Source organism: Paenibacillus azoreducens (assembly GCF_021654775.1).
GTDB lineage: Bacteria > Bacillota > Bacilli > Paenibacillales > Paenibacillaceae > Paenibacillus_AQ > Paenibacillus_AQ azoreducens.
Window position 1 is genome coordinate 3879446 of the sequence record NZ_AP025343.1, and the last position, 57671, is coordinate 3937116.

52 protein-coding genes and 2 pseudogenes (2 of these 54 running past the window's edge) are annotated in these 57671 nt (G+C 44.2%); 11 read left to right on the forward strand and 43 right to left on the reverse strand.

The features are described from left to right. The 4 genes from L6442_RS17065 to L6442_RS17080 all read left to right on the forward strand — a co-directional run. Window positions 1–405: the 3' portion of a TetR/AcrR family transcriptional regulator gene (locus tag L6442_RS17065; protein ID WP_212981096.1), read on the forward strand. 219 nt of this gene lie to the left of the window's left edge; the window shows 405 of its 624 coding nt (coding positions 220–624); its start codon lies beyond the left edge, outside the window; the stop codon is at window positions 403–405. Window positions 406–417: 12 nt separating this feature from the next. Next, on the forward strand, window positions 418–969 hold the full coding sequence (locus tag L6442_RS17070; RefSeq protein WP_212981097.1) for a GNAT family N-acetyltransferase: 552 nt from the start codon (window positions 418–420) through the stop codon (window positions 967–969). A gap of 254 nt (window positions 970–1223) precedes the next feature. Beyond that, window positions 1224–1637 (forward strand): IS200/IS605 family transposase, encoded by a 414-nt coding sequence (tnpA, locus tag L6442_RS17075; RefSeq protein WP_212981098.1) that lies wholly within the window; start codon window positions 1224–1226, stop codon window positions 1635–1637. Between the two features lie 6 nt (window positions 1638–1643). After that, window positions 1644–2720, forward strand: coding sequence for an RNA-guided endonuclease InsQ/TnpB family protein (locus tag L6442_RS17080; protein WP_212981099.1), 1077 nt, complete (start codon window positions 1644–1646; stop codon window positions 2718–2720). A 106-nt stretch (window positions 2721–2826) separates the two neighbouring features. On the opposite strand, the gene L6442_RS17085 is transcribed toward L6442_RS17080, so the two are convergent. The 4 genes from L6442_RS17085 to L6442_RS17100 form a co-directional block, all read right to left on the reverse strand. Then, window positions 2827–3135: a hypothetical protein gene (locus L6442_RS17085; RefSeq protein ID WP_212981100.1), complete on the reverse strand. Its 309-nt coding sequence runs from the start codon at window positions 3133–3135 to the stop codon at window positions 2827–2829. 120 nt (window positions 3136–3255) lie between these two features. Continuing rightward, window positions 3256–4662 (reverse strand): MFS transporter, encoded by a 1407-nt coding sequence (locus L6442_RS17090; protein ID WP_212981101.1) that lies wholly within the window; start codon window positions 4660–4662, stop codon window positions 3256–3258. A 378-nt stretch (window positions 4663–5040) separates the two neighbouring features. Next, window positions 5041–5466: a MarR family winged helix-turn-helix transcriptional regulator gene (locus L6442_RS17095; protein WP_194235157.1), complete on the reverse strand. Its 426-nt coding sequence runs from the start codon at window positions 5464–5466 to the stop codon at window positions 5041–5043. A 210-nt stretch (window positions 5467–5676) separates the two neighbouring features. Next, window positions 5677–5898: a bacteriocin immunity protein gene (locus L6442_RS17100; protein ID WP_212981102.1), complete on the reverse strand. Its 222-nt coding sequence runs from the start codon at window positions 5896–5898 to the stop codon at window positions 5677–5679. 209 nt (window positions 5899–6107) lie between these two features. Here L6442_RS17100 and L6442_RS17105 point away from each other — a divergent pair, with 209 nt between their 5' ends. Further along, window positions 6108–6818 (forward strand): alpha/beta hydrolase, encoded by a 711-nt coding sequence (locus L6442_RS17105; RefSeq protein WP_212981103.1) that lies wholly within the window; start codon window positions 6108–6110, stop codon window positions 6816–6818. A 92-nt stretch (window positions 6819–6910) separates the two neighbouring features. Here L6442_RS17105 and L6442_RS17110 read toward each other — a convergent pair whose 3' ends face one another. Genes L6442_RS17110 through L6442_RS17125 form a run of 4 tightly spaced genes read right to left on the reverse strand, consistent with a single transcriptional unit; the run spans window position 6911 to window position 8678 of the window. Beyond that, window positions 6911–7204 (reverse strand): RNA polymerase alpha subunit C-terminal domain-containing protein, encoded by a 294-nt coding sequence (locus L6442_RS17110; protein WP_212981104.1) that lies wholly within the window; start codon window positions 7202–7204, stop codon window positions 6911–6913. Between the two features lie 40 nt (window positions 7205–7244). Further along, a complete protein-coding gene (locus L6442_RS17115; protein WP_212981105.1) occupies window positions 7245–7706 on the reverse strand; it encodes a GNAT family N-acetyltransferase in 462 nt (153 codons plus the stop codon). A gap of 20 nt (window positions 7707–7726) precedes the next feature. Further along, window positions 7727–8158 (reverse strand): VOC family protein, encoded by a 432-nt coding sequence (locus L6442_RS17120; RefSeq protein ID WP_212981106.1) that lies wholly within the window; start codon window positions 8156–8158, stop codon window positions 7727–7729. Window positions 8159–8216: 58 nt separating this feature from the next. After that, the gene (locus tag L6442_RS17125; protein ID WP_212981125.1) at window positions 8217–8678 is read right to left on the reverse strand and encodes a GNAT family N-acetyltransferase; all 462 of its coding nucleotides are present in this window, start codon (window positions 8676–8678) and stop codon (window positions 8217–8219) included. Between the two features lie 347 nt (window positions 8679–9025). Between L6442_RS17125 and L6442_RS17130 the strand changes: the two genes are divergently transcribed. Further along, entirely contained in the window at window positions 9026–10558 is a 1533-nt protein-coding gene (locus L6442_RS17130; protein ID WP_237099956.1) for an alkaline phosphatase family protein, read from the forward strand. A 149-nt stretch (window positions 10559–10707) separates the two neighbouring features. Here the strand turns inward: L6442_RS17130 and L6442_RS17135 are convergent, their stop codons facing one another. Together L6442_RS17135 and L6442_RS17140 are read right to left on the reverse strand one after the other, a co-directional pair. Then, a complete protein-coding gene (locus L6442_RS17135) occupies window positions 10708–11850 on the reverse strand; it encodes an NAD(P)/FAD-dependent oxidoreductase (RefSeq protein WP_212981107.1) in 1143 nt (380 codons plus the stop codon). Between the two features lie 200 nt (window positions 11851–12050). Beyond that, window positions 12051–14033: a methyl-accepting chemotaxis protein gene (locus L6442_RS17140; RefSeq protein WP_212981108.1), complete on the reverse strand. Its 1983-nt coding sequence runs from the start codon at window positions 14031–14033 to the stop codon at window positions 12051–12053. Window positions 14034–14387: 354 nt separating this feature from the next. On the opposite strand from L6442_RS17140, the gene L6442_RS17145 reads away from it, so the two are divergent. Beyond that, the gene (locus L6442_RS17145; protein ID WP_212981109.1) at window positions 14388–15668 is read left to right on the forward strand and encodes an ArsB/NhaD family transporter; all 1281 of its coding nucleotides are present in this window, start codon (window positions 14388–14390) and stop codon (window positions 15666–15668) included. Between the two features lie 81 nt (window positions 15669–15749). Here the strand turns inward: L6442_RS17145 and L6442_RS17150 are convergent, their stop codons facing one another. The 14 genes from L6442_RS17150 to L6442_RS17215 form a co-directional block, all read right to left on the reverse strand. Then, on the reverse strand, window positions 15750–17681 hold the full coding sequence (locus L6442_RS17150) for a copper amine oxidase N-terminal domain-containing protein (protein WP_212981110.1): 1932 nt from the start codon (window positions 17679–17681) through the stop codon (window positions 15750–15752). A gap of 273 nt (window positions 17682–17954) precedes the next feature. Beyond that, the gene (locus L6442_RS17155; RefSeq protein WP_212981111.1) at window positions 17955–18731 is read right to left on the reverse strand and encodes a hypothetical protein; all 777 of its coding nucleotides are present in this window, start codon (window positions 18729–18731) and stop codon (window positions 17955–17957) included. 739 nt (window positions 18732–19470) lie between these two features. After that, window positions 19471–20235, reverse strand: coding sequence for a hypothetical protein (locus L6442_RS17160; RefSeq protein WP_212981112.1), 765 nt, complete (start codon window positions 20233–20235; stop codon window positions 19471–19473). Between the two features lie 165 nt (window positions 20236–20400). Then, window positions 20401–20886 (reverse strand): hypothetical protein, encoded by a 486-nt coding sequence (locus L6442_RS17165; protein ID WP_212981113.1) that lies wholly within the window; start codon window positions 20884–20886, stop codon window positions 20401–20403. A 297-nt stretch (window positions 20887–21183) separates the two neighbouring features. Then, the gene (locus tag L6442_RS17170) at window positions 21184–23061 is read right to left on the reverse strand and encodes a M56 family metallopeptidase (RefSeq protein WP_212981114.1); all 1878 of its coding nucleotides are present in this window, start codon (window positions 23059–23061) and stop codon (window positions 21184–21186) included. Then, window positions 23058–23471 carry a BlaI/MecI/CopY family transcriptional regulator gene (locus L6442_RS17175; RefSeq protein WP_212981115.1) on the reverse strand — a complete coding sequence of 138 codons (414 nt, stop codon included), beginning with the start codon at window positions 23469–23471 and terminating at the stop codon, window positions 23058–23060. Before L6442_RS17175 ends, L6442_RS17170 begins: the two co-directional genes overlap by 4 nt. Window positions 23472–23621: 150 nt before the next feature. Next, a complete protein-coding gene (locus tag L6442_RS17180) occupies window positions 23622–24359 on the reverse strand; it encodes a hypothetical protein (protein ID WP_212981116.1) in 738 nt (245 codons plus the stop codon). 489 nt (window positions 24360–24848) lie between these two features. Next, window positions 24849–26768, reverse strand: coding sequence for a M56 family metallopeptidase (locus L6442_RS17185; protein ID WP_212981117.1), 1920 nt, complete (start codon window positions 26766–26768; stop codon window positions 24849–24851). Beyond that, window positions 26768–27178: a BlaI/MecI/CopY family transcriptional regulator gene (locus L6442_RS17190; RefSeq protein ID WP_212981118.1), complete on the reverse strand. Its 411-nt coding sequence runs from the start codon at window positions 27176–27178 to the stop codon at window positions 26768–26770. Before L6442_RS17190 ends, L6442_RS17185 begins: the two co-directional genes overlap by 1 nt. Window positions 27179–27364: 186 nt before the next feature. Further along, window positions 27365–28099, reverse strand: coding sequence for a hypothetical protein (locus tag L6442_RS17195; RefSeq protein WP_212981119.1), 735 nt, complete (start codon window positions 28097–28099; stop codon window positions 27365–27367). 54 nt (window positions 28100–28153) lie between these two features. Next, a complete protein-coding gene (locus L6442_RS17200) occupies window positions 28154–28885 on the reverse strand; it encodes a hypothetical protein (RefSeq protein WP_212981120.1) in 732 nt (243 codons plus the stop codon). 557 nt (window positions 28886–29442) lie between these two features. Continuing rightward, window positions 29443–31344, reverse strand: a complete 1902-nt coding sequence (locus L6442_RS17205; protein WP_212981121.1) for a M56 family metallopeptidase — start codon at window positions 31342–31344, stop codon at window positions 29443–29445. Then, on the reverse strand, window positions 31344–31751 hold the full coding sequence (locus L6442_RS17210) for a BlaI/MecI/CopY family transcriptional regulator (protein WP_212981122.1): 408 nt from the start codon (window positions 31749–31751) through the stop codon (window positions 31344–31346). Before L6442_RS17210 ends, L6442_RS17205 begins: the two co-directional genes overlap by 1 nt. A 298-nt stretch (window positions 31752–32049) precedes the next feature. Continuing rightward, window positions 32050–33048 (reverse strand): hypothetical protein, encoded by a 999-nt coding sequence (locus L6442_RS17215; protein WP_212981123.1) that lies wholly within the window; start codon window positions 33046–33048, stop codon window positions 32050–32052. 344 nt (window positions 33049–33392) lie between these two features. Between L6442_RS17215 and L6442_RS17220 the strand changes: the two genes are divergently transcribed. Continuing rightward, window positions 33393–34583, forward strand: coding sequence for an IS256 family transposase (locus tag L6442_RS17220; RefSeq protein WP_237099957.1), 1191 nt, complete (start codon window positions 33393–33395; stop codon window positions 34581–34583). A 448-nt stretch (window positions 34584–35031) separates the two neighbouring features. Here L6442_RS17220 and L6442_RS17225 read toward each other — a convergent pair whose 3' ends face one another. The 8 genes and pseudogenes from L6442_RS17225 to L6442_RS17260 all read right to left on the reverse strand — a co-directional run bounded on the left by L6442_RS17225 (window position 35032) and on the right by L6442_RS17260 (window position 44279). Further along, a complete protein-coding gene (locus L6442_RS17225) occupies window positions 35032–35796 on the reverse strand; it encodes a hypothetical protein (RefSeq protein WP_212981029.1) in 765 nt (254 codons plus the stop codon). Between the two features lie 232 nt (window positions 35797–36028). Continuing rightward, complete coding sequence (locus tag L6442_RS17230; RefSeq protein WP_373871858.1) at window positions 36029–36973, reverse strand: VanW family protein; 945 nt, start codon at window positions 36971–36973, stop codon at window positions 36029–36031. A gap of 174 nt (window positions 36974–37147) precedes the next feature. Beyond that, on the reverse strand, window positions 37148–38407 hold the full coding sequence (locus L6442_RS17235) for an APC family permease (protein ID WP_212981028.1): 1260 nt from the start codon (window positions 38405–38407) through the stop codon (window positions 37148–37150). A gap of 311 nt (window positions 38408–38718) precedes the next feature. After that, on the reverse strand, window positions 38719–40224 hold the full coding sequence (locus L6442_RS17240) for a serine hydrolase domain-containing protein (protein WP_212981027.1): 1506 nt from the start codon (window positions 40222–40224) through the stop codon (window positions 38719–38721). Then, a complete protein-coding gene (locus L6442_RS17245) occupies window positions 40224–41576 on the reverse strand; it encodes an FtsX-like permease family protein (RefSeq protein ID WP_212981026.1) in 1353 nt (450 codons plus the stop codon). Before L6442_RS17245 ends, L6442_RS17240 begins: the two co-directional genes overlap by 1 nt. Further along, the gene (locus tag L6442_RS17250; RefSeq protein ID WP_212981025.1) at window positions 41551–42327 is read right to left on the reverse strand and encodes an ABC transporter ATP-binding protein; all 777 of its coding nucleotides are present in this window, start codon (window positions 42325–42327) and stop codon (window positions 41551–41553) included. Before L6442_RS17250 ends, L6442_RS17245 begins: the two co-directional genes overlap by 26 nt. Before the next feature lie 123 nt (window positions 42328–42450). Then, window positions 42451–43557 (reverse strand): sensor histidine kinase, encoded by a 1107-nt coding sequence (locus L6442_RS17255; RefSeq protein WP_212981024.1) that lies wholly within the window; start codon window positions 43555–43557, stop codon window positions 42451–42453. After that, window positions 43557–44279, reverse strand: a pseudogene (locus L6442_RS17260) (response regulator). The gene L6442_RS17255 and the pseudogene L6442_RS17260 overlap by 1 nt, the downstream one beginning before the upstream one ends. Before the next feature lie 242 nt (window positions 44280–44521). Between L6442_RS17260 and L6442_RS17265 the strand changes: the two are divergent. Further along, window positions 44522–45115, forward strand: coding sequence for a restriction endonuclease (locus tag L6442_RS17265; protein WP_212981023.1), 594 nt, complete (start codon window positions 44522–44524; stop codon window positions 45113–45115). A 91-nt stretch (window positions 45116–45206) separates the two neighbouring features. Here L6442_RS17265 and L6442_RS17270 read toward each other — a convergent pair whose 3' ends face one another. From L6442_RS17270 to L6442_RS17280, 3 genes are all read right to left on the reverse strand, one after another. Next, window positions 45207–46148 carry an LCP family glycopolymer transferase gene (locus L6442_RS17270; protein WP_212981022.1) on the reverse strand — a complete coding sequence of 314 codons (942 nt, stop codon included), beginning with the start codon at window positions 46146–46148 and terminating at the stop codon, window positions 45207–45209. A gap of 282 nt (window positions 46149–46430) precedes the next feature. Continuing rightward, window positions 46431–47390, reverse strand: coding sequence for a phosphotransferase enzyme family protein (locus L6442_RS17275; RefSeq protein ID WP_212981034.1), 960 nt, complete (start codon window positions 47388–47390; stop codon window positions 46431–46433). A 21-nt stretch (window positions 47391–47411) separates the two neighbouring features. Then, on the reverse strand, window positions 47412–47675 hold the full coding sequence (locus L6442_RS17280) for a hypothetical protein (RefSeq protein ID WP_212981021.1): 264 nt from the start codon (window positions 47673–47675) through the stop codon (window positions 47412–47414). A 363-nt stretch (window positions 47676–48038) separates the two neighbouring features. Between L6442_RS17280 and L6442_RS17285 the strand changes: the two genes are divergently transcribed. After that, window positions 48039–49448 carry an amino acid permease gene (locus L6442_RS17285; RefSeq protein ID WP_212981020.1) on the forward strand — a complete coding sequence of 470 codons (1410 nt, stop codon included), beginning with the start codon at window positions 48039–48041 and terminating at the stop codon, window positions 49446–49448. 141 nt (window positions 49449–49589) lie between these two features. Here the strand turns inward: L6442_RS17285 and L6442_RS17290 are convergent, their stop codons facing one another. From L6442_RS17290 to pepF, 6 genes are all read right to left on the reverse strand, one after another. Continuing rightward, on the reverse strand, window positions 49590–50159 hold the full coding sequence (locus L6442_RS17290) for a YdhK family protein (protein WP_237099958.1): 570 nt from the start codon (window positions 50157–50159) through the stop codon (window positions 49590–49592). 264 nt (window positions 50160–50423) lie between these two features. Beyond that, on the reverse strand, window positions 50424–51119 hold the full coding sequence (locus tag L6442_RS17295; RefSeq protein WP_212981018.1) for a hypothetical protein: 696 nt from the start codon (window positions 51117–51119) through the stop codon (window positions 50424–50426). Window positions 51120–51219: 100 nt separating this feature from the next. Beyond that, on the reverse strand, window positions 51220–51462 hold the full coding sequence (locus tag L6442_RS17300) for a VOC family protein (protein WP_212981017.1): 243 nt from the start codon (window positions 51460–51462) through the stop codon (window positions 51220–51222). Then, on the reverse strand, window positions 51455–52270 hold the full coding sequence (locus L6442_RS17305) for a VOC family protein (RefSeq protein ID WP_212981016.1): 816 nt from the start codon (window positions 52268–52270) through the stop codon (window positions 51455–51457). The genes L6442_RS17300 and L6442_RS17305 overlap by 8 nt, the downstream gene beginning before the upstream one ends. Before the next feature lie 94 nt (window positions 52271–52364). After that, the gene (locus tag L6442_RS17310) at window positions 52365–53114 is read right to left on the reverse strand and encodes a sigma-70 family RNA polymerase sigma factor (protein ID WP_212981015.1); all 750 of its coding nucleotides are present in this window, start codon (window positions 53112–53114) and stop codon (window positions 52365–52367) included. A 143-nt stretch (window positions 53115–53257) separates the two neighbouring features. After that, window positions 53258–55057, reverse strand: a complete 1800-nt coding sequence (gene pepF, locus L6442_RS17315) for an oligoendopeptidase F (protein WP_212981014.1) — start codon at window positions 55055–55057, stop codon at window positions 53258–53260. A 109-nt stretch (window positions 55058–55166) separates the two neighbouring features. Here pepF and L6442_RS17320 point away from each other — a divergent pair. Next, window positions 55167–55286 (forward strand): annotated as a pseudogene (locus L6442_RS17320) (CatA-like O-acetyltransferase); the annotation flags it as partial. A 64-nt stretch (window positions 55287–55350) separates the two neighbouring features. Here L6442_RS17320 and L6442_RS17325 read toward each other — a convergent pair. Together L6442_RS17325 and L6442_RS17330 are read right to left on the reverse strand one after the other, a co-directional pair. After that, window positions 55351–56337 (reverse strand): serine hydrolase domain-containing protein, encoded by a 987-nt coding sequence (locus tag L6442_RS17325; RefSeq protein ID WP_212981013.1) that lies wholly within the window; start codon window positions 56335–56337, stop codon window positions 55351–55353. A 5-nt stretch (window positions 56338–56342) separates the two neighbouring features. Beyond that, window positions 56343–57671: the 3' portion of an excinuclease ABC subunit UvrA gene (locus tag L6442_RS17330; RefSeq protein WP_212981012.1), read on the reverse strand. Its footprint extends 1071 nt past the window's final position; the window shows 1329 of its 2400 coding nt (coding positions 1072–2400); its start codon lies beyond the right edge, outside the window; it ends in the stop codon at window positions 56343–56345.

The window sequence follows — 57671 nt, forward strand, 5'->3', positions numbered from 1 at the left end:
TATTTTATGCCATCTAATGAAGGTCCACTATGGCCACAATTAAAAAACTGGGTTGAAGAACAGCAAATTTATATTGAGGCAATTAACCAAACATTGGTCTATGCAATGGCGGAATTTTTTTTAACATCCAATTACGCAAATAATAAAGACAATTTCCCTTACATTTCTGAACGTTACAATCAAACCACTGATGCTATAGAAAAAGTATTAAATGAAGGTATTCGTAAAGGAGAATTTAGCCCTCAACAATCTACTCATTCCATTGCGAGGTATATCCTATCATTTATCAACGGTTTAATGCTGGACACGTTTCAACTGGGACATGAACAGACAAAAGTAAAGGATCAATTATCCGTCTTTCTTTTCTCTTTAGAAAAATTAATTAATCCAAAATCCGCAAAATAAGGAGCGATCATTATGTTGTTTGAATCATCGAGAGTGAGATTAAGAAAGATGACAGAGGAAGATACAGAGCTATATCACAAGTGGAGAAATGATGTGGATGTTATGCATTCCACCAACCCATCTTTAGATGTTTATTCGATGGAGGCTACTAAAGAATTTGTAGATCATGTTATTTTGGGAGCTCCTGCAGCTAAAAGCTACATCATGGTTGAAAAAGGAAATGAAATACCCATCGGCATTGTATCATTGATCGGCATTGATTATAAAAATAGAAATGCTGAATGTATTATTGACATCGGGGAAAAGGAATATTGGGGAAAAGGCTATGGTTCAGAAGGGTTGAAATTACTGCTGGATTACGCTTTTTACGAAATGAATCTTCATCGAGTTTCTCTTAGTGTATTTTCATTTAATGATAGAGCTATTCATTTGTACACTAAGATCGGCTTTCAACAGGAAGGAAGCAGCAGACAATGTCTATTTAGAGATGGTGAATGGCATGACATTATTCATATGGGACTTCTGCAAAATGAATACTTTGAGAAACAAAAACAGAATGTATAAAAAATTGTTCCACCATAAAATAGAGGAACAGCGATGGAATGACGGTGGAACAACAGAATCAAACTTGTAACATTGAGAAGCGTACACAAAAAAGCATTACAGATTTCAGGAGCGAGAAAGCCCACTCTTTAAGGGGTGGGATGATAGCGACTTCGGACTGGGGCGTACCTTTAGGTACGTACATGTACGACTCTATCTAGCTCCTTTTCTTTTTTTGTTTGTTTGCGTATGTTTATATACCATACATACAATAAATGTGTTATACTGAAGTCATGGAAGAATATAGAAGAACCAAAACAACCGTAAGTCTACTCAACTATCATTTTGTGTTTTGTCCTAGATACCGTAGGAAGATATTCCGCAATCAAGCCGTTGACGAACGCTTTAAAGAGCTAGTCCGTCAAATCTGTAAGGAACACGACTTTAAGATTGTTGCAATGGAAACGGACCAAGACCACTGCTACTTATTCCTAAATGTCCCTCCAACCTACAGTCCTGCGGACATCATGGCGAAAGTGAAAGGAGGCACGTCAAGAATACTACGTGATGAGTTCGACTTTCTAAGCGCTTTACCAAGTTTATGGACTCGTAGTTATTTCGTATCCACCGCTGGAGATGTATCTTCACAAACCATAAAACGATATGTTGAAAATCAGAGAACGAGGTGAGAACTCATGGCGCAATCCTTGACAATCAAGATCAAGCTACTTCCGACAAAGAAAGAAACTGAGCTTTTGAAAAGTTCGTCTTTGCGCTATATTGAAACCGTGAATTTTCTCGTTTCTGAAATGGTTGCCGAACAAAAGATAACCAAGAAAACGTCTAAAGACGTTGCAGTTTCACTCAATAGTGCGGTGAAGAATCAAGCGATCCGTGATGCCAAGAGTGTGTTCAAAAGAGCAAAGAAAACAAAATTTCAAATCGTACCCGTCTTGAAAAAGCCAGTGATCATTTGGAATAACCAAAATTTCACGGTCACGCCAACAAGTATCTGTATGCCTTTTGTGATTGACGGACGCTCGAAGAAGTTAAGTATGAAAGCACTCATTGAACAACGAGACCTTAATCTGTTAGCCATCGCAACCAAAATCGGTACGCTGAGAATCACATGCAAAGGCAACAAATGGATAGCTCAAATTGCGCTGGAAGTTCCAACCGAACTCACCCCTTCAACGAAAGTCATGGGTGTAGACTTAGGTATCAAAGTGCCTGCTGTCTGTGTCACCGATGAGCATGAAGTGAAGTTTGTTGGAAATGGACGCATGAACAAGTACGTTCGCCGATACCATAATGCTCGTCGCAAAAAGTTAGGTAAGGCTAAAAAGCAAAATGCGATTAAAAAGTCTCGTGATAAAGAGCAACGATGGATGAAAGACCAAGACCATAAAATCAGCCGTGAAATCATTGATTTCGCAATGAAACACAATGTCGGTGTGATCCGACTTGAACAGTTGTCGGGTATTCGGCAACAGACAAGAAAAAGTCGTAAAAACAATCATTCTCTAAGTAACTGGTCTTTCTACCGTTTAGCACAATACATCAAGTACAAAGCAAATGTAGCGGGTATCAAAGTGGAAAATGTAAACCCAGCATACACGAGTCAACGATGCCCTCAATGCGGGCACCACAATCATGCGTTAGATCGCAGGTATACTTGTTCGAACTGCGGTGCTAGAGAACACCGCGATTTAGTCGGTGCATGGAATATCATTTTTGCACCTGTGATTGATGGTAACAGTCAATCAGCCTAGACACCTATACGGTCTGGTCTAGGATGGGGTAATGGCATACCCTTAGCTTAGGGCTAGTACAAAACAGAAATGGACTGCGTACAGTTTAGTACCTAAGAATCCCACCTCATGCCAGTAGGAATGAGGCTTGCGCCTTTAGGCGTGGGAGTGTCAAGATAAGCCCTGTCGCACCGCCTGTTTCTTCGTTATAAATATAGGAGTCAACGACGAGATTGCCATCCACCAGGATGAGGAAGATGTCTTCCATATCAAAGGGTGTACCTAGATTCAGATTTTCGAGCCGAGTATCTTCCTCGAATAAGATGACGGATTCCGTTTCGAATTCGCCATCGTTTCGTTCATTGCGAGCATAGGCCCAACTGTCCGCTGGCAGCAAATGTTTCACATCAGAAAAAGGCAAAACTCTGTAGTTCATCGTTCGTTACCTCCCCATAAGATAAAAAAATCCCTTGTCTTATTTTGATAAGGGTAGGATAACACGGTCAAACGTTATTTGCTTCCCAACTAAAGTACTAACTAACAGGTTTACTTTATATTATGCTTTTGTAGAAACTTCGCTTTGGGAATTTAATTTTGCTTGTTGTATACGGAAGGAAACCGCACAGCTCACGAGAACGAAAAGCAACTGAAGAGATAGAGCCAACAAAATCCCCGTTAACAATCCCCACTCCAGCGTCTGGCTCACGGCAATAAGCGCCCCGCCGATCCCGATGCTTAAACCCGGACTGAATGCGTCCGTAAATTGAAGGCTCGCGGATATTTCTCCTTCTTCACCTTCACTGGCATGCTGCAAAGCAATCGCTCCCGTGGTCGGATGGGCCAAACCGATCCCAAAACCGGTGAAAATTTGCGAAATAACCGCATATACGATTCCCCCCTCGGGCAGACCGACTGACAGCATCACCGCAGCAACCCCGATAATCATGAAACAAATACCAACCGTTACCCGTTTATTCCGGCCCGTTCCATGGTCCTTGGCATCAAGCTTGGACTGGAGCCAAGCCGCCGTTGACCAGCTTAATGCGCCCGCAGCCACAATTAATCCCGCCAAATCCGCAGGCAATTTTTTCACTTCCGTCAATGCCAGAACAACATAGCTCTCGGTGGCATTATAACAAGCAACAAACAAACCTCTTGAAGCAATGGTTGCAGGCAAACCTTTTCTTGCGCTAAAAGTCCCCTTAGGCAGCAGCTTGCGCAATGGCTGAATCATGATAAGCACCCCTGCCACCGAAAGCACCATTCCCTTCCAATCGGTAATAAAACCTAATCCGCTCAGCAGCATGCCCGTTCCAATGGCCAGGAGCACCGCCAATCCTTCTTTACGGCCGCCTTTGGAGGCACTTTTATCTTTCACTGAAAATTTGCGGAAAGCGGGAAGCGTCAGCACGACAGCCAAGCCGATGAAAGGAAGCACCAGCCAAAAAACAAATCTCCAAGACAAAAGTTCAGCTAAAAGCCCAGCGATATATGGACCAACTAACGCAGGCAAAATATATGCGCTTGAAAACATGGCAAGTATTTTCGTTCTTAGCTGATCGGGGTAACCTAAAGTAATGCTGTAATAAACGCATGTAATAATAGATCCGGCGCCAAAACCTTGAAACAATCTTCCGATGATCAGCATAACCATATTCACGGATGTGGCCGCAATGACAATGCCGACGACGAATATGAGAATCGCCGCAATAAACGATGCGAACACGCCACTTTTGTTAATCTGCTGGCCTATTACCATCGTTCCAACAATTTGCGCCAATAGAAAAGCGCTAAAAATCCAGCCATATAAATGAAGGCCATTCAATTTTTGTGCCAGACTCGGAGCAATCGTAGTAATAGCCAGCCCTTCAAAAGCCACGGTAGTCACGGCAAGAATGATACCGATCGTTAGCGCCCTGTATCGGGGACCAAAAATTCCAGCTTCCTTAGTGGATGTCTCCATTCTTCATTCTCCTTCTTATTGTTGCCATGTCATTACTTGACACAGCAAGTATTTGATATGTTATTGCAGTTCCGTATAAAAGATAATCGCAATCCAAAAATAATGGTCGTAGCAACTATAATACCTGTTTATTCGCATCACATTCCAACCATATAAGCATCATCGGTCCTGAATGGAAGTTAGATTGACCTGTGGTTTTGCGAAAGATAAAATCTATAAAATAGCTTTGTCTATAATAGTCATAGCAACTATATGGGATATCATTGCTTCCTCTTCATTATGCATCGATACAATTCAAGCTGCGAAGCAGGTGTGTTTGCTTCAATTTATCCCACATTGTCTCCTGAGATGAATGTATCTATTAGCATAACAGAGAAGCTATAAATCCTTTACGTTGTTATACATGACAGCGAGAATCCTTCTGAATGTTTCGACCTCTTCTTCAGACAACCCCTTGATCGTGTTCTTATAAGCTTCGATGGATGGATCAAGAATGTCATCTTTGATTTCACGGCCTTTAGGAGTTAAATAAACGCGCAAAGACCTACGATCCGTTTCATGGATCACGCGATAAATAAAACCTTTCTTCTCCAGCTTAAACAGCATGCGGGCAATATTCGTCTGATCTTTATCCAGTCTTTCAGCAATTTCTTTCTGAGTAATCCCTTCTTTTTCCCAAAGGATAACCAGTATTTCCCACTGGTCCACTGTAATATCAAATGGGTTGACCACTTTCTGATAGTAATTATTCAGCTTCAAAGCCGCCCGCTGCACATTAACGCCAATATATTTTTCAAATTCCAAGGTCATCCTCCTTATAATAGACATGATTATAGTTGCTGCGACTATTATAATTGCACTTTTTTCAGATGTCAATCCAATCTGTACTCTAGAGCTCATGATATCATTTTCCACGATTCTGAACATGCCCTTACATATTAAAAAACCCGCGAAGCCCGCGGATCAAATGTAGCAGCTTGTTTTATTCAGGGCCATAAACAGGTCCATTCATCCTTATAACAAAGGAGGGATTATGATCGGCTTATAATTCATAGCTTCTTCAATGATCTCTTCCGGCGTAAGTTCTTTCTCGTTCCAAAATATTAAGTCACTTACCTGAGGATGTGGAACATTTCTCTCAAGTACGTCTATCATTTCATCGATTTCTTGTTCACTGCCATCCGCTTGCATAATTTTTTCAACTAATTCAAGCAGTTCCTTTTTTCTTAATTCCATTTATCTGCCCTCCCGCTTTCTTTAATTATTTCATTTTTTTTATTGCTCGTACAGTGAGGCGCTCGTAGCCTTTAATGTTATTCTTTGGCTATGTTTTAAATAGAGTTGAAAATCGATACATTAAATAGAAGATATACTGTATAATTAAGCCAAATATACATAGACCTTGGTATGGCGAATGATTTATATTTCTTGGAGGATAAATTGTAATGATAAAAAATATTTTTAAAATAGAAAATATTCCAGCGATTTTGTGGGGTGACAAATCAGATAAGTTATTTGTGGTGGTGCATGGTAACATGTCAAATAAGGCAGATGACTCGATTATTGTATTTGCAGAAGAAGCAACAGCAGTAGGTTATCAAGTGCTTAGTTTTGATTTACCTCAACATGGTGACCGTAAGGATGATGCTTATCTTTGCAAAGTTCAAAACTGTGTTCAAGACCTTAATACAATAATGACCTATGCAAAATCGTTATCAAATAATATAAGCCTTTTTGCTTGTAGCATGGGAGCGTATTTTAGTCTATTAGAATATAGCCATGAGCCGTTGAAGCAGTGCTTGTTTCTCTCTCCTGTGGTAAATATGGAACGTATCATAAATAATATGATGACATGGTTTAACGTAAGTGAGAGTAGACTAAAAATAGAGAAAGAAATTTCTACACCCATTGGACAAACTCTCTATTGGGATTACTACTGTTATGTGAAAGAACATCCTATTGTTGCTTGGAATATTCCAACTTCAATTCTCTATGGTTCAGAAGATAACTTATGTGAATTTGACGTTGTATCTGAATTTAATAAGTGTTTTAACTGTAATTTGCAAGTGATGGAGAATGGAGAACACTATTTCCATACTGAGGAACAGTTGCAATATTTCAGACAATGGCTGAAAAAACATATATATGTTAAATAAATGATTGATGTATAATCTTTTTTAAAAGCGAATTAAGGGAAGCCAAAATGGCTTCCCTTAAAAGTTATTTAATTTCAACATTAAAACATCGCCTATTCTTTAAATGATAAACCTTCCTGCTGCAAAGCAGTCCGAAGTTTAGGTATCGATGTCCGTCCCATGCCGTGAAATTGCAAAATCTCTTTTTCGCTATACTCCGAAAGCTTTTGGAGAGAGGTAATTCCATTGTTTTCCAAGGCTCGTCTTGCCGGTGCTGTGAGAAGGGCAAGAAATCCATTGTCAGGTTTGCGCTCCCGCTCACAGATCGGGCAGATTGGACAATCGCTGGTTTTATAATATTGGTGTCCTTTATCGCAAGTTCTTAAGTCTTTTTTAGAGGCTGCCATTTTTTTTCACCTTCCATCCATGAAGTTGTGATACTCCATTTCAAAATATCAGTTCCATCGCTTCTTTACATGGTTTGTACCCGTTTCGTTCGTAAAATTCCACGCTCCAATCAGATGGCCAAACGATGATGAATTCATATTCCTTTTGTTTTGACCATACTTCAATCCGCCTAAGAATTTGACCCCCTATTCCCTTCCCCCTATGGGCGGGTAATGTATATACATTTGTCATGTATGTAAATGGGTTTGTTTTTCTTCCAGGTCGAGGAACCTTATTGATGATCTCTAAATAAACATGTGAAAGTATCTGTCCATTCTCTTCAGCCACCCAAATAAACCATCTGTTACTCTCAATAGCCTCTGCAAGAAAAGATTTACACTCCAGATAAAAATCATCGTATTGATCTTCGCTAATCGGAATTTCCTTATATTCATTGGTAAAATCCCATCGCATCCGAATAAGCTGATCAAAGTCTTCCTGGGCCGCCAATCGAATATTCACAGAATCTCTCCTTTCAACCATTAATTAGAATCTCCTATATCTTCCCATTGAGGATTCCAGACGACTTCCCACAAGTGCCCATCCGGATCTTGAAAGTAACCCGAATATCCGCCCCAAAAAGTGTTGTGTGCCTTTACTGTTATCGCGGCTCCCGCTTTCTGAGCCTGTTCCATAACCGAATCGACTTCTTCTTTACTCCCTACATTATGACCAATAGTAAATTCCGTAGGACTTGGCATGGTTTGATTTAGTTTCGTGTCATGTGCGATGTCTTTTCGTTGCCAAACCGCAAGTTTTAAACCTGCTTGCAAATCGAAAAACGCCACAGCTCCATGTTCAAATTCTGTACCAACGATTCCTTCCGATGGAAACCCAAGGCCATCCCGGTAAAACTTCAATGCTCTTTCCAAATCATCTACACCCAACGTAAGTACAGTAATTCTTGGCTTCATTAAACGTCCTCCGTTTCTTTATTCATATTATATTTTATGTCAGTCGTTATTTACTAATTTAAAAAACCAATCGATAAACGACTTCATCATCGTATACATCGCCAGTCTCAGTGAATCCAAGTTTTTCGTAGAGTTTTCTGGCGGCTATATTATCTGCACATACCGTTAAATTCAAGCATTCACTATGGGAATAGTTCTCTTTTATATATCTAATCACTGAATCTATAGCTGCCTTTCCATACCCCTTGCCTTGATAGTTCTGATCAATCATGAAACCATTCATCCAATATGACCAAGTTGTTGTTTCATCTAATGTGAGCATCACAAAACCTACTAAGTTATTTTCATCATTATATATGCAAAAAGGCAGGTATTCGTACTCATCACCATCTGGACGAATGTGTACTTTGGCTAGAGACACGGCAACTGACGGAACATAATGAGTTTGATGAACTTGAACTTGCAACTCTAATGAATCTTTCCAGTTTTCTCTTGTCGCAGGTGTTAATTTGATCAAAATAAGATCACTCGTTTCGATTTGTATTTTTGAGTGCGCCTGAATCTACTTCCAGATTGCTTCCATTAAATAAATTATGCATCCCCTCGGATAATTCCTTTGCGCTAACATCCTAAAACTTCTATTCTACAAAATCGCAAATCTTCCTCCATAATCATACAAAAGAAAAGCTTGTCTGATGCTGCGATTGGTTGATCTTCATAGCTCCCACGCCAATAATTCACTCCAAATGATTTCGTGTATTTATTAGCAGCAGCTCGTTTTCCTATTGTTGCCGAATAATTTGGCCAGTGAAAGCAAATAATGTGGCTTAAGAATAAACTGGTTGAAAAGATTGGCAGGTGAAAAATTTGCAGCAAAAGAAGGAACCTTTCTTATCTGAAGCAAGTGATCGAATCCATTCCAAAACCAATCCGGATTCACCCAAAATCATCTTCATTTGCGTCGATACTTTAATGAGTCAGTCCATCGATAAGGGAATCGAGCAAAAGAAGCTTCCAACCTTTCAGTATTTGATCGAACACGGTCAATACTATAAAAATGTCGTGACCTCATTTCCGACGATGTCCGTGTCGATTGACAGTACTCTGCTGACAGGAACATATCCGGATGAACATCGCGTGCCGGGACTGGTCTGGTATTCAATGCAAGACAAGAAGCTCATTAATTATGGCAGCGGATTTATGGAAATATGCAGGAACGGAATCAATCAATTTCTGAGCGATACATTAATCCATATGAACGGGAGCCACTTGAATCCGCACACCCCAACGATTTATGAGGAATTGGCCAGCATAGGATTAAAATCAGGGTCTATTAACGGTTTAATTTACCGGGGGAGCTCCGATCACCAGCTGACTTTTCCTTTTTGGATTCATATGCCTACCGTGTTACCCCGAAAACTCAAGGTAAAAGGCCCGGATTTGTTGGCATATGCTGCTTTCTCGAATCCGCTAGAAGGCGTAAAAAAATTGCCGGTTGGCCCAATCGGCAAATTTGGCTTTAACAATGGGTATTCTCTCGAAATGGTAAAGCATCTCATTCAGAACGAGCAATTACCCGATTTTCTGTATGTCTATTTCCCCGATCTGGACAGAAGGATACATAAAAAAGGGCCTTCGGACTTGGATTACGTGATCCGCACGGATGAACAATTACAGGCTTTGTTGCAAGCTTTCGATTCACGGGAGGAAGCTTTGAAAAAAGCAGTGATCATTATTTTAGGAGATAACGGAATGACTCATGTTCTTCCGAAAAATCAACAACCGATCATCGATTTGGGCCAATCCTTGAAGGGATATCAGGTTTTACGGCCGGGATCCGCGGTATCGGACCAAACCGAAATTATTCTTGCCATCAATGACAGAATGGCTTATCTATATAAACTAACATCCCAATATTCATTTGAACAAATAGCGCAGACTCTGCAGACGGATCAGAGAATCGATGTCCTGGCATGGAAAGATCAAGGTTGGATTCGCGTTGTTCGGGCGGGATCATCCCAAGAATTCGCCTATCAATCCCAAGGAGACATGGTTGATCCCTATAAACAAACGTGGACATTGGACAAAGACCCGAACGTGTTGGATTTACAAATCAATTCCCAAAAGCATACTTTGGAGTATGGACATTATCCCGATGTTTTACGGCGATTGCATTCAGCCTTAAATTCACATCCTGGCGAATATATGGTAGTCACTGCAAAGCCGGGATATGAATTGAAGTATGACAGCTCCCCTACCCATAAAGGAGGCGCAGGCCACGGCGGCATAAGCCAAACGGAGTCGCTCGTTCCTCTCATCATTGCCGGAACAGACCAGAAACCGGAGTTCCTGCGGGTCGTCGATTTAAAATCATATTTTCTTCAGCTATTAAAGGGATAAAGTTGGGACCTATAAGGGCTGCTCGCAAGCATCGAAAAAATTACACGTATAAACCTTATCTAAAACGGACCACTGAATGACAGCGGTCCGTTTTTCCAGCTTAAATCCCAATAACAGGGGAACTGTTGCCGTACCTATTTTAAAAGGCATCATTCCGATGAAAGATTCGTCCGATCCATCGCTTTTCCAATATCATAATCATCAAGATCGATGTCCAATTCCATGCCTAATGCCAACTTTGCCAACTGACTTCCGATAAAAGGCCCCATCGTCAATCCTGACGCTCCAAGCCCATTCGCTGCCAGAAGACCATCCCAACCAGGAACAGCGCCGATCACCGGTAGAAAACCGGGTGTAAATGGACGGAAACCAACTCTTACTTCCTCAAAGGAGCCGTCTGCTAAACGAGGCGCCAATGCCAACCCTTTATTCAGAATTTCCTGCATTCCGCCTGCCGTTATCCTTGTATCATAACCTTCGATTTCATTTTCGTGAGTTGCGCCTATAACAATTTTCTGTTGATCGAAAGCCAAAAGATACTGGTCAGAGGGCGGCATGATGACAGGCCAGGTGCCAGTGTCTTGATTGTCCTGAATCTGTAAATGCATGATTTGCGCTTTTTGGAAACGAACGTTAAAGTCGATGCCTAAAGGCTGCAGCAGTTTCCCCGCCCAAGCCCCTGCACAAACAATGGTTTTATCGGCCAAGTAATTATCTCCGCCTACAGTTACTCCTGTTACGCAGTTCGATTGAAACTGAAGCGAAGCATCGCCATTGATAAGGACGGCTCCATTTCTCTGCGCTGACCGGACCAATGCATCGCGCAGCGCGCGGCCGTCAATACGGGCGGCACCGCTAATTCGAACCGAATGATAACCTTCGTCTAATAAAGGAAAAAGCTGATGGGTCTCATACTCGTTAAGCCGGGTTATTTCGCCGATTTCCGGTGCATCTGCTTTACGCAAATGTGCCCGCTCCTCCATCTTGCCGATTTTCTCCACATCATGGTGAATGCTAAGGGCGCCAACTTGGGCATAACCCGTTTCCGTCTCCCCCTCTTTTTTAAGCTCTTCAATCAACCCTGGATAAAAACTTGCACCAGCCTTTGCCAGACGGTACCACGCTTGATTGCGCCGCTGCGACAGCCAGGGGCAGATAATGCCTGCAGCGGCATCTGTAGCCTGTCCTTTATCTTTTCTGTCTATCATTAGGACATCTGCTCCCATTTTCGCTAACTGGTATGCCGTCGATGCCCCAAGAATTCCCGAACCAATGACGATGAATTTCTTCATGACTACATTCCTTTCTTAATCACTGTACCCATTATAGCGAACAATACATGACATTATAGAATTTTTCGTTAGAGTTGCAGTAAAAGCAGAACATAACATTTGAGCAATATTCAAATCAGTTCATGATCCAGAATCCAAAAACAACGGCAGCCACGGACCAGAGATGGTCCGTGCTTACCGCCGTATCATGGATTGCTGCTCTAAATTTTAAATCGTTTGACAAGCGATTCCAATTCGCTGCTTGATTGGCTGAGGAATTCGGCCGATTGAGTGACTGTTTCAATAGCTTTTAATTGATCCTGCGACGAAGCGCTGACTTCTTCGGCAGCAGCCGCAGACTCTTCCGAAATAGCAGACAGGCTCTCGATGGATTGGACTACATTTTCCTTTAATGCGGACATTTTTTGTACTTCTTTGGACATTCCATTGATGGAATCGATGACTTGATGCATTAATTCTTGAATGCTTGAAAATGCCACCCCGGTAGCTTGTACCGCTTCATTTTGTTCCGATGAGATCTCTCTGGTACGGACCATGGCTTCGGTGGCACGGATAGCCTCCTCCATAATGCCTTGAATCGTTTCGTGAATTTGTTCGGTTGAAGCAGCGGATTGTTCCGCAAGCTTACGCACTTCTGTGGCTACGACCGAGAATCCTCGGCCAGCCTCCCCGGCTCTTGCCGCTTCGATGGACGCATTCAATGCAAGCAGATTGGTTTGGGTCGAAATGGATTTAATAATTTCAACGACGGTCTGGATATCACTGATTTTGTTCACAAGCAAGTCTAACACCTGTTCAATCGATTGAATCTCACGGAAGGATTCATCCGAGCGCGTCTGCAGCTCAGCCAATGTTTCTCTGCCGCTTATGCTAGCCTGCTGGGTGTCGTTTGATTTCTCCTGCATGGAGTTCATCGTTTCTTCAACCAAAATAAACTGTGAAGCCAGCTGCCCTGTGACCTGATGCATTCCATCCAGATTAGTGGCGCTTTCGGCCGCCCCTTGCGCGACATCCGACATCGCATGGGCTATTTCTTCGCTTGTTGCTTTTGTCTCTTCAGACACCGCACTTAGGTTAACAGCCGAATCCGACAATTTCTCGGATGAAGCGATTACCCGGGATAAGAGCTCCCGCATATTTTGAACCATTTGATTGAAGTGGCCTGTTAACTGTCCGATTTCGTCTTTTGATCTTACCGTCCCTTGAACCGTCAAATCTCCCTCCGCCATTAATTGTACTTGTTTTGTCAGCTGAATAATTGGCTTCGTAAAGAACCGGGCGGCAAAATAGATAATGATACCCGAAATAACAATGGCGAATAAGGTAATGAATAAATTCATGTTCAGAATATGGTTCGTAAGTTTAAATAGTTCTGATTCTTCATAAACAGCGCCGATTTTCCAACCTGTCAAAGGTGATGTCGTATAATACAAAATTTTCTTTACTCCCTGGTCGGTATACTGTATCTTACCTGAATCTTTGCCCTCACTGTATATTTTTTCAACAAACGGCTTGTCATGCTGATTCTTCTCGTCTGAGCCAGGAAGCACGACAGGATCTCCCTCAGAGTCCAAAATAAATCCAAAACCATTGTATCCAACATTGGTTTCTTTAATCTGTTTTGTGATATCTTCCAGATTCACGTCGAGTGCGATAACACCTAAAACCTTGTTATTTTCCACAACGGCTTTTGATATGGATATTGTCATTTTCTGACTTATGCTATCTCTGTAAGGCGGGCTGAATTTCACGTTGTCTTTATCGTCATTAGCTAATTTGTACCATGGCCGAATAAGGGGATTATAATCTTTTTTATCTACAACCGTTGCGGGATCATACATGCGCTTGGATGGATCCCCCCCATAAATATTCGATACTTCCGGATTAATCTTGGTGTAGGACTTTATTTCTTGAATCATGGACGGAGTCAGTTTTTTTATATTTTTGAAAATATCAATCATTTCCATTTTCTTGCTGAAATGCAAAATATCCTTTGCATAGTTATTAATACGCAAATCCGTAATTTGTGTTAAGTTTTTTGCTTCATCAAATCCTGTTTCGTCTAGATCCTGTTTAAAGGTGTTAGTCAATTGCGAGCCGGTTGCCAATTGCGAAATAACCATGGCAGCAATGAGCAATACTGCAAAAATCAGTATAAGTTTGTTCTGTAGCTTGTTTAGCATGATGTCTTCCCCCTATTGTTTATAAGCGCTACTAATCCATTACTGAAAATAGTTAATAATACAGCAATGACGTAATAACGTCTTTTATCATGAAGATTTTAACATATTTGAACTATGTATAAATTGTTATTATTTCGAAAGTTGGATTTTTTATTTCTTCTTAAAATTCGACAAAAATCTTTACTTTCATTTAGGTCATCAGTATAATATTATCTAACCAAATATGTGGATTACCGGAGGAGCCTGCCATTGGTGGGCTCCTCTTTGCCTTTTTATGCCCACCGAAAGGGATTTCCTTCATAGTTAGTCCATAATTTGGGTAATATACAAAAAAATTCACTTTCGGGAGGGCTCATGGAACAACAAGCTATTTTAGCCATCGGTATCTTTCTTGTCATTTACGGATTCATTATTGCGGAGAAAATTCATCGGACCATAGTAGCAATGATTGGCGGTACATTAATGGTTGTCTTTGGTATCGTGAACCAAGAGACTGCTTTGCATCATATCGATTTCAACACCCTTGGACTTCTTATCGGCATGATGATTATTGTAGGTATAACAGCTGAAACAGGACTGTTCAAATACATTGCCGTTTTTGCCGCCAAGAAAGCCAAAGGCGAACCCGTCCGCATCCTGGTTTCGCTGTCCCTGATTACAGCGGTAGGTTCTGCTTTCCTGGATAATGTTACGACAGTACTGCTCATGGTCCCTGTTACTTTCAGCATTACTAGGCAGCTTCGCGTGAACCCCGTACCTTTTCTTATAACGCAGATTATTGCTTCCAACGTGGGCGGCGCTGCGACTTTGATCGGCGATCCGCCGAATATTATGATCGGGAGCGCTGTGAAGGAATTATCCTTTATGGATTTCATCATCAATATGGCGCCGTTAGCGATTGTAGTGATGGCAGTGTATATCCCCATCTTCATTCTGCTTTTCCGCAAAAGCATTCAAACGACGGATGAGTTGAAACGCAGTATTATGGAGATGGAAGAAAAAGAGCTGATAACAGATCGTACGCTTTTACGTAAATGTTTAACCGTTTTGGCATTAACGATCATAGGATTCTTTACGCATCAGCTGCTGCATTTGGAATCAGCCACAGTCGCTCTGGCCGGAGCCTTTCTCTTGCTGCTGCTAACCGGAGAGCATATGATGGAAGAAGCTTTCACCAAGGTTGAATGGACAACCATTTTCTTCTTTGTCGGCTTATTCGTATTGGTAGCCGGTTTGATTGAAACAGGGGTCATCGCCATGTTAGCCGAGAAAGCAATCGCACTCACCGGGGGCGAACCCGTAGCAACTTCCATGCTTATTCTATGGCTGAGCGCTATCGCCTCTGCTTTCCTGGACAACATACCGTTTGTCGCAACAATGATTCCAATGATTCAAGAAATGGGACAAATGGGAGTGAGCAACCTTGAGCCATTATGGTGGAGTCTTGCGCTCGGGGCATGCCTCGGGGGAAATGGTTCGCTCATTGGCGCAAGTGCTAACCTGATTGTAGCCGGTATGTCCGGAAAAGAGGGACATCCGATCAAATTCGCGCAATTCCTGAAATATGGATTTCCTTTAATGCTGCTTTCCATTGTTTTATCGAGTATTTACGTATACCTGCGTTATCTGATATAAATCGATATTCATATAAAAAGGCAGCCCATATGAGACCCACATGGGTTGCCTTTTCGTTTAAAGGGGCTATTGGGGGACCAATCATTTACTTTCAGGAAGAAGTTCGATGGAGGTACTTTCTACATTTCCGTAACTGCCGTTGGATATTTTTATTGTTCCCTTTCCCGGTTGCAGCAGCTTCATCTTGCCGTCAGCCGCTTTACCATAAGCCGGCATCGTGAACTGGACATCATAGCTGCCGAACTTCATCGTTCCGGTAAAAATGACAAGTGAGCGATCAGGATCCTGGCTCGAGTATTTATTCAGGTCCGGTGCCCAGGATATGATGAGCGGTTCCGATTCTTTGTAACCTCCGATATTCCCTTTGAAATGTACTTTTTTTCCAATATGGACCGGATTAGGTTGGAATGTTGATGTAGGAACAACTTTCAGACGATTAAAATCCTGAACAGACTGGTGATCATCCAGAATCATGGTCTTTCCTCCAAACGCTGAACCAAGGGCTAACTTTCCGCCGTATTGATACATCGAGATCGATTCGCCTTCCGTGAAATTAACATACATCCCATGGAAAAACGTCTGGGGGGAATCATAGGGTAATGTTTCCTCTACCCCCTTGGCAGCGAATTTCTGCAGAATGCTGCAAACCGTGCGAATGGAATCCTTGTCTTTCTCGTTGGCCCCAATCAATGGGACATACATCATATCCCCATCCTGCATCTCTATGCTCGATATTGTCTTAGGGGTACATACAGAAGCCAATTCCTTGATGCTGCGGCCTTTGGGCAGCGCCTTTCGCTCATCTTCATAGGATGGACGCTCATATGTTAATCGAACGGATCTTTGCTCCTTGCCATTAAACGGACTGGCATAATAGAAATCCAGCACGCCATGCCCCATATCACCGGCATAACTTAACGTGTCGCCTGGATAAGGATCTTTATGATTGCGGGCGTATTCCAAGTCCTTGCCTGTGAGAAGTTTATCGGCGAGAACAACGGTGGAATGGTCTTTCAAGTCGATCAGTGTCAGCAGGCCGCTTTGGTTCGGCCGTACTACCAAATAATCCTCGCCGACCGCAAGCACGGAAAATACATCGTCTGTCCCCGATAGTTTTGGCAGATCATATTCTTTTACCACTTTTCCTTGATTATTAAATATAGTTACTATTTTGCCATCCGTCAGCACCGTATACTCAATCCACCCGTTGGGATCGTAAACTTGGAAATACGTTGTATTCGGTTCGTAACGCTTTTCATAGTTCGCTTTCTTCTGGGCGACGATCTTGTTGCCGCGAATGAGAAGACCATAAACATCATAATGGCTGCGAGAATCTCCGTAATGGTCCACGATGGTTAAAACCGTATTTCCGCCTTGATTTAATCCGTCATGAAATGAGACGTCCCCTTGTATCTCAGTATCCAGTTTGCCGACATGGATGGCTGGCGATTGTTCGTCCCGAGCCATATATAAATCGCTGGTTTTACGATTTAACCATACAGAGCTCCACGGTTGTGCTTTGATGAAATCATCCTCTTTCGTAATGTTCACCGTCTTGATAGAGTCCTCCCATTTGACATCCGCTCCAGTAGCCTCTGAGAAGAAACGCAGGGGGACAAATAACCTCCCATCAACCATGCGGAGAGGCGCATTCAGTGAGAACTGCTTTCCATTAACCATCGCTTGGAGCGAACCATATTCCAGTTTTACTTTAAGATCCGGATAGTTCATCGTAACGGTTTTTGCGGAACCGTTCCAGGATACTAAGGTACCAAGAAGTTCTCCTACATCTCGCAAAGGCAAATATATGGTGCCATGATCTACGAACGGGGCTGACTTTGCCTGAAACTCCTTGCCGTTCATCGTTATTCTGATGCCATTCTTCGCGGGCGCGTCGGTGGCGTTAGTTCCAGCTGCCGCAAGCGTGGGAACAGGGTTGGTTATGGCTGATGCGATTGCAGTCGCGGCTAAAAGCATATACAGCCGTGATTTAAGTAGAATTTTATAAGGCATGAATCCGTCCTCCAATGTGAATTGGTTATCCGAACCATTAGACGATTCAAAAAGGAAATAGTTGCGATAAACCCACAATAAAGGAAGATGAGGAACGTCTAAAGAAACTTCCGCTTTGTCTCATGGATGAAACGAAATGAACAGCGACATAACTCTGTTCAATGATTTGCTAAAAAATAACAAAGACCGGAAATTTCCCGGGCTTTGTTATGGGCAACCGTATGATGAGCATTGGAAACAAGATGCGATGCCCGCAATATTGAGGCGTATGCTCTATTTTTTGACCATGGTTTTCGCCAATTTGATCAGATCTTCTTTGGTTAGGGAACTTTCCGAATCGGTCGATATCGCAAATTGTTTCCCTTTTACGGCCCAAGAAAGCGTATTGTTGATATACTCTTTTCCGAGTTTCGGATATTTCTTCCGTACTTCATCGGCGGATTCATAAACATAGCCTTCCTGTTTTACTGGCTGCTTCGGATCAAGCCGCTTATATCCCAATGTTAAAGTATGTTTCCCATTCGAATACTCTATCGTAATTTCGTTCGCATCTGTCCAATCGACCTTCTTGGAATAGATCTTCTTCCCAAGCTTCTTGGCCTCAGCCTCCATTTCTTTTGTATACTCCGTACTGTATGGGCCTGCGATTCCTGCAGCGACGAATTTATAACCTTCTGGCAGGGCGGCTGGTTGTTGCAACACTGTGCCTTTCAAAGTTGACGCCTTTTTTTGGTAAGCTTCATAGGAATCGAACTTTGGAAAAGGATTCCCCATGGAATACACTTTATCGGCTTTTTGCTTGGTTACTTCTTTACTGACATATACCATATATGTAGCGTCCGGATTCTTTTTAAGTAACTGGGCTATTCTCTCTTGTTCAGCTTTCTCTAGCTTCTCCCCTTCAGTTTCGCCTTTTGTATTAAGGACTGTCGTTTTCATACCTATTTTGCTAACAGTATGGGATGGAGCAGCAGCAGCCGCAAAGTCCATCGATCCCAAAAGAAGAGCGCCGCTTAACGCAGCAACGGTAATTTTCATTCTTGTTTTCATTTCTTCTGTCTCCTTTTTAAAAAAATCCTCATCTATATAACAATATCAATCGAAGCTTTTGCGACATGAGCGAAAAAAATTTTTTAAGATGTGAATAGACTCAGTTCCGCTTTTTGTACTAAGGGTAGCCCTCCCCGGTTCACTCGTTTAATCGATAATCCATATCTAATTTCTTATTCGCAGTTTTGGCTAGTTTAAGCAGTTCCTCTTTGGTGAGCTTTTACCAGAATTGGTATTGATGAAAATCATAAAATATCATCCATCGATGTAACCTTCTCATGCGTTGCGTAGAGTTGAACGTAGAATTGTTGCGATACTGCAACCTTTTCAGGCGTTGGTGGACCAGAATTGCAAAATTGTTGCGATTGTGCATCCTTTTGACAGTACATCGCCTATCTACGCGTTAATAAGGGAAAAAGCCTGCACTTTTGCAAGCTTTTCATCTAAACAACTCGTTATGTCGTAAATAGATGCACTTACGCATCAATTTCCAATCTGAGCGGGCAATCGCCTTTTATTCAATAGCAGAATGTTTCTTTCAACGTCATTGCTACTGTGCAAAAAATGCAAAAGATGTGAAAAGCCCGGTTTCCCGGGCCTTGTTGTCAGGCGACTGATCTATTATCTATTTCCGCACGATCATCGATTCCGCCAACTTTATGAGGTCTTCCTTGGTTAACGGATTGCCCTCTGATGCCCCTTTATATATACTTTTTTTGAAAGCAGATGAATCTACGTTTTATTTCTTAGACGCTGTTTTGGCTAGTTTAATCAGTTCCTCTTTTGTGATCGGATTTCCCGGATTGGTTTGGATAGCGAGTCCTTTGTTATTTTCGGTCCATACGACGGAGTTTGTTACAAATTCCTCTTCCAGCTTAGGATTCTTCTTTCTCGTTTCTTCGGCGGATTCATAGACATACCCTTTATGCCGTTTGCTCTGCGGATCAAGACGTGTGCTTGAGATTAGAATATAGTCATCCCCGTTTTTGTACTCCAATTGAATAAAGTTCGTGGTTGTCCAGTTGATTTTTTTGGAATAAATCTGTTTGCCCAGTTTTTTGGCTTCTGCCTTCATTTCTTTGTCATAATCACCGCTGTACGGGCCTACAATTTTTGCTCCCGCAAAGCTGTAACCTTCCGGCAATCCCTCCGGTTGCTTCGGCGCCGGTTCTGTTAAAGTTGAGGCTTTCTTCCAGTAATCCTCGTACGAGGTATATTCAGGCATGGTGTTACCCATTGCGAAAGTTTCCATGCCTTTTCTTTTCGTCAGTTCATTGCTGACAAATACCATATAAGAATCATCCGGGTTGGCCTCCAGCAGCTTGCTGATTCTGTCGATTTCCGCTTTTTGCAGTTGCTCTCCCTTATTTTCTGCCTGAGGCTTCTTCTCTGCTGCGGCATTTGCAGACTTGTTCGGCGCTGCCTCCACAGCAAAATTCACGGAAGAACCCAATAATAAAATACTGCTTAGCGCTACTACTGCTACTTTTGATGCTGTTTTCAATTTGTAAAGCTCCTCTCGTATTACTTTTGTTTTTCTATAATTTAGATGGTTCTACTTTATATACGGTTCGTATAAGACCATCATTTCCCTGTAAATGTGGCAAAAGCGTGAATAAGACCGGCCCCCCCGGCGGGCCTTTTTGAAACATAAGATTATACCAAAATATTATTTTCTTGCAGCCTCTTCCAGAATTTCGAGCACCTGTTCCTTCGACATATTCGATTTAGTAGAAATGCTGTAAAAGGATTTGCCGTTATCATCCCAATAGACATACCTGGGTCTGGAAGTGTAAGGCTGTTCATCAACACTATCCGGATTGTCCTCATCTGGCGTCGTATACCGGGATATGATCAGGTTGTCGTTTCCGACCGTATATTCGAGGTGGATGCTCTTCGCTAGGGTCCGGCCAGTTTTCTTCGCGTAATCCGTATGTCTATGCTTCGTAACTTCCGGGCTCATTTCACCGAATAAGTTTCCTTGAGCCGTTTTTTTTAGACTTCCCTGGGAAAACTCATATGAAGAGTAGTCAAGTGATTCTTCAGCAATCGCACTTGAGGCTGTTTTCGGGAACGCCGCCGTGAACTTCACGGCAGATATCAATAATACAATGCTGCCCAGTACCGTGATCGCCGCTTTGGTTGCCGTGTTCATGTTGTAACGCTCCTCTCATATGAGTATGCTCGACTGCAAAAACCACATGTGTAGTTATATAATCAATACTACATTTGTAGTTGGTTTGTGTCAACATCTATATAAGTCGAACCAATGATTATGAACGGATGGAGGCAGCCGTGTGAAATGTTCTTTTTGAATCGCTGCCCGCTCCCAGATTTTTTTTGTTATTACTGTTTTCCTCGGCTCCTTATGGCGGCAACAAAGAACCCATGCCATCCTGTGTGAACAGGACAGCATGGGCCGGTTGCATAAACTGATGGATCGCTTGACGTATTATTTTTTTACCGCAGCTTTCAGAATTTCGATTTTCTTTTCCTTGGACATATCCCATGTCGTTGAGATGCTGTATTCGAAGCCGCCTTCATGCCAAAAAACGTATTTTGGATAGATTTGCGCCGGGAGGTCATCCTCAAAGAATCCTTGCTTTTTACTTCCCTCTGCGTCCAACGTATATTTAGAAATGGCCAGCGTGTTTTTCCCGTTCGTATATTCAAGACGGATGGTTGCCGCCTCTTTCCAGTCTATCTTTTTCGCGTAGATGGGTTTTCCGCTTTTCTTACCTTCGGCCCGGACTTCATCAACGAATTTCCCTTCTGTCGGACCTTCGATTCTTGCTTTGGAGAACTTATACCCCTCCGGCAAGTTGGCAGGCTGCTTCAGGATGGAACCTTCCAAGTCGGAAGCTTTTTTCAAGTAGTCCTCGTAATTAGAGAATTCCTCTAGCCCTCCCAAATAACTGAGGTCGAGTCCGCTATTCAGATCCTTGTATTTATGATACAGAACGTACATATCACCTGTCTTTTTGCTCAGTTCCTTCACTCGATTGGTCTCATCTTCGATATATTTCTTTTCCTCCGGGGTTAGAGCCTTGGCAGCTTCCTCTGCTTTTTTTCGAGCCTTTTCCAGTTCTTTTTTGTAAAGCTCGCGGTCTATATTCCCCTCGGGATAAACAATATCATCCTCTTTGTCCACAGCAGCTTTTGCATTTTGCTGCGATTGCACGGAAGGCTTTTGCGATGCGCTCTCTGCGCCGCTTTCCTTTGCGTTAACCAATGTCACGCTGCCAAGCGCGAGAATCATCCCTAAACCCAGTATGGATAAACGATAGGATTTTTTATTAAACTGTTTGATCATGATAAGTCTCCTTTTCATTTCTTTATGTGTAGCGGATAAACCGGCAAGCCCCGGCTGATAATGACTGACCGAAAGATGTTCCAGTACATGAATAATCGTTTGCCCGTATGCATTTTTTTGCTGCGGCCTCATCCGATCCAAGGCGCATGCATCGCAGGCCATCTCCTGGGCCTGTCTTGCTTTATGTGCGGCGATCCATATGAGCGGATTAAACCAGTGGAGAATGAGGATCATGTGCATCATCCAGTTCACTGCCACATCCCGCCGCTGGATATGCGAAAATTCATGCGCCAGAATATATTGAAGCTGATCCTTCTGCAACGTAACGAGCAGACTTGGCGCAATGACAATCGCAGGTTCACGAAAACCGACTACGGCTGGTCCGGGAATCTGTTCCGATGCGACAAACCGCACTTTACGCTTTATGCCAAACAGCTGCTTCGTGTCTTGAAACACTGCCGATAAAAATGGAGTATCGATGGATCGCCCTGCACGCAGGGCTTGTTTCAATCGAATCTGGTCGTACACCGTTTTCGCAGCAAAAAACAATACCCCCGCAAGCCATACCAGCATCAGCCCATTGGTAAATCCAAGTTGCTTGATCTGATTCCACCAAATGCCGTGCGTCTGCACAGTTCCCGATTCGGGGGATAGAGCAGCTATTTCCGAAGTTCCGCTTGTTTCCGGTTTTAAATAGCGCTCCCCATCAACCGCCGCCTCGCCTGATCTCCCCACTCCCTTCCATTCCGTGGGATCTTGGGTCTTCTGATGAATTCCGGGCGCTATGGCCTCAAGAGACAAAACATTATACAGGCTAAGCGAAGATTCCGGCGCCCAAGGGAGCAGCAGGCGGATCGCCACTGGCAGCCAAATCAAATATTTCCATCTGGCTTCAAGCTTGTTTTTTAAGAGAAATTGCACGATCAGGACTAGCAGAACCAAAATGCCGGCCATAAATGATCCACGAATCACCCAACCAAAAACAGACAATAAATTCGCATGCAATGTCGGACTCATCGGTTATCTCTCTTTTCCGGTTCGCTGTCGCCACGGTTTTCGTCAAATAAAGCCTTCAGATCTTCGACTTCCTGTGCATCCAGCTTTTTATCCTTTAATAAATTGGCCAGCATCGGCTTTAATGCCCCGCCATACAGCTTTTTCATGAAGGATGTGGTCTCGGACAGCAAGTATTCCTGCTCGCTGATGATTGGATAATATAGCTGGGTGCGCTTCAAACCCTCTTCCAGCTTTGCCCCTGCAGCTTCCTTCTGCACTAATCGGTTCAAAAGCGTCCGCGTCGTATTCGGGCTCCAGCCCATTTTGTCCGTTAGCTGCTTTACGACCTCTCCGGAAAGGCAATCCGGATTTGCCCATAGTACCCGCATAATTTCTAGTTCTGCATCTGTAATCGGCGGTATTTGCTTCATGCATGTAAACCTCCAAAGTTAATTTACCCTGACTACGCGTGTAGTTATAATCCATCCTATAGTTGTAGTGAGGTAATGTCAACATATTTCATAGAGAAAAGTTTCCTCATTATTGTTACATGCAGAAATCCGCGCCCTTTTTCACACCTATTATTTTTTTACCGCAGCCTTCAGCATTTCGATTTTCTTTTCTCTTGGTATATTTGTTGAGGTAGAAATACCGTATTCGTATTTGCCGCCGTCATACCAGAAAACGGATTTTGGATAGACATTCGCGGGTAGGTTATCGTTAAAAAATCCTTGCTTCTTGCTTCCCTCCGGATCTTTTGTATACTTTGAGAAAGTCAGCGTGTCTTTCCCGTTCGAATACTTGAGACGGATATCCACCGCCTCCTTCCAATCTATTTTCTTCGCATAGATCGGTTTGCCGCTCTTCTTGCCTTCGGCCTTTACTTCATCAACGAATTTCCCTGTTGTTGGACCTTCGATGGTCGCTGACAAAAACTTATATCCGGCCGGCAGGTTGGCAGGCTGCTTCAGGATCGAACCCTCCAATGTGGAAGTTCTTTTCAAGTAGTCCTCATAAGAAGAAAATTCTTCTGTCAGTCCCCAATAGCTAAGAGCAAGCCCGCTATTTAATTGTGGATATTTGTGATATAGAACATACGACTCGCCTGGCTTTTTGGACAGCTCCTTCACTCTATTGATCTCAGCTTCGATAAACTTTTTGTCGGCTTCTGGTACAGATTTAGCCGCTTCGGCTGCCTTTTTAGCAGCTTCTTGTTGAGCTTCCTTTGAGGATTTCGCTTCAGCCGCGAAGCTCGCTGATGAACCCAGCAGTAGTACACTGCTTAATGTTGCGATGGCAATTTTTGATGCTACGTTCAATTTGTTATGCTCCTCTCCTGGGATTATTTTCGTTGACTACATATGTAGTTAACTTTAATTACATACTACAGTTGTAGTTAACTAATGTCAACCCCTTTTTTATAAAATCCATCTTAATATACGGACCGTTGTTTTTTCGTTGAAAGAAAAAAACCTCAAACACCCGCGATTTAAGCGTGATGCTAGAGGTTTTCGCTTATTTCATAGCAGCTAACATGGCTGCAGCCATCATCAACCGATGGGCTAAGTCTAATTGTTGCGATTGTGCATCTTTTTCGAGAGTTCTGTGGGGCGAAACACAAAATTGTTGCGATTGTGCATCTTTTTCAGAAGCTGTGTGGTCTGGTAGGCAGTATTGTTGCGTTTGTGCATCTATTTGATGTTGAGTCGTCTAATTGCATTCAGAAAAGAGAAAAAGCCTGCACTTTTGCAAGCTTTCCCTTAAAAACAAGCCTTTCTGTCATAAATAGATGCACTTTCGCATCAATTTCAAGTTTGACTGAAATGGTTATTCCTTAACACCGCTGCTTTCAGAATTTCGTTCATCTTTTCTTGGGACATATCGGATTTCGTTGAAATGCCGTAATAGTATTTACCTGTACCATATTGAAAAAAGTATTTTCTGCCGTCGGCTTGCTTTGACAACTCGGTACCCTTCAGCTTGGCGAATTCTTCATCCGCCGTATACTGATTGATGATCAGCTCGTCCTTCCCATCCGTATACCTGAGTTCGACTCTTCCCGGCTCTTTCCAATCCAACTTTTTCGTGTAAACCGGTTTGTCGCTTTTTCTGCCTTCGGCTCTTAATTCTTCAAAGAATTCTCCCTCGGTTGGACTTTCAATTCTCGCATGGGAGAACAGATATCCCTCCGGCAGAGTGTCTGGCTGCTGTAAGATCGGCCCTTGCAAGGCAGAAGTCTTTTTAGAGTAATCCTCATATGTGGAGTACTCCTTGGACAATCCCCAAAAGCTAAGATCAAGCCCGCTATTCAGCTTCTTGTATTTATGGTACGTGACATACGTGTCGTCTGAATCTTTGACTAGTTCTTTAAGTCTATTCTTCTCATCATCGATGAACTTTTTCTCTTCTGCGGTTAGAGCCTTAAGCGCTTCTTCTCTTTCCTTTCTTGCTTTCTCCATGGCTTCCTCATAGGTCAGTTCCTCTGCCGCTAGTTTCTCCGAAGAATCCTTGATTTCCCCGGAACTGCTCTGATCCGGCTCGTCCTTCACGCTTTCCTGGGAATCCTGGTTCAATTGAATGGAACCTGCTTGCGGTTCGCTTCTGGCACCGTCTCCCTTCGCATTCACCAGCGTCACGCCGCTAAGCACAAGAATGACCGTCATGCCCAGGATGGACAAATGATAGGATTTGTTATGAAAATGCTTGATCATCAGCAATCTCTTCTTCATTTGTTTGTGCGTAGAGGATAGTCCGGCTAGTCCGGGTTGATGATGTCTTCCTGAAAAATGCTCCAGCACATGGATAATTGTCTGACCATAGGCGCTGCTTTGCTGCGAACTCAGCCGATCCAGCGCACATGCGTCGCAGGCCATCTCCTGGTCCTGCCTTGCTTTATACACGGCAAGCCATATGAATGGATTAAACCAATGAAGAATCAGGATGGTGTGCATCACCCAATTCACTACGACGTCCCGGCGCCGGATATGGGCAAATTCATGTGCCAGAATATACTGAAGCTGGTCTTTTTGCAGCGTACTGAGCAGATTTGGGGAAATGACGACCACAGGTTTGCGAAATCCGATCACGGCGGGTCCAGGGAGGCGCTCGCTGGCTAAAAACCGCACCTGACGCTTTACGCCCATTTGCTGTTTTGTTTCATGGAATAATGCTGTCAGCAAAGGGATGTCGATCGGTCGGCCTGCGCGCAAGGCTTGTTTCAATCGAAGCTGGTCATATACCGTTTTTGCCGCAAGAAGCAGCGCGCCCGCAAGCCATACCAGCATCAGTATATTGATGAAGCTCATTTCCTTGAATTCACTCCACCAGAAGCGGCGCTCCTGCTCTGTTCCGGATCCGCGATTTGGAGCAGATACCTCTACAATTCCGCTTGTTTCCAAGTTTAAAGACCGCTCTCCATAAACCGCCGCCTCGGTAACACGATCCGCTGCCTTCCCAACATCCGGGCTTTGACTTTGACCATGAATACCAGGCACTATAGCTTCCAAAGACAGAACATTATACAAGCTGAGTGAAGATTCCGGCGCCCATGGAAGGAGCAAACGGATCACCACAGGCATCCACAGCAAATATTTCCATCTGGCTTCAAGCTTGTTTTTTAATAGAAATTGCACGATCAGGACAAGTAGAACCAGAATGCCGGCCATAAATGATCCACGGATCAACCAACCGAAAAACGATAGTAAACTTGTATGTAGTGCAGCATCCATTAGCTATCCCTCTTCTCCGGTTCGCCGCCTTTACGGTTTCCGTCAAATAAAGCCTTCAGGTCCTCGATTTCCTGATCATTCAGCGTTTTATCCTCTAAAAAATTAGCCAACATCGGCTTTAAAGCCCCATCATATAGTTTTTTCATAAAAGATGTAGTTTCCGACCGCAGATATTCTTTCTCGCTGAAGATGGGATAAAATAGCTGGTTGCGCTTCGAACCCTTTTCCTGCTTTGCTCCCACTGCCTCCTTCTGCACCAAACGATTCAGGAGAGTTCTAGTCGTATTCGGGCTCCACCCCATTCGATCCGTCAATCGTTTTACGATCCAATTGGAAGTGCAATCCGGATTTGTCCATAATACGCGCATAATTTCAAGTTCCGCATCCGTAATGGGTGGTATTTGGGTCATGCCTGAACCTCCAATTTTGATCTAATAACTACATACGTAGTCTGTATAAATGCTATAATTGTCGTTTGATAATGTCAACATATTTGCGCAGAATATATGATTTAATTATCGAAATATGTTTCAAAAAGAGAACCCATACACCCATTTCTTGGGTGCATGGGCATATCGAGCTGGTCTCAAAACTGCTTATTTTTTCACTGCCGCCTTCAGAATTTCGCTCATCTTTACTTGGGACATATCGGATTTCGTTGAAATGCCGTAATAGTATTTACCTGTTCCATATTGAAAAAAGTATTTTCTACCATCGGGCTGCTTTGAAAACTCGGTACCCTTCAGCTTGGCAAACTCTTCATCCGCCGTATACTGATTGATGATCAGCTCGTCTTTCCCATCCGTATAGCTGAGTTCGACTCTTCCCGGCTCTTTCCAATCATATTTCTTCGTATAAAAGTCCTTCCCGCTCTTAACCCCTTCGGCAATCAAATCATCAAAAAACTTTCCCTGGTATGGACTTTCAATGAACGCTTTGGAAAACTTATATCCGCCAGGCAAATTGGATGGCTGCTGCAGGATTGGAGACTTTAAGGTAGAAGCTTTCTTTAAGTAATCCTCGTATGAAGAGTAATTAAAACGGAATCCATAAACAGAGGTTTTGAGCCCGTTGTTTAGTTGCTTGTATTTATAATACATCACATAAGTATCATTCGACTCCTTGGTCAACTCCTTAAGCCTATTTTCCTCATCTTCGATAGCCTTCTTGGCCTCAGCAGGTACTGACTTGGCTGCCTCTGCTGCTTTTTTGACAGCTTCTTCCTGAGCTTGCTTATAGGATTTCGCCTCCGCCGCAAAGTTCGCCGATGAACCTAATAATAAGATACTGCTTAACGCCGCGATGGCTGCTTTGGATGCTAAATTTTTCATTTGGTAATGCTCCCTTATGTCATTGTTTTGATAAAACCTGTGTAACTCACAATATTATTTTTTCATCGCTGCTTTCAGAATTTCGCTCATCTTTTCTTGGGACATATCGGATTTCGTTGAAATGCCGTAATAGTATTTACCTGTTCCATATTGAAAAAAGTATTTTCTACCATCGGCCTGCTTTGAAAACTCGGTACCCTTCAGTTTGGCAAACTCTTCATCCGCCGTGTACTGGTTGATCATCAGTTCGTCTTTCCCATCCGTATAGCTGAGTTCGACTCTTCCCGGCTCTTTCCAATCCAACTTTTTCGTATAAACCGGTTTGCCGCTTTTTTTGCCCTCGGCTCTTAATTCATCAAAGAACTTCCCTTCGGTTGGACTTTCAATTCTCGCTTTGAGGAACTTATATCCTTCCGGCAGGTTAGCAGGTTGTTGTAAGATCGGCCCTTGCAGGGCAGAAGTCTGTTTAGAGTAATCCTCATATGTAGAGTACTCCTTTGACATTCCCCAAAAGCTAAGATCAAGCCCGCTATTCAGTTTTTTGTATTTATGATAGGTAACATATGTGTCGTCTGAACTTTTGACCAGCTCTTTAAGTCTTGCCTCTTCATCTTCCATGAACTTTTTCTCTTCTGCGGTTAGAGCCTTGAGCGCTTCTTCTCTTTGTTTTACAGCTTTCTCCATGGCTTGCTCATAGGTTAGTTCCTCTGCCGCAAAACCCACCGAAGAACCAAATAATAAAACACTGCTTAATGTTGCGATGGCTACTTTTGATACTACATTCATTTTGTAATGCTCCTCTCAAACTATTTTTATAGACTACGTTTGTAGTTTATGGTTATATACTACAGTCGTAGTCTTATTTTGTCAACATCTTTTTGTTATACAAATTTTCTTGTTATTGTTACTCGCAAATTGGTTTGTATCGCTAGTGAAAATGATCCTCAAAGATAAACTCATTCGCTACTTTGCAAAAAGGGGGTGATGCGTTTTTTCTATGCCTATTCTGAGAGCGGGCTAAGGTCCAAACGTTGCAATTGTGCCTCCTTTTCAGGCGTTAGGTGGAGCGGAACGCGGAATTGTTGCCGTTTTGTCGTAAATAGATGCACTTTCGCATCAATTTCCAAATTGAGCGGCCAATCGCACGCCTTAATTCGATAGCAGAATGTGCTTCTTTCAAACGTGGCAGACATTGACCCCAAAATACAAATGGTTGCACTTCCAGCTCGTCTTTGGTTAGCTGATCGCGGCACTTTTGAGTAATCAGGTTCAACAAAAGAACCCATGCCATCTTATATTCAGGACGGCATGGGTCTGTCAAAACTTATGACGAACTTAATATTTTATTTTTTCACCGCTGCTTTTAGAATTTCGATCAACTGTTCCTTTGTTATATCCGATTTGGTATAAACAGAGTATTTATATTGCTTCCCATCAGACCCAAATACACGTTTTCCATAACGCGAACTTTCGTATTCGAGGCCTTCCATTCCAATTCTTTCTCCATCCGAAATTTTATATTGCGATAGCATTAACGTTTCTTTTCCATTTGTATACTCAAGCAAGATGAGTCCTGCCTCATTCCAATCAAACTTTTTGGTGTACACCAGTTCCCCGCTCTTTTTACCTTCGGCTCTCAAATCATCATAGAATTCCCCTCCGAGTGGACCTTTAATGGTCGCTTTGGAAAACCGATAGCCCTCGGGCAAGTTGGCAGGCTGCTGCAAAATGGAGCCATTTAAAGCAGAAGCTTTTTTGAAGTAGTCCTCATATGTTGAGTAATGATTTGCAATTCCCGAAAAGCTAAGATCGTGTCCGTCTCTGTTCAACTTTGCATATTTATGATACATGACATACGTGTCACCTGACTTTTCGGTTAGTTCCCTCACTCTATTGATCTCATCTTCAATAAACTTTTTATCCTCTGCAGGTACAGTTTTGATTAGTTCGTCTCTTTCTTTTATAGCTTTTGGCCTTACTTCCTCATAGGATTGCTGCTGTGCCGCAAGGTATTCCGAAGAAACCTGGATTTCCCCGGAACTCCCCTGATCCGATCCATGACTCAGCGCTACTTGCGACTCCAGATCCGTTTGATCCGAAGCTGTTTGTAACGCCTGCCCGGCATCGCTTCCCTTCGCATTAACCAGTGTGACGCTGCCGAGTGCGAGAATAACTGTCATTCCCAGAATGGACAAGTGATAGGATTTGTTATGAAAATGTTTGATCATCAGCAATCTCTTTTTCATTTGTTTATGTGTGGCGGATAATCCAACAAGCCCCGGTTGATGATGGTTGCTTGAAAAATACTCCAGCACATGGATGATCGTTTGCCCGTAGGCGCTGCTTTGCTGCGGACTCAGCCGGTCTAGCGCACATGCGTCGCAGGCCATCTCCTGGCCCTCTCTTGCTTTATGTACGGCAAGCCATAATAACGGATTAAACCAATGGAGAATCAGAATGATGTGCATCACCCAATTCACTGCCACATCCCAGCGCCGGATATGGGCAAACTCATGTGCCAGAATATATTGAAGCTGATCCTTTTGCAATGTGCCGAGCAGACTTGGTGAAATAACGATCACAGGCTTATTAAAACCGACCACGGAAGGTCCGGGAATGCGCTCACTGGCTACAAACCGCACTTTGCGCTTTACGCCTAAACGCTGCTTCTCCTCATGAAATAATGAAGATAACAGGGGTGTTTCAATAGTGCGACCCTCACGCAGGGCTTGTTTCAAACGAAGCTGGTCATACACCGTTTTCACAGTAAGAAAAAGTACGCCCGCAAGCCAAACCAGCATGCAGAAATTGAAGAAGCCTATTTGCTTGAACCCGCTCCACCAGAAGCGGCTTTCTTGTACGGTCTCCGCCTCATGATTCAGGGCCGATTCTTCCTCAATCCTGTTTGTTTCTAGGGTTAAAGACCGCTCCGAAAGAACCGGCGCCACGCTAAATCTTTCCGCTTCCTTCTTAATTGTCGGACTTTGGTTTTGCTCATGAATGCCAGGCGTTATAGCTTCAAGAGATAAAACATTGTACAAACTGAGCGAAGATTCCGGTGCCCATGGAAGCAGCAAACGGATCGCCACGGGCAGCCACAGTAAGTATTTCCATCTGGCTTCGAGCTTGTTTCTTAGCAGAAATTGCAGAATCAGGACTAGGACAACCAGTATGCCGGCCATGAGCGAGCTTCGGATCACCCAGTCAAAAAACAATATTATGCTTGCATATGGTGCAGGACTCATCAAGGCTCTCCCTTTTCTTTGCCGACACCGCTGTTTTCATCGAATAAAGCCTTCAAATCCTCGATTTCCTGCGCATTCAGCTTTTTATCCTCTAAAAAATTAGCAAGCATAGGCTTTAATGATCCGCCGTACAGTTTTTTCATAAAGGATTTGGTTTCCGACCGCAAATACTCCTGCTCGCTGATGAGGGGATAAAAAAGCTGGGTGCGCTTCGACCCATCTTCCAGCTTGGCCCCCGCTGCCTCCTTCTGGACCAATCTGTTCAGCAGCGTTCGCGTCGTATTCGGACTCCAGCCCATTTTATCAGTCATTTGTTTTACGACCTTACTTGAAGGGCAATTCGGATTTTCCCACAATACACGCATAATTTCCAGCTCTGCCTCCGTAATCTGTGCTTTTTGATTCATGCATGAAACCTCCAAAGTCAATATCGCGAACCACATATGTAGTTATATCTATGCTACATTTGTGGTATAGCAATGTCAACCTGGTTGTGGAGAAATCATCCCGTTTGGTTTACATGCAAGCATAGGGCCAATTGCTGGATCTAAAGATTCATGTTTTCCGAGCGACAAGCGAAATGTCGTATTGGGATTCAATTTAAAAGAGTTATCAAATTGCCTTATGCAATTCAATAACTCTTTTATTTTTAAACCCGCTCTATTTAGAATCCATATAACGCTCCAATACCTGCTGTTAAGAACACTACAACCTTCCTATCGGTGTTCCATATAACGCACTGACACCTGACGTTATGAACACTACGTTCTTATCAGCGTCCAGTGCTACTCTCAATTCTATTTGTTTGCCTTTAAGGAAGTAGTAATTTTTATATGTGCTGTCCCACTTCACTTCCAATCCCGCAATGTCCATATTGAATAATTCCTTGGCAAGCGGAGCAACCACTTCTTTAGCCACATTTTCCGTAATTTCTTTGTTAGTCGTTACCGCTTTCCGCGTTTTATGTAATATGTTAGTGACCTTTCCGTTCTCCATTTGAAGCGATACGTCCTTATCCTTAAGTGTCCATGTAAAGCGGTTTAGATTAGCGGCTGTAACTTCCAAATCATGATTGAATGCCGTTTTTACCGCTTTTGTTGCCGTTTCCAGGAGCTTCGGATCGAGCTCTTCCTTGGTGAACCTTATTTCAAATGCACTAACCTCATCTTTTGGCATTTTAGGAGTATTCTCTTTGAAGAAATATACCTCAAAGTCTTTCCCTGTCAACTTATACGACAAAGTCACACCTAGCTTTTCTTTATCACCATCATAACCTCGATGCATAATTACTTCTTTATTAAAGTTATATGTTTTATTTGCATATGCTCCTTTCAACACTTTCAGGACTTTCTCCTGATCCTCTTTACTGATTTTATCGATTGTGACAATTTCTTCAATTCCCCATATTCCACCACTTCCAACATTAAAGAGGATAGCGTATTTTCCGTCTACGGATTCAACCTTTGCACCATCTGGAGAGGATTCTATCTTCTCGCCGACATTTTTCAGCTTGATCTCTTTCCCCGCATATTGTTTGATTGCTTTTTGCAGCTTGGCGGCCAGCTTGTTGTCGATTTGAACTTTCTTGTTATCCGTTTGCTTCTGCTCTTGCGCAGCCTCGGCTCCTGCAGGAATGGGTCCTGCCACAGCAACCAACATACCGGACACGATCATAGACGCTAGGATTGCTTTTTTTACATTCATGTTATTTGCTCCTCTATGTACTTTTTAATACTACATTTGTAGTTCGTGTTTATATACTACATTTGTAGTCGTTTAATGTCAACACCTTTATTTCAAAAACAGTTTCAGGAGTCATCCTACATTTTGGAGCGTACTAAGGTGAAATTGTTGCGATTATGCGTCCTTTCAGGAGTTAAATGGGGTAAAGAGCAAAATTGTTGCGATTATGCATCCTTTTGCCATGAATCGCCAAATTCCCGGCGGCGTAAAATAAGTTGTGTACCATGATTTGGAGTCTATCCAAAACATAAAAAAGTAGGGTATTCTCGGGATTGCGAAAGTCACCAAGAAAGGAACCCTACTCAATGAATATGATACCCGAAAACATACTCAACAATCTATTTGAAAATCTTGTCACTCAATTTGTAAAAGAGAATCTGGAAACCATCATGCGAGCGGAAATCCAACAGTTCATGGAGAATGAACAAGAAGGGATCCGCAATAGTCGCAATGGTTACTACAAGCGTAATCTGCACACGAAGTACGGAAACCTAGAAGACCTGCAAGTGCCCCGAGATCGTAACGGTGATTTTCAAACGCATGTGTTTGAGCCCTACCAAAGACGGGACGGTTGGCTGGAAGAAGCCGTGATTCAGATGTACAAAAGCGGCATGGGTACCCGAGATGTCGCCCGTTTCATTGAAAGCATGTTCGGCAGCCACTATTCGCCGACAACAGTCAGCAACATCACCGCTACAGTCTTGGAGGATATCGAGAATTGGCATCAGCGAAAATTGAACAAGCGGTACTCTGTCATCTACTTGGATGGCCTGTATGTGAAGCTCAAGCGTAGTACGGTAAGCGGCGAGGTCGTTTACTTTGCCATGGGAATTGACGACGAAGGTCGCCGCCAGATCCTCGGGTTTTACGTAGGCGGACATGAGAGTTCGAATGGATGGCGTGATGTCTTGAAAGACTTGTACCGACGCGGTGCCCAGGAAGTGCTGCTTGGTGTATTTGACGGCCTTCCTGGACTGGACGATGCCTTCCGTGAAACCTATCCTCAGGCCGACGTGCAGCATTGTGTGGTTCATAAGGTGCGGTCGACGTTTCCAAAAATCCGTGTACAAGACAAGACGGCATTTCTCGACGACTTGAAGACTGTCTATAACGCCCTTGACCACGATCTGGCTATGGCCGCCTTTGATACACTCAAAGCCAGATGGGGCAAGAAATACCCAAGGGAGATCGAGTCGTGGGAGAATAATCTGCCTACGCTGTTAACCTTCTACAAGTATCCTGTCGCCATTCGAAAAGCCATTTACACTTCTAATCCCATCGAACGGATGAACAAAGAAATCCGGAAGCGTCTGAAGCCAATGAACAGCTTAACCAATCTAGACGCTGTAGAGAAGATTGTGTACCTGGATGTAGTGGAGTACAACCAGCGTTACGCGGACCGTATTATCCCAGGCTTTGGTGTCCCGGACACGAAACAGGAACTGCGGAGTCTTTTTGAGGAGCGGTATCCTTCGTCCATGGAAGATGAATCCTAAAACCAAGCTCCCGCGCCTTCGCTTGGGCTATGTCCTCTCACCACCACAAAAAAATCATTCAACTACGTTGGTGTTGTCGTTTCCTAAGTTTACCTGCTGTGTGCTTACACAAACTTCTTGACGCTACCAAATTCCCCTCAGAAAAAGGAAAAAGCCTGCACTTTTGCAAGCTTTTCATCTAAGAGAGGCCGTTATGCCGCAAATAGATGCACTTTCGCATCAATTTCCAGATAGAGTAACCAATCTCAATCTCCAGTTTGAACGGCAAATCGCCTTATTTAAGGAAGTGTAGAGGCCAATAGCACGTAATACGTGTCACGACTAAAACGCTATTTATCACCGGTGAGCATTTATAAATGAATTTTACTGGACGTACAGCGCAAAAACAGAAAAAAAGCCCGAAAATCGGGCTTTTCCGGAAAATCGGGCTTTTTACTTTAGAGCAGATTTATTTTTTAACCATGGTTTCGGCCAGCTTGATGAGATCTTCTTTCGTCAACGGATTCCCTGGATTGGTTTTGATCGTAAATTGCTTCCCTTTTTCAAACCAGACAAGCGTGTTTTTGACCTCGTTTTTGTCGAACTTCGGATATTTCTTGAGGAATTCTTCAGCGGTTTGATAGCTGTAACCCTTCTGTTCTTGGTTTTCCTTCTCATCTAATCTGTGATAACCAAAAATAATCGAATCATTCCCGTTTTTATATTCCAGATTAATGTACTGAGCATGCTTCCAATTTACCTTTTTCGAATAAATCTGTTTGCCCAGCTTTTTGGCTTCGGCTCTCATTTCTTCGGTAAACGCGCTGCTGTAAGGTCCCATTATTTTCCCTATTGAAAAGCTGTATCCTTCCGGAAGGCCGGTTGGCTGCTGGAGCACCGTACCTTCCAGGGTTGATGCCTTTTTCAGATAGTCCTCGTAGGTATTGAACTCAGGCATAATATTCCCCATCGAAAAAGTTTCAAGGCCTTTTTTCTTCGTTAATTCATTGCTGACAAAAACCATATACGAATCATCCGGATTTTGTTCCAGCAATTTGTTAATACGGGCTATTTCCTCTTTTTCTAACTGGTCCGCTTTATTCGCGGCTTTGGTTTGCTGCTCCGCTGTTTTGGCAGGCGCCGCCGGTGCTGCCCCCGCTACGAAATTTGCCGAGCCTCCCAGCAGCAGCATACTGCTCAGCGCAGCGATCGTGATTTTCATTCCTGTGTTCATTGTTATTTCTCCTCTCTGAGTGTGTTCACTTATATAACAAGGTCAACAAGTTATTTTGTGACATCATTTTCCTCAATGAAGAGAAACAGGAGATCTTCGTAGATGCGAATTTTGCAAAAATCCAAAAATCGACCTCAAGCAATATATCGAAATGAGCTGGTTCGTCTATATTTTGTTCCCGGGAGCTTCTGAAAATCAAATATTGAAAATTCCGAGACATCTAAACCGCAGTTTACTTTTTACCGTTAGCAGGTTTGGGAGAAGGGTCATTGATTTCTTCCGGAAGCCGATTGGACGTGCTCGGTACCCTTCTAGGGGAAAATTCGATCACATCAGAGGAAAAAACGGACACCGCCATGCTTCCTTCACCAGCAAATGCCCGGATCATAACCGGCTGGTTGTAGGCATTCCTAAACACAAAATCCGGACCGCCCCAGCTTACGGTTGCATCACGGCCCGGCGGAACATATGGCACATGGCGGCTGTGGGAATACCGCTTTACAATGTTTAGCCCAGCCCGATCGACCGCGTTAAATAATGTGGAAGATACCTGACAGATGCCCCCGCCTACGCCTTCGGATAATTCGCCCCGCACGATGACTCCCGCCCTTCTGTATCCTTTCCCGGTCGTGCGGATTCCGACCACCTGGTTAAAGGAAAAGGTTTCTCCCGGAAAAATGACCGCACTATCGATCGCTTTGGCCGCCAAAGCAATATTATGAGAACGGTCCCTGTTGTTGGAGTTAAAATAAGTCACATAATAGCCGATCTGTTTGGATCGCAGCGATGCAAGAAGCTCCGCATCCACCTTGGGATATACCGGATACGTAGGAACTTCGACCGAAGCCGGGCCACTGCTGTAGAGATATTCATAATATCGTTTCAAGAACTCTCTACGTTTAAGCCTGGATCCATTCTGCCCGGACACAATTAGTCCATTATCGTCAAAGCGGGCATTGGCTGGTTCCCTGAATGTTTTCCGGTCTAATTCGTTAACCCACTTGTTATACTTGTCCATATCCAGCAAAGGAAACACGGGAAAAGTATGGGCATTCCGGCTGATCGTGGAAACGGTTTTCCCCTCTTGGGTGATGGTCAGGTTATCATTTATAGCCTTTTCGCCATCTTGGTTTTGCAAAAGTATTAGCAGGAGATAGGCCATGGATGTCCACTTCAAGCATCATCACTCTTTCATTAAGATCATCTTTTGACTTTTGAACCATGCACTTTAGTTTTGAGCCTGAGCTCTTTCGGTCTACTGTTCCTCCTGCTATTATGATTCCATTTCTGTAAGTTCATTCAAGTATGAGATAATTGTATTCAACTGCTTACTTGTACCCTCAGGCTCTATTTAAACATCAGACTTTGTCCGATGCGGTTTTAGTCTCAGAAAAAGCAAGCACGCAACGGAAATAATAACTGGCACGATAAGATAAGAAAAAGCAAACGGCGCAATCACAACACAGCAGCATACCGAAAGTAAAGCGGAGATTCTCCCGATGCGGTCATTCCATAAAAGCTTTAGACAGGCCATGGAAGCGATAATATATACAAAAACGCCTAAGGTAGTAGGAATAAGAATGAGTTCATCCACAGGAATTTTGAAGACATAGCTTGCCAAAATCGTTAAAGAGTTAGAGAGAAACAGAAAAAACGCTGCCCGGTATGGGACATGGCGACGACTCATTTTATGAAACCACTGCGGAAATTTCCCTTCCTTGGCCAGTGCATATCCCAACCGAGAGGAGCTGGCAAGAAAAACATTCAGCGTCCCCAAGCAAACGACACAGGAAACAATGGCTGTAGCCGCACCGGCATTCAAACCTAAGGTCTTATTCATCAGAACGGCAAGGGGAGCCGCATCTCCGGTATTATTTCCATATGTATGGGTACCCACTGTAACGATCGATAAAAGCGTATAGACCAAGCCGATTAGAATTACGCTTACCCAGGTACTGCGCATCACATCACGCTCAGGGTTTTTGAATTCCGGAACAAGATGCGTAATCGTTTCCCAACCAAAAAACGCCCAAAAAATCAATACGCAGGATTGTCCGATTCCAGTCAACCCATTAGGAGCGAACGGTGAAAAATGATTACGGTCTATTTCAGGTAATGCAAAGATAATCGTTACGATGAGGAGGAGCAACACTCCGCCACTTAACCAAAGGGAAAATAACCCGCTTGTTTTTATACCTCTTATATTGATGATGAAGGTCGCACAGAGAAAAAAGAAACCCAGCAAATACAGATAAATATCTGACAGCTGAAATATATGAACAATATACCCCGCCCCTGTCATTCCTACGACGGCTTGCCCGGTAGCCACCCAAGCAAAAAAGAACCATCCGACGATTGCGCTCCACTTATAACCAAAAGCCTTCTGAACGATCGTCGAGATTCCGCCAAAATCTTTGTATTTTAAAGCCAGTCTCGCAAAAGTGTAAGCCAACGGAATGCTTAATAAGGATAAAATGACCCACGACACAATGGATGAAGGCCCGGCAATATTGGCCGTATACCCAGGGAGAATCAGAATACCCGAGCCAAGAACCGCCCCCATATACAAAGCGACGCCCTGGCTAAATGTGATGGATCGTGATGAATGCATACAAAGCCTCTCTTCTTTGAAGTATTTTCTTGTGAACCCGTGATCTCATTTTCACAATATGTTTGATAGTATAACTAGTTTATGAAGATGACGGAAGGTTTTTTGGAATAAAAAAGCAAGATTTTAAAAGTGATAAATAGGAATGCGCCAAAAGCGCTCAAAAAAAGACACCCCGCTTAAGGGGATGCCTGGTACTAAGTCATGTATTAAATTCTAATCATTTTCGATTTTCCAAATTTAGTTGGCTTCGAAGATAAGTTTTCCATTGATCTTGGAAGTCTAACGAAGAGCAGGAAAAGACGGGCACTGCTTTATTTTGAATTCACTTTTATCTTTTTGGTGAAAATAAGCAATAGTCCAAATACATAATAAATGATGCTTACCGCTATGACACTATAAGGAAATACGGAGATCGTCATTGGGCCCCATACTTTAATAAATGTCCAAGGCACCCCTTGAAATAATATTTTCGGGAACATGATCGTAAGTGCCAAAGCTGCAGCTGCAATTAACGTATGAATGGACAATAGCAAAGCTCTTTTTACATTTAACTTTGTCCCAACGCGTTGTTTTCCGGCAAGTTTCTTAATGACCCTTATCGATAACAGGATAAATATTGCACCGAAAAAGATGACCGCGATACATAGGATGCTCACGATTCGATCTATCTTCTGATATTTATCAGAAATGTTCGTTGCGGCGTCCCTTCCCTCCCATAGATCCATCACGCCTTGACCTATGGCTGTCGTAAAGCTCGTATCCATATTGGAAAGAATAGCTACGCCCAGTTGTTCATCAGGCTGCATGATGAAATACGAAGTAAATGACGGATTCTCACCGGCATGAAAAATATATTGTTTTTCGTGTTTTTTCATGATTCCCCAGCCGTCGGCATAATAAGTATCCTTATCGAAAGGTTCTACCGACAGATCGGGAATGTGCGATTCTTCAATGAGCTTTTGATCAATGGCACTTCCCGGATCGTTTCCTAATTGGAGTTTCATCCATTTTGCTATATCATTCGTATTGCTGACAATATAACCAGCGGGTATATTCCCTCGATAAATGGGCGGCGTATATGCCTGCGCTTCCATAAAACCGATTTTATGGCCGGATGCCATTTCATTAGACCCTAGTTGATGCAGCCCAACAAATGAGTCGTTCATCCCGATCCGCTCTAAAACCTGCTGTTTCATATACATATCATAAGGCTGCTTCGATGCAACCTCGATAACAAGTCCCAATACATCGTAATTGATTGTTGCGTATTCAAAAGAGCTGCCTGGCTTTCGGTCCAACTGTTGGTTCAGCAATGTTCTTACAGTCAGCTCAAGCGCATGATCCGCATTGCTTTCAGGAATTTGAGTTATCGAATTCGAGGGGATCCCGCTGGTATGATGAAGCAGTTGATCGATCGTAATGGATTGCGGCTCGCCGTTATATTTCAACTCCAACCATGGAATATATTTTCGAACGTCATCCGTCCGTTTTAACAACCCTTCCTTTTCCAATTGCAAGATGGCTAAACCCGTAAAAGCTTTTGTTGTCGATCCGATTTCAAATAATGTCTTTGATGTTACGGGCGTTTTCGCCTTAAGATCAGCGTATCCGAAGCTTTTTTCATAAACGGTTTCCCCCTTCTCGACAACAACCAATGATAATCCGGGTATTTTGCTTATGTTTTTTTGCTTTTCGACATATTGTTCGATCTTCTGAATTTTTTCACTTGAGCTGGCGCCAGCCATATTCGGTGTAAAACCGCTAACAACCAAAATCATTGCACACATTAACAGCCCTATTTTTACAGATGATTTCATTACCTATTCCCCTTGGTTAAATTTATGCTTTTCATGTAGCTGCTGCAGGCCAGAAGATAGTAAATCGTTTGCATGGCCAGATAAATGCCGATGACGACAAAAGAATAGATCCAGTTGGACACCATAAGCAGATTATTCAAGGCTTTCAGCGCGATGAGCGCATGCACGATCCCGACAAGGCAGGGCGCAAAGAAAAAAATGCCGATCTGTCTAAAAATGATTCTCCGCAGCTCGGCTTGTGTCATGCCGATTCGGTATAGTGCCTTATATTGGGTCTGATCCTCCTGCAATTCCGCAAACAATTTGAAGTAAACCATGCTGCCGGATGCGATAAAAAACAGTAAACTAATGAACAGGCCGATAAACATCACTAATGAAATGACGCCTTGGGCATCTTCATATTGCGTCTGCATATGGTTGAGCCGTACTGCCAACCCCAACATATATACCGTTCCGGATGCCGTTAAAATCACGGCGCTCAAAATGGACACAATAAACAGCATTCGCGCATTTTTCTTGAGTTTAAGACCCAGTTGGGCGAATACGAGCAGATTCGTTCGATTGTAGTAGACCTTGGTATTGTCTTTAATTAAATGCAGCAGCAATACGCTGAATTGCGTGAATAAAAGATAAGTTCCTATGATCGCTGTAAGCAAAATCATTAGCGCAAGGATATGGAAGTTTGCTGCTTTTAAGTTGAGAGCCATGCCGTAAGAGACAGCCAGACAAGTGATCGCGAGCAAGGCAAGCCATGGCGAATAAACGATTTCTTCTTCAGAGCTGTTTTTTGTTTTAAGCAATTCAACAATTTCTGTGTGCCCTATTCGCATGGCCGTCCCAATAGATATGAGCGTGAACAGCATCAAAAATCCTCCCGCCGTCATCCATAGCGCATGCAGCGGCACAACAACAGCAATGGAATCTTTCATGCCGAGAAGCACCGCGAGCGTCATAAAAAACGGTTTGCTGAAGAGTATCCCCAGTCCGATGCCGGCGGCTATCGCCATAACAGCGATCACCATGCTTTCATACACGATAAGTTTGCGGAGCTGCATACGGGTCATTCCGAACATATAAAGCAGACCGAATTCCTTGCTTCTTGATTTTAAAAATGCGGAATTGGAGTAAAGCACGAACAGAAACGAAAAAATGACGATAATGTATTGGCAAAGCACCATACCGAGTCTTACCTTCGAAGTTCCGATCATATAACCTTTTGTCAGGTCGGGATGAGCAACAAAAGCGGCATACATATAAAAGATCATGACAGAAAATACGCAGCTCATAAAAAACGCGCTGTATGACCGCCAATTGCCGCGAATGTTGCTAAGCGCGAGCGAACGGAGCGTCATTAAAGTTCCCTCCCAGCACGCTCAGCACGTCTAATATCTGTTGAAAAAAAGCTTGCCGATTCGAGCCGCGCCGAATTTCCGAGAAGATTCTGCCGTCTTTAATAAACACGATCCGCCCGCAATAGCTTGCAGAGAATGGATCGTGAGTCACCATTAAAACCGTTGCTTTCAACCTTTCGTTCAGCTCTTTTAGCGACTCCATCACATCTTTTGCAGTCTTCGAATCCAAGTTCCCAGTCAGTTCATCGGCGAGCAATATTGACGGTTCATTGATAAGGGCGCGGGCAATAGCCGCGCGCTGCTTTTGGCCGCCTGACACTTCATATGTGCGCTTGTGTAAAAGATGGGCGATCTGCAGACGTTCGGCTAGCGGATTCAGCCTTTCCTCGATCAGCTTGGGTGCCGTACCTTCCAATACAAGCGGCAAAATAATATTTTCCTTGATGGTCAAAGAATCCAGCAGGTTAAAATCTTGAAAGATGAAGCCAAGCTCGCGTCTTCTGAACAACGCCAATTTTTTCTCGCTGAGTTTATTCGGATTCGTACCGTTGATTTCAATATGGCCGGATGTCGGACGATCCATAGCCGCCAGCAGGTTAAGCAGTGTCGTCTTTCCGCTTCCCGACGGACCCATAACGCCGACAAATTCGCCATATTCCACCTGTAGATCAATGTCATTTAAAGCCGTATTTACGACATTTCCTTTGGAACTATAGATCTTATTGAGCCCATGCGCTTTAAGTACACTCATCGTTCCATCTCCTCCTTCCTTCATTTTCGTCTGCAGCCTGTAACAACGTTAGTATAGCGGGGAATAAATAACGAACCCATCGATTTACATAACAAAAATCGCGCTTTGAACATGACAATGTTGTCACAAAGCGCGCATGTTCTTGTTCGTATGGGTGTCAAAAAGATGTAAACTATTGGAATGAAAAGCGATTGTAAATGTCGTACCAACACCGGTCTCCGATGATACGGACAGTTCATGGCCGAGTCTGCTGCACACTTGCTTCGCTAAATACAACCCCATACCCGTTGATTCGCCCGCAGTTCGTCCATTTTCACCCGTAAAAAAAGGATCGAATATCCGTGGCAGATCATGCGGCGCTATGCCGCTTCCTTCATCCGTGATACTTACTTTGCTGCCAGTGTCGGCATTTTGCTCCAAGCGAAAAATAAGATGTTTGACGCCGTGCTTATCCTTGCTGTATTTGATCGCGTTGCTGACGATTTGATTCAGAACGACCGTCATCCACTTTTTATCCGTTTCCGTCCACGCCTCGCCATCGATTTGCGGAATCACGTTATGACGGATACAAAGGCGTTTATGCGCAATCAGAACATCGCGTATGACCTCGTGCAGCGGCGTTTTGGCGAGATGAAGATCCATTTCGAACTTGTCGAGGCGCGCCGTATGGAGGAGCATATCCAAACCTCTCGACATGCGATCCGCTTCCTCAGTAAGGCTAAGTGCAAGCTCTTTTTGCTCCACCTCGGAAGTTGGCGTCTGCTTCATCGTCTCTTGCAGAAGCAGATCGATTACCGACAAAGGCGTCTTCATATGATGCACCCACTGCAGCACAAAATGATTATGAAGCTCCTGTTGCCGGCGATATGCGCCGAGCTTATTCAAATGAGCGCTGTTTTGCTGCTCAAGCAATCTGGCGACAAGCTGCTGCTCCTTCGTTACTGCAGCCCGTATGATGGGTTCAACTAGAATTTCATCAGAATCCTTTTGCACGTTCTCTTTCAGCTGTCTGTAATACTCGCGTTGGCGAATATAATCCACGACGAGTCCAAGTATGAAAAAGAACGAAGCAGCAGCCGCAAAATAATAAATCGTGCTGGCATCCATCATGCCGGGATAACGCGCATTTTCCAGCAGCATTAAACAGATGCCGATACCGATCATTGCGAAAGCGACTAACACATAAATAAGCCGATCACGGAGAAACAATGCTGCGGGCGGAACTCTCATCAGCTCGTCTCCTCCTGCGTAGAATCAAGAACCAGCTTATACCCCATCCCCCGTACTGTCGCGATTGCATTTGGCAGCCCCAGTTCCTCAAGCTTTTTTCACAATCTTGCCACATTGACGGTCAATGTATTGTCATCGACAAACTGTGCATTGTCCCATAACGTTCCCAGGAGCTGATCTCGCGAGACCGTTTTTCCGTACTGCTGCATGAAGCACTCCGCTAACAACTGTTCATTTTTCGAAACCTGGGTTTTGCGTTTTTGCCAGATCAGTTCGTTGCGGCTAAGGTTCAGCCTTAAGCCTTGTATGTTTAACTCGTTTTCAGGCGACGGGGCAAGTCCGGTTGACACGGCATAATCCCCGTAAACCCGCCTTAGCACGCTTTTTATCTTTGCGATAAATAGATCTAAATGAATCGGCTTCGTGATGTAATCATCGCCGCCGTTTTCTATGGCCATCACCTGATCCATCTCCCCCGCCCTTGCGGATATGAAAATGATCGGCAAGTTGGATTTTTTTCGAATTTGTCTGCACCAATAATAACCGTCGTAGTACGGCAAGTTGATATCAAGCATAACCAAGTGTGGTTCATATACTTCAAGTTCAGGCATAATATCGCGAAATTCCGATACGCCTGATGCTTGAAACCCGTATTTTTCTAAAGTTCTCTTCAGCACTGCGGTAATCTTAGGATCGTCCTCCACAATAAAGATCCGGTACATATGTTTCCTCCTCAAGCGTTCCGTGTAAGCCATGTATTAGTATAGCAGAATGCTGCAAGCCAAGGTGGAGTTCGCTATTTCTGACGGCAAGAAGCTCCGCAGCTGATTTTCCCGGGAGCATCAATACATTGATTTTATCCTTATATTGGCTCGCCAATCACGATATGCTCCAGGTCTTCCACATCTTCGCTGAGTCTGATATGATATAGGAACATACATTCGAATGGTGAGGGGTAACCGCAATGCCAACTTCTATGGATACAACAACCATCGTGATCGTCGCGCTGCTCGCTTTGCTCTTCATTCTTCTGGTTGTACGTTTGGTCAGCAGCAGAAGAAGGCGGATCCGCTGCGAAGCCAATCCGCGCAAAATCACCCTTAAAGATATTGATCTGATGGCAGATGGCTCGGAATTCGAACTATACCTCTTCCGGTTGTTTTATGAGCTTGGCTATGATGAAGTCTATCAGACGACAGGCAGCCGTGATTTCGGCGCCGATTTGGTGTTTAAAGACCGTGACGGCAGACGGAATGTGCTGCAGGCCAAACGTTATGGACAAAGCAATCCGGTTGGGCTAGGTGCCGTCCAGGAGGTTTATGCCTCCATGCGGTATTACGAGGCGGAACGCGCTGTAGTCCTGACTTCAGGCCGATATACTGAAGGGGCCCGCATCTTAGCGGCCGTTAACGGTGTCAAGCTGCTGGACCGGGAGGATCTTGAGGACATCATTCATTTATTTAAAAGCAAGCACTACGACGAAGCCATGGCCATTATCGAGGAGCCTGCCGAGTTCCGAGACTCGACTTGGAAGCCCAAGGTCAAAAAAGCTACATAACTCCCCATATCAATCAAAGCCTGGGAGAAGGCACACAAAGGACAGCCATCGCCGGCAGCGATGCTGTCCTTTGTAGATTATTCAATATATTTCAGTTGCCGATTGCGCCAAGCGCCGCATGCTCTTTTAACAAAGCCGAGATGCGCTCTCGTTCTTTGTCAGGGACATGATAGTAATATACGCCGTGAATCGTTTGATTGGAACCCATGATCTCTTCCGATTGAATTTGATACTCCTTCCAATCCCGTTTGAACTGCAGAAAAAAGCTCTTCATTTTGTCAAACGTAATATTTGTTTTAATATTATCCCCCATGATGTTCAAGGTTTCTTCCATTTTTAGAACAGAGGATAACGAAGCCATTTTATTCAGCAAGATCGTTAACACCTGACGCTGCCGCTCATTTCGTCCCAAATCGCCTTTGGGGTCGGACTTGCGCATTCTGGAATAATGAAGCGCCCTCTCTCCGTCAAGCTGGATAAGCCCTTTATCGTAATGATGATTCTTTTTTCCGTACTGATCCATCTGATCGAAGGCAAATTCATTATTTACTTCAATGCCCCCAAACACGTCGACTAGCTGCGTCAAGCCTTCCATGTTTGTCTGTAGGACGTAGTCTATCGGTTGATTCAAAAAACGCTCGACCGTCTTTTTGGTCATTTCGATTCCGCCATAGGCGTAAGCGTGATTGATTTTATCCATTTTGTTTTTGCCGACGATTTCAACCCGCGAATCGCGCGGAATGTTAAACATCAGCACTTTCTTTGCCTTCGGGTTTACGGATGCAACGATAATGCTGTCCGCCCGACCGGCATCGCCGATTTGGGGCCGATCACCGATACCGAGCAGCAAAAAGGTTAGCACGTCCTGAGTTTCTTCGGTTTTAACCAGCTCATTTTGTCCGGGCTCTTCGAATGTGATCTGCATTTTATCTACCGTTTTTTCTATCGCATGATAAATATAATAAGAATACCCTACCCCGATCAGAATAAAAGACAATAACACTATGGAACCGATGATGATGTATTTTTTCATACAACCCCCGACTATTGTTCAATGTAGGTGCGATCAATATCATATCTCACTACGAAACAGAAAGGGTTATGAAAAAATTAAGGGATTCAAAAACTATATAAGTTGAACCAATGATTGCGAACGGAAAGAGGCAGCCGGGTGAAATGTTCTTTCGATCGCTGTTGCTCCCAGATTTCTATGATTTGAACCTAATCTATGGTAGAAATCCGCTCACAAAGGCGAACGCTCCGCTTCTCCAGAATCATTTCCCCCTTTTGCCTATTCCTTTTCATTTTCTTTAGTTCAACTTATATAGATGTTAATTTCTTTTAACTCTTTTATTAAGAGGTTTTTGGTTTCCGCTTTTTCTTGCTCATCTTGTTTGTCGAATAAAAGCTGCTCGATGAATTCCCAAACGTCTTCCAACTTTCGTCTCACCTGATAAAACTTAAGAGCATCGTCATTGATCATATAATTTTTATGGAATTTCAGATAGGTGCTTAGAAATGCGTCATAGTGCGGATTATCAACCAAGAACATCAGATCAGCTTCCACTGGCGCTATTTTCAGCCCTTCCCAGTCAATAAGTATCAGCCGCCCTTCGGACTGCATCAGATTCCAATTGTGGATATCCGTATGGCATAAAGCCATTCGTAAAGAGCCGTTTTTCAAACGGGCAGAAAGCTGTTCAACGGTATCCATCAAATACTTGATTCGTTCGGCATAGGGTTCTATGATTTCCGCGACATCAGTCGTCATAGTGTCATTACACTGGTCCTTATCTAAAGTACTCCTCAACTGCTGCAAAAATGGAACAGAAAAATCCTCCATTAAAGCTTCTGTTTTGACGGGGATTTCTTCACCGAAAGAATGAAGTTCCGCCATGATTTCGGCGAGTCGGCAAACTTGCTCTTCGCTTAAATCGCGATTGCCGATGGTTTCCCCATTAATATATTGATATAGAAGATAGATTGCATCTTCACTTTCGCATTTATATTCGCCGTGTTTGGTTAAGATCGGTACAGGTATTTTATCTTTCAGGCTGCTATTTTGCAGAAGCCAAATCGTAACCGGCAAATAATGATCAATAAGGGCCGTCCATTTTGAAGTAGAAGTTCTGCTTTTTTCATAAACCTTCAGGAAATAAGTATGCGTATCATCAAACACTTTATATGCCAATGCGGCCCAACCGCCCTGCTGCGGTATGACGTCTACATGTCCGGTGTGGTAATGATCTTTGAGTACCGTTTTTATCCTGTTTATATCCATCATTCGGAACCCTCCTCAGACAAACATTTTGATTGCATTATGAAGTCCAATAATCGCATGGGATTGAATAGAATGCCACACTTCGAATTTCAATCGCTTCATCATAATTCGTATGTTCACTCCCAAGCTCAAACAATGTTTCATGCGCCAGCGGCTCGTACGGCATCCGGTATTGCCCAATTCACCCTGCGGAAGGATAACAATTTGATCAATCTCCCCATCGTCCGTTCCCTCATCCATCAAACCAAGTATGTAACATGGGTACGCCTGCTGATTCATAACGCCCATCCTTCCTAATGAGGGTGTTTGATCCAGCCGCTTCATAAATTGAGAACTATAGACAAATTAAAGTATCTCTCTCTTTGGGAAGTTCGATTGATCATTTGAAAAATCCCCCTCCATTGTAAAACGAATGCAGAAAAGGTTACAAGTTCGATCCGGTTTACTCTTTCCATTAGCCCGCCTGATGGAAGCTTGATCCCATTGGTGCAACGGCAAATCATCATTGTCCTAAAATTCGCTCTGGCGCTTTACCATAAAAAAGTGTATGATAGGAACCTGTCAGGTAATTTTAGTACGTCAACAGACGTTTTTCTTTAGATATCAGGAAATTTCAATATTATGCAAAAGGGGTTCATCATCATGAACAGACATCAATTGGGGTTCTGGGTCCTGACCGCACTTGTGGTCGGCAATATGGTCGGTTCCGGAATCTTCATGCTGCCCCGGTCTTTGTCGGAAGCGGCAAGTCCTGCCGGGGTCATATTGGCCTGGGCCGCAACTGGACTTGGAGTACTCATGCTGGCACTTGTCTTCGGCAGCTTGGCTGTCCGTAAACCCGAGCTCAGCGGAGGCCCGCAGATCTATGCCAAGGAGCTGTTTCGCGAAGGTTCGCATGGTTCCCTTTTGGCCGGTTTTATGGCCACTTGGGGATATTGGATCGGCAATATCGCCGGTTTTGTGGCGGTAATCACGACATTCGCCAGCTACCTGTCTGCGTTCTTCCCGGTGCTCACCAGCAATAAAGTATGGTTAAACTTCGGAAGCTTTACGTTAAAAGCCGGCAATGTCCTAACGTTTCTCATCTGCTCGATACTGTTGTGGGGAACGCACGCTATCTGCCTCAAAGGTATGAAAGGCGCAGGAAGACTAAACTTTATCGCCACCGCGACCAAGGTCATCGGCTTTGCTCTTTTCATCATCATTGCCCTGTTTGCATTCCAAAAGAGCAACATCGGGCCATTTCTGGCGCCACGCACTGATGCCAGCGGGAAGACGCTCGGTCTACTCTCTCAGGTTAATGCTGCTGCCATTGCAACGCTGTGGGCCTTCATCGGCGTGGAATCCGCCATGGTATTCGCTGCTCGCGCCCGCCGCAAGCAGGATATCCGCCGGGCGACGATTGCCGGGCTGCTCATTGCCATCGTACTCTATGTCGGTATCAGCGTCTTGACGATGGGGCTGCTCACGCAGAACCAACTGATAGCTTCCCAGAATCCTCTGGTGGATGGCATCACTAACGTACTGGGCCCCGTCGCCGGCCAACTGCTTGCCGGCCTCGGATTAATCAGTCTGCTCGGCTCCACGATCGGCTGGGTGCTACTAAGCAGCGAAGTACCGTTTCAGGCGGCCAAGCTGGGTGTGTTCCTGCCGACATTTGCCAAAGAAAATAGCAAGGGAATGCCCAAGATATCGCTTTGGATCTCTAATGCCTTCGGCCAGATTTTACTGCTTTCCACGATTTCGGGTTCCATCTCGGCAGCGTTTGATTTTATCATCTACATCGCTACACTCGCCTATTTGCTGCCTTACCTGGTCGCATCGATATACCACCTCAAGCTGATCTGGACCGGCGAAACTTACTCGCTCTATAAAGAGCGGGTGACCGAGGGAATCATTGCGTCTCTGGCTGCCATCTACTCGCTGTGGGTCATCGTAGCGGGTACCGCAAACCTCAAGACATTCCTGCTAGGAGTTGCGCTGATTGTCAGCGGCATTCTGTTCTACCCGCTTCTGCTGCGGTATCGGAAAGCCCAAAGCAAAAACATATAGGTAATGACAAATGTTGAATGCATAAAAAGGCGGCCATCATCAGATAGTCGCCTTTTTGGGCTTTGTTTCCGCCAGGGTATGATAATGCTTCTGCTGCACCGTCCAGAAAGATCATATATTGGCAAAAAACAATTTTATTGCTTATCTTCGATAATGTCTTATGGAAAGTTCTCTCTCCACAAACCATTTGCAGTTTTTAACGGGAGGTCCTCCTGTTGTCGGAATATAGTCAACCATGTAGACTGTCGTTTTTTTCGCAGTATCGATCATTGCCTGAGCCCCCATCATACCTTCAATATGATCAGCTTCCAGCGTAACCATTTCTTCCTGCTTCAATGGCTCACTGCCAGCGTCCTTGATTTCTTCTTGAATGACCCATCTATGGTTAGGTACAGGTTTACCGCCATTGGTAGGCATATACGTAACCGAGTAAGCAATGGTATCGTATGCCCCCACCACGGTTCCTGTTGCTCCATCCATACCTTCCACGCGTTTGGCGTGAATCACAACATCTTTTCCTACATGGTACATCGGATCCTCAGCTGCTTTTAAACCTTTCGGAACTTCATTTGAATCGGAATAATGCATACCCGTCGTCCCTATTCGCGAAGATTCGCTTGCTGAGTCGGATTTAACCGTGTTATTTGAATCGCCGCAAGCACTTAATATGAGGGTTGCAGCGATACACAAGAAAACTAACCATTGATTCAATGTCATCCACGCACCTTAGCTTTATTGTTATCGGCAGGAATACTCCCTGACACTCTAACATTTTTGCCAAAAATTATTCAGATATTTTATGCTCTCCTTTTTTGCATTGTTTAATCGGCATACGGTACAAAATCTTCACCTTGAACGGAAGCAAACTTTATCTCCTTAAACAACAAAAAACCGCGATATTCGCGGTTTTCTTCTTTTAACATTATATTTCATCAGTGTCTGATATATGAAGCATTCAGCTAGCGATAATCCACTTCATAAATTACGATGTTCAATAACCCGTCCCGAAAGGGAATGAATCAAGATTTTTTGATACTTATGTTCAAATTCATTATTTTTCAAACTCACGACATAAATTAATGGCGTTCCGGCAATCGTTGGATGATAGTACATGTCTACCTTGGGATCTTCAACTTGCATACTGCCCGCCTGCGAAGAAGCAAGTGCGATAGCTATCGCTTTCTTTTTAGAAATAGCGGCATACATCGGACGATTAAAAGTTTTTTCCTCTAAATGCGGAGTTAATTTACCTTCAACACGATTGATGACCCCTTGATCATCCATTTGAATAACTAGCTCATCTCCCCATACAGGAGTCTTATACAGAACATGTTGAAGTCGCACTTGTACCGTGTTATCAGGTATTTCTTTTATTTCTGTTATTTGCATATTTATTTTTGGATTCCTCAAACCATATAACGCCTTCGTTTGATTCAAGAACTTATAGGCGATCCATTCAGGTGGATATTTGGACGGTTTTGTTAACTGGCCTGTAATCAGCGATGGGGTATTGGTCTTTGAATGCCAATGTATTGCGAATGTTGCCCCAGCTTCTCTTTTTAATTGCTGCAAAACCCTTTTCTCGGGCTCCGATAAGTCACCGGCAGCACTTACCGTTGTAATGGAAGATGAGAGAATTGCCGCAAAGAACAGAACAGTTATGATTCTCATGTATACCCTCCTATTGATCCAAAGTACTATAGATTATTTTTGGCTAAAGTTGGAAGGGTTATACGAAATCCCGCTTTCATCCCCGCAGAAGACGAAGATTTCATGCCACTGCTGATTTGTTTCGGCATGGTTTTTTCGAATCGAGTATCAAATGCGTGCCTGCAAAATCAAACCAATAGACGGGTCCTCCGTTCATCCGCTCTTCCATCACCGGCAAGCCTAACAAACGGCTATACCATTCCGCTGATCGGCGCAAATCCGTCATGTGCACAAACACACTGGCAACCCGGTTCACGAGCGGGATTTCGGTGGTAGAATAAAAAACGCTTTCATGATTAGCCAACTTGAATCAATTCCTTTTCCGAGATACGAATCGTCAATCCTTCCGGTGACTTTACGTGAAACATGTTCACGCCGTTCTGTTGCCGGCATGGACCGTCCGTTACTCCCATTGTGGATAGCTTCCGGTAAGCCTCGTGAATGTCGGAAGTTTGCAGCGAATAATAAGCTCTGCCTTTCATAGCTTGAATAGCTTGGCGCTGCGGCTTCTCATCCATACAGATCATCGTGACGACGGTTTCGCCTGCTCCAATCACCAGGTCCGCCCCCTGCCCCCAATGGTTATGCAGCTTAAAGCCCAAAACATCGGAATACCAACGGATGGAGCTTTCGAGATCTCTAACAGGAAGAAATACAGCGAGAACCCGGTGGAACATCGGTGGGATCGGTCCCGAGCTGGGAGTGTAAAAAAGCGAATTCGATTTTTCATGACAAATCCCGATTACGTTTCCAAAAGGATCGGTCATTTCGCAAACGTTCATGTAAGGTGTCTGCATCATTTCGGTAATCCGGATTCCCCGGGATTCAAACCACCCGCCGTGAAGATCCTCCCAATGCGTATAGAAATTGAAACAAGGAACATGTCCTTCAGCATCCAAATGAGGCAGCGGTCGAAACGTTTGATTTTCCGCAGACTCCGTCAGCGTCAGCAGGGTTTCGCCTTCATGCACATTTAGGTCGATTTCTTTACTGCCCGTTCTTGCAATTTGGAATTCAAACTCATGAACGTACCACTCCGCCGCCAGCCTGACATCCGGAACCGGTAGAATAACCCTATCGATGCGCATAAATGCATTCAGCCCCGATGGCATGAAAATGACCTCCTCTTAAGCATAGTCTCCTATTACATCTAATTAACGAAACAGATGAACCAAACCATACACCTTCAATCTATATTGTAAAAAATTATTCGGTGACCATCAGAAGATTTCCGTCCGGATCATAAAACGTAAAATAAAACCGGCCATTCCGCGAGCGGATCTCCGCAATACGGCAGCCATTCTCGAACAACCTCAAATAAGCCTCGTAGATCAGCTTGGGATCATGGCGGCGGAATGCCGCAGTGACGGCGGATAACAGCTTGGCGCTCGACCCGCCTTCGTCCGGACGGGCTTTGCGAGCGGCGTCAACCGTACCCTCGGGTTCGCGTAGAGCAAGCAATCGCAGTCGTTTTCGGGCTCTGGAAAGAGCAACCTGCACGGCTCCTTCAGCCATGTTGATGCAATGCCCCGCCTCTTTGGCGGTCATTCCGAATATGTCGCACAAAAGCACGATGACAAATGGTTTGGGCGTCAGTCGGTACATCAGCTCTTCCAGCAGTTCTCGCGTGATGATAGCGTCCGGATCGGCGGGAGGAGCCGAAACCGCGGCTGAATCCAAATCTTCGAAGGATACGGATATTTGCCTATTGCCGGAACGACAGCGGTCGATCCAAAGATTTCGGGCAGTTCGAAACAAATAGGGCTTACTTATGCTAAACCCGGTTGTATGGTCATAGCGATTCAGAACGCGGTACAAGGTCTCCTGCACCAAATCCTCGGCTTCCCACTCCTTGCCGGTCAATGACCGGCAGTATCGCAGCAATTCGGGTCGCAGTTCTATTAACATGCCGGAGAGTTCGTTTGGAAAGGAAGAAAAAGATGTTGTCATCGTCATTAATCCGCTCCAAGAATCAAATTGAATTTTGTTAAGAGATACACTCTATTAAATTGATATGATTTTATCATAGAGGGGCCGCCATAAAAATAGCTGTCGAGACATTCTCGACAGCTTGAGCGTGTTCAACACCGCTCTGAGATTTAAAACAAGCTCTCCAACTCATCAATCAATGAACCGACATAGGCTGCAGCGCTGCGGATCGCATCCGGCTTCGACATGTCCACGCCGGCCAGCTTCATCAAATCGAGCGGGCTCATGGAGCCGCCGGCTTTCAATGCTTCGAGCCAACGATCCACCGCAGGCTGACCTTCTTCTCGAATCAGCTTGGCAACCGCCGTCGAAGCGGAGAGGCCCGCTGCATAAGTATAAGGGTACAAGCTCATGTAGTAATGCGGCTGACGCATCCAGGTTAACTTGGCGTTTTCATCAATCACTACACCCTCTCCCCAGAACGAAGACAGGATGTCTCCCTTCAAGCCGCATAATGTTACTGCCGTAATCGGTACATTTTTCATGGCAAGGTCATAGACCCGGCGCTGAAGCTCCCCTTCGAGCAAATGGGTAACAAAGTTGTGGTAATAAGTGCCAAGCAGTTGGGAGATCACCCAGCGGCGCATTCGCGGATCGTTGGAACGTGCCAACAGATGATCTGCAAGCAGGAGCTCGTTCATCGTTGATGGCGCTTCGATGAAGTACAGTGACGGTCTGTAGTTTGCCAAACGCTGATATTTGTCCGCGAGCATCAGATGACCGGCATGCCCCACTTCATGAGCCAATGTAAAGGCGCCTCTCATGCTGTCAGCCCAACTGATCAAAATATAGGAATGGACTCCCGGTATGGAACTACAGAATGCCCCCGTTCTTTTCCCGGCGTTATCCGCATAATCCACCCAGCGTTTTTTAAAAACATCCGATACAATTTCACCGTATTCCGGACCCAATATGGATAAGGTTTCTTTGATCAGTTCCCCTGCTTCCTGAAAAGTAATGCCAGGACTGAAATCGGGATCAAGCGGAGCTTTCAGATCCGCAAATGTCATCTCGTCCAATTGAAGCACCCGCTTCTTCAGAGACGCATATTTTCGCATATGTGGCGCAAGCTCTTCCTGCAGAATATCCAAAATGTTATTGTACATTTCCGGTGTCACCTGCTGCGGCGTCAAAAGCATATCCGTAACGGAATCATATCCGCGCAGTCGCGATTCAATCACTTGGCGTTTCACTTCGGTGCCGTAGGCTTCAGCAAACGTATTGCGGTATTTGTACAATGTCTCGCTAAAAACCTTAAATGAATTACGGCGCAAGTCGGTGTCCGGAGATTCAACGTATTTGTTCTCATAGAGTGCAAACGAAACCGGAACCTCTTCCCCGCGGCTGTTTTGGGTGGACGGGAAGGTCATATCTGCCAGCTTGCCGCGTTCATAGATACGATAAGGCGCTCCCAAAACTTCGCCAAAGGAAGCAAGAACTTTTTCCGTCTCTGCCGACAGTCTGTGCGGCTTGGTCTGGAGAAGCAAATGGAGACTGCGTTCGAAGACTTGAAGTTCGGGCTGTTCTTTAATGTACCGGTCAATCGTCCCATCTGGAAGCCCGATAATTTCGGATTTGATAAAGGAAAGTGCTGAACTCACCATAGAGGAAAGATCACGCGCTTTTGCAGCATTCATCTGATTCTCAGGATTAATGCTGTCTCCGGATTGATGCAGATAAGCATAGGCTCCTACACGGTTGATTCTGAGTTGCAGCTCTTCCTGCGCGATCAGACAGGCGAGCAGCATATCCGCTCCTTCCCCAAGTCTTCCTTCATACTTCGTGACAGAAGAGATGTCCTCCTGAACGGCGGTCAATTCTTGTTCCCATGCCTCTTGTGTTTCAAAAAGATCCGTTAAGTTCCATGTTGTTTCGGGATCCACTTCCGCCCGGGTCAATATTTTCGGCATCTGCTATGCACCTCTCCCTTGTTATGAATTGAGCAATAAAGTTATACCAATAAATCCCATTGTAGCATAGATTCGTTTATGTTTATCCGCAAAATTTTAACTTTTGGTCGTTTTGTTACCCGTTTCCCTTCAGGTACATCATGCAGTTTGCGATGGGTATCATGCAGCGGTATTTATGAATGAATTACAAGAGCTTGCCGATACTTGCGGAGATTGGCTTGGACAATAATCTTGAACTAATGAAGGCCATCCTTTATGGGATGGCCTATTCGTTGTGTTAACGATAAATAATATCAACTCAGCGCTCTTCTAATCACCTGAGTATAGATATCAGGATAAGACTTGCTTGAGGGGGTGGGAGTAGCTTGAATAACAGTAACCATCCGGTGCTCCGGCAGCACAATGAGTTCCTGTCCGCCATAACCTTTTGCTCCATATCCTTCGGGAGAAATCCACCACAACATCCCGTAACTGCAGCTTCCCGGAGTAGAGACAAAAGACGCTTCATGAAAAGAAGGGGTAATCGCCTGCTTCACAAATTCGGATGAAATGATCCTCTTTCCGATATACAACCCCTGATTAAGGAACAGCTGTCCAATCTTTGCCAAATCTCTTGCGGACAGATCCGTTTGTTCCTCCCCTTTCATCATGGCATGGTAGGAGAACCCGCATGGACTCGATGGCCATTCTCCACTAAGAATTTCAAGCGGTTCATATAAATATTGGTTAACCACATCATAAGCGGTTCCGCCGTAAGCCCGGCCAATGACCGCAGAGAGGAGCATGATATCCCATTCTTTATACTGATATTTCATCCCGGGCACATGCTCCATATCGATATCGGCAATATGCGATATCCAGTCTTTGGTTCTCATCATCTGCACAACCATCGGGCAATGATAATGCACCCCGCCGTTCCAATAGATCCCGGATGACATCGTTAGCAGATGCCGAATGGTGATATGCTTATGATAAGGATGAGTTCCTTTCGCCATTTCGGGTAAGTATGCCGCAACCGGTTCATCGAGGCTTTTGATCCATCCTTGGTCTAATGATATCCCGGCTGCGATGGAGATGATGCTTTTCCAAATGGACATAATCCGGTTTCTGCTATTTGCATTGAATTTGTTATAATATTTCTCCAATACGATTTTGCCGTTTTTGACAACCAGTACGCTGTTTACCAAGCGGTAACGCTTTTGCTTCATATAATGATCCAGCTGTTCTAACACACTTGCATCCATTCCTTCGACTTCCGGCGTTGACTGTTCCCACTCCATGCCGCTCACCATACCTCATTTAAATATTTCCCGATCACGGAATCCGGATGGGAAGCCAACTCCCGCGGATTGCCCTCAGCAATCACAGAACCTCCTTCGCTGCCCCCGCCTGGTCCCATTTCAATGAGATAATCGCAGTTGGCCAGGATGGCCGGGTCATGCTCCGTGACGATGATCGTATTGCCTGCGTCCGCAAGCTCTTTCAGGAGTTCCAATAGACGCTCGGTATCCGAAAAGGAAAGTCCAGTCGTCGGCTCGTCCAAAATATACACGTTTCCGGCACCGCTATGCTTCGCCAGCTCCTTGGCTAATTTGATCCGCTGTGCTTCTCCCCCCGAAATCGTCGGAGTCTGCTGGCCTAATGTAATATATCCCATGCCTACCCTTTCAAGAGTCGACAGGACATTCACGATCATTTTGTCATATGCCACAGAATCCTTACGTCCAAAAAAGGTAACCGCCTCGCTTACGCTCATCGCCATCATGTCTTTAATATTTTTGCCGTCCAGCTTCACGGTCATCGCTTCTTCCACATAACCCGTTCCCCCGCATGCTTCGCACTCCTGCTCAATAAAATTGCCAAAACCGACATGATACTGTGTATAACCATCGCCTTTGCAAGTCGGGCACCCGCCTTCGGAATTTACCGAAAACAAACCGGGAGTGTATCCCCGCTCTTGTGAATCAGGGGTTTTGGCCAGGCTGGCGCGGATCCGATCCATAACTCCTGTATAAGTGGCTGGGCAGGAAGTGCGGCTTCTGCCAATAGGTCTCTGGTCAACAACTATACATTTGCGGACATGTTCAGCACCGGACAGTTCAGCCCTATCATCAATCAATGGCAAACTACCATCATTTTCAAAAACCATTTTGTTTTGGAGCATCTGTTTGAGCTTTGGAACAAGCGTATCCTGAATCAGGCTGGATTTACCGCTGCCGGAAACGCCGGCAATGCCCACGAATAACCCGATAGGAATCGATACCGTAACATCTCGCAAATTATGCAGATTTGCATGCTTTAAGATCAGCATTTTGCTGCGGTCGACCGGCTTATAGCTTTTTTTCGCTGCTAATCTCTTGCTCCCCGCCAGAAAAGGGGCCGTTTTGGACAAGGTACACGACATAAACTCTTGCAGTGTTCCCTGGAAAATACGCTCTCCTCCGTTTCTTCCTGCTTCCGGGCCAAGATCGATGATATAATCCGCCGCTTCCATAAAATGCTTGTCATGCTCAACGGCGACCACCGTATTCCCTCGTTCCACAAGATGGCGGATGATTCGGATCAGCGATTCCTTTTCCGCTTCATGCAGTCCTATAGTTGGCTCGTCAAAAAT

Bases quoted from the DNA above. Each gene is read 5' to 3' on its own strand.
- L6442_RS17070 (WP_212981097.1), top strand. From the start codon at position 418: ATGTTGTTTGAATCATCGAGAGTGAGATTAAGAAAGATGACAGAGGAA.
- tnpA (WP_212981098.1), top strand. From the start codon at position 1,224: ATGTGTTATACTGAAGTCATGGAAGAATATAGAAGAACCAAAACAACC.
- L6442_RS17080 (WP_212981099.1), top strand. From the start codon at position 1,644: ATGGCGCAATCCTTGACAATCAAGATCAAGCTACTTCCGACAAAGAAA.
- L6442_RS17085 (WP_212981100.1), bottom strand. From the start codon at position 3,135: ATGAACTACAGAGTTTTGCCTTTTTCTGATGTGAAACATTTGCTGCCA.
- L6442_RS17090 (WP_212981101.1), bottom strand. From the start codon at position 4,662: ATGGAGACATCCACTAAGGAAGCTGGAATTTTTGGTCCCCGATACAGG.
- L6442_RS17100 (WP_212981102.1), bottom strand. From the start codon at position 5,898: ATGGAATTAAGAAAAAAGGAACTGCTTGAATTAGTTGAAAAAATTATG.
- L6442_RS17105 (WP_212981103.1), top strand. From the start codon at position 6,108: ATGATAAAAAATATTTTTAAAATAGAAAATATTCCAGCGATTTTGTGG.
- L6442_RS17110 (WP_212981104.1), bottom strand. From the start codon at position 7,204: ATGGCAGCCTCTAAAAAAGACTTAAGAACTTGCGATAAAGGACACCAA.
- L6442_RS17120 (WP_212981106.1), bottom strand. From the start codon at position 8,158: ATGAAGCCAAGAATTACTGTACTTACGTTGGGTGTAGATGATTTGGAA.
- L6442_RS17135 (WP_212981107.1), bottom strand. From the start codon at position 11,850: ATGAAGAAATTCATCGTCATTGGTTCGGGAATTCTTGGGGCATCGACG.
- L6442_RS17140 (WP_212981108.1), bottom strand. From the start codon at position 14,033: ATGCTAAACAAGCTACAGAACAAACTTATACTGATTTTTGCAGTATTG.
- L6442_RS17145 (WP_212981109.1), top strand. From the start codon at position 14,388: ATGGAACAACAAGCTATTTTAGCCATCGGTATCTTTCTTGTCATTTAC.
- L6442_RS17150 (WP_212981110.1), bottom strand. From the start codon at position 17,681: ATGCCTTATAAAATTCTACTTAAATCACGGCTGTATATGCTTTTAGCC.
- L6442_RS17155 (WP_212981111.1), bottom strand. From the start codon at position 18,731: ATGAAAACAAGAATGAAAATTACCGTTGCTGCGTTAAGCGGCGCTCTT.
- L6442_RS17165 (WP_212981113.1), bottom strand. From the start codon at position 20,886: ATGAACACGGCAACCAAAGCGGCGATCACGGTACTGGGCAGCATTGTA.
- L6442_RS17170 (WP_212981114.1), bottom strand. From the start codon at position 23,061: ATGAGTCCGACATTGCATGCGAATTTATTGTCTGTTTTTGGTTGGGTG.
- L6442_RS17175 (WP_212981115.1), bottom strand. From the start codon at position 23,471: ATGAAGCAAATACCGCCGATTACAGATGCAGAACTAGAAATTATGCGG.
- L6442_RS17185 (WP_212981117.1), bottom strand. From the start codon at position 26,768: ATGGATGCTGCACTACATACAAGTTTACTATCGTTTTTCGGTTGGTTG.
- L6442_RS17190 (WP_212981118.1), bottom strand. From the start codon at position 27,178: ATGACCCAAATACCACCCATTACGGATGCGGAACTTGAAATTATGCGC.
- L6442_RS17195 (WP_212981119.1), bottom strand. From the start codon at position 28,099: ATGAAAAATTTAGCATCCAAAGCAGCCATCGCGGCGTTAAGCAGTATC.
- L6442_RS17200 (WP_212981120.1), bottom strand. From the start codon at position 28,885: ATGAATGTAGTATCAAAAGTAGCCATCGCAACATTAAGCAGTGTTTTA.
- L6442_RS17205 (WP_212981121.1), bottom strand. From the start codon at position 31,344: ATGAGTCCTGCACCATATGCAAGCATAATATTGTTTTTTGACTGGGTG.
- L6442_RS17210 (WP_212981122.1), bottom strand. From the start codon at position 31,751: ATGAATCAAAAAGCACAGATTACGGAGGCAGAGCTGGAAATTATGCGT.
- L6442_RS17215 (WP_212981123.1), bottom strand. From the start codon at position 33,048: ATGAATGTAAAAAAAGCAATCCTAGCGTCTATGATCGTGTCCGGTATG.
- L6442_RS17220 (WP_237099957.1), top strand. From the start codon at position 33,393: ATGAATATGATACCCGAAAACATACTCAACAATCTATTTGAAAATCTT.
- L6442_RS17225 (WP_212981029.1), bottom strand. From the start codon at position 35,796: ATGAACACAGGAATGAAAATCACGATCGCTGCGCTGAGCAGTATGCTG.
- L6442_RS17235 (WP_212981028.1), bottom strand. From the start codon at position 38,407: ATGCATTCATCACGATCCATCACATTTAGCCAGGGCGTCGCTTTGTAT.
- L6442_RS17240 (WP_212981027.1), bottom strand. From the start codon at position 40,224: ATGAAATCATCTGTAAAAATAGGGCTGTTAATGTGTGCAATGATTTTG.
- L6442_RS17245 (WP_212981026.1), bottom strand. From the start codon at position 41,576: ATGACGCTCCGTTCGCTCGCGCTTAGCAACATTCGCGGCAATTGGCGG.
- L6442_RS17250 (WP_212981025.1), bottom strand. From the start codon at position 42,327: ATGAGTGTACTTAAAGCGCATGGGCTCAATAAGATCTATAGTTCCAAA.
- L6442_RS17255 (WP_212981024.1), bottom strand. From the start codon at position 43,557: ATGAGAGTTCCGCCCGCAGCATTGTTTCTCCGTGATCGGCTTATTTAT.
- L6442_RS17265 (WP_212981023.1), top strand. From the start codon at position 44,522: ATGCCAACTTCTATGGATACAACAACCATCGTGATCGTCGCGCTGCTC.
- L6442_RS17270 (WP_212981022.1), bottom strand. From the start codon at position 46,148: ATGAAAAAATACATCATCATCGGTTCCATAGTGTTATTGTCTTTTATT.
- L6442_RS17280 (WP_212981021.1), bottom strand. From the start codon at position 47,675: ATGAATCAGCAGGCGTACCCATGTTACATACTTGGTTTGATGGATGAG.
- L6442_RS17285 (WP_212981020.1), top strand. From the start codon at position 48,039: ATGAACAGACATCAATTGGGGTTCTGGGTCCTGACCGCACTTGTGGTC.
- L6442_RS17295 (WP_212981018.1), bottom strand. From the start codon at position 51,119: ATGAGAATCATAACTGTTCTGTTCTTTGCGGCAATTCTCTCATCTTCC.
- L6442_RS17305 (WP_212981016.1), bottom strand. From the start codon at position 52,270: ATGCCATCGGGGCTGAATGCATTTATGCGCATCGATAGGGTTATTCTA.
- L6442_RS17310 (WP_212981015.1), bottom strand. From the start codon at position 53,114: ATGACGATGACAACATCTTTTTCTTCCTTTCCAAACGAACTCTCCGGC.
- pepF (WP_212981014.1), bottom strand. From the start codon at position 55,057: ATGCCGAAAATATTGACCCGGGCGGAAGTGGATCCCGAAACAACATGG.
- L6442_RS17325 (WP_212981013.1), bottom strand. From the start codon at position 56,337: ATGGAGTGGGAACAGTCAACGCCGGAAGTCGAAGGAATGGATGCAAGT.